Raw genomic sequence first — 56676 nt, forward strand, 5'->3', positions numbered from 1 at the left:
CCCCCCCCCCCCCCCCCCCCCCCCCCCCCCCCCCCCCCCCCCCCCCCCCCCCCCCCCCCCCCCCCCCCCCCCCCCCCCCCCCCCCCCCCCCCCGGCCCGTCGTGGGGAGATCGGGAAGCGAGGAGCGGGCCTTGATCACCGTTGGCTAGGTTGGGGCCATGACTGGTGATTGGCGGACGGATCGGATCGGGGCCGCTCTTCGGGGTGAGAACCCGACGGTGCTGCGGCGGCTCGAGTCGGGGTTCGCGGTGATCGGCGACGTTCAGTTCCTGCCGGGTTACTCGGTTCTCCTCGCGGATGACCCTTGTGTCGAGCGGCTGTCCGATCTGCCGAAGGCGAGGCGTCTGTCGTTCCTGTCCGACATGGACCGGCTCGGCGAAGCCGTCGAGCGCGCCTGCCGACGCCTGGACCCGGGCTTCCGCCGGGTCAACCTGGAGATCCTGGGGAACTCCGACCCGTTCCTGCATGCCCACGTCTGGCCACGGTTCGCGTGGGAGCCGGCCGAGTTGGTGGGCAAACCTGTATGGCTGTATCCGGGCAACCGGTGGAGGGACGAGGAGTTCCGGCTGGGGCCGCAGCATGACGTGTTGCGGGACAGGATCGGCGACGAACTGGATCGGTTGGGCTCGATGGCCTGACGGCGTGGGCAACGCAAACGGCAGCGTCGCGACCGATTGCACGAAGGCCACGGGCGGTGCCAACACTGACCTGCTGGAGGCTATCCCGCTCATTGGGTCGGACGCCCTAGAAGGGCGGCCAGTCGGCACCGAGCGGCGGCACGGGGCGTATCCGTTCGCGCTTCTCGTCTCGGTCGTCGACAGGCCAGCGACCGTCGATGACGACGGCTGCCTCCCGGCACCCTGAGCAGGCCTCGTCCCAGTCGGGGAACCACGGATAGGGCGAGGGAACGATGCCCTCCTGCTCCATGCCGCACAAGGTCGTGCCGAAGTAGCCGTACGCATGAGAAACACCAACGGGCGGTCCCGGCATGTCGGCCCACTCCCACCGCATGTCCACGGTCTCGTACCACGACCGGCTGATCAGCCCGGGGGCAGTCCCCAGCTCGGTCCACGCGTAGCACCAGGTGCAGAACCACCGCTCCCTCACCCGCGATTCCGTCGTCGGCACCTGTCGCATCTCGCACCCGCACACATCACACGTCACGGACCGATCCTTCCACCCACCCCTGACGAGACCGCTACGGCGTCGCTGCAACCAGCCCCGAGAAGGCCCACGGACCGCACGCACGGGCAAGAGTGACGCCGCTTCGGCACGCCGTAACAGGTCAAGGAGGCACCGTCCCGGAGCAGCCGCTGGGCAAGGGGCAGGTGTTCTACTCCTCCAGCCGGCCGCCGCGCCGCCGGGAGGATCACGATCTCCGGGCGGAGTACCACTAGGCTGCCAACCGGCACCGGCCTCAACCCTGGAGTGGATGTCATGGTCGACCCCTTCGGGAAGCACCCGTACCCCGACGCGTTCCGCCCGGACGACAAGCCCGCGCCGCACGCGCTGCTCGCCCCGGTGATCGGACTCCTCGGCACCTGGGCCGGACAGGGCCGCGGCGGCTACCCGACGCTCGACGAGGAGTTCGTCTACGCGCAGGAGGTCACCTTCAGCCACGACGGTCGGCCCTTCCTCCACTACGAGGCGCGTGCCTGGCTGCTGGACCCGGACGGCTCTCCGCTGCGCCCGTCGGCCCGGGAGAGCGGCTGGTGGCGGATGCAGGCCGACGGACGCGTGGAGGCGTTGATCACGCAGCCCACGGGCATCGCGGAAATCCTGGTCGGGCGGGCCGCCGACGCTGCGGTGGATCTGACCACCGAGCAGGTGGCCCTCGCTCCCACGGCCAAGGAGGTCGTCGCCACGCGACGCCGATACACCTTGGCGGACGCGGACACGCTGGACTTCCTCCATGACCTGGAGGCGGTCGGTCAGCCGTTGCAGCACCATCTTTCCGCGCGGCTCCGGCGGTCCGGCGAGAGCTGAGGAGCGGGCGGAACCGCTCACCGGTGCGGCGGCTGCCCGATGCGGGTGCCCATCACCGGGGCGGCCCGAGGCCAGAACCGGTCACCGGGGCCGCCCGACGCCGGAGTCACTCACTGCGGCATTACCCCCGAGCCCGTCACCGGGGCCGCCTGACGCCGAACCGCTCACTGCGGCCTGAGCCCGTAGCCCGTCACCGGGGTAGCCCGAGGCCAGAACCGCCGACCGGGCGGCCCCAGGCCGGGATCGGCGCGGCGCCCGCCTCCCCGTACACGGTGTCCTCGTATCCGTACCCTGGATGCATGCGCATGCGCCCCACCCTGACCTGGATCCCCTCCGGGGATCTCCCGCCCGGCACCACCGACCTGGAGCCGGTCGCCGCCGCGCTGCGCACCGGCGGTGTGCTGGTGCTCAGCGGGGCGGGCATCTCCACGGAGTCGGGCATCCCCGACTACCGGGGCGAGGGCGGGAGCCTGCGCCGGCACACCCCGATGACCTACCAGGACTTCACCGCCACCGCTCAGGCCCGGCGGCGGTACTGGGCGCGCAGCCACCTCGGCTGGCGAACCTTCGGCCGCGCCCGCCCCAACGACGGACACCGGGCCGTGGCCGCGTTCGGACGGCACGGCCTGCTCTCCGGAGTGATCACACAGAACGTCGACGGACTGCACCAGGCCGTCGGCAGTCAGGGCGTCGTGGAACTCCACGGAAGCCTTGAGCGGGTCGTCTGCCTCTCCTGCGGCGCCCGCACCCCGCGCCGCGAGCTCGCCCGCCTGCTGGAGGAGGCCAATCCCGGCTTCGCGCCGGTGGCCGCCGCCGTCAACCCGGACGGGGACGCCGACCTCACCGACGAGCAGGTCGGGGACTTCCACGTGGTCCCGTGCACGGTCTGCGGCGGCGTCCTCAAGCCGGACGTGGTCTTCTTCGGCGAGTCCGTCCCGCCGTCGCGGGTCGAGGAGTGCCGTCGGCTGGTCCGTGAGGCGACCTCGCTGCTGGTCCTGGGCTCCTCCCTGACGGTCATGTCCGGACTGCGGTTCGTCCGCCAGGCGGCCGATGCCGGGAAGCCGGTGCTGATCGTCAACCGGGACGCGACCCGGGGCGACCAGCACGCCCTCACCAGGGTCGCGCTCCCCCTGGGCACGGCCCTGACCACCGTGGCCGACCGGCTCGGCATCCCCTTGGACGAGGCCGCGGCCTGATCCTGATGGGGTGACCGGCCGCCGCGGAGCCGCCGCACGGGAGCGTGGTTCAGGGATCGCCCCGGAAGCGAGCCGCCCAACGGACCACAGCCCTGCGAGAGCGGCGTACACGGGAGCGGGCCGCTGGCGTGCGGTGCGCTGAACGCGCGCTGCTCGTCCCGCCCGCGCCGGGCTGCCCGTGGCCGTCGGGCGACAGGAGCGGTGCCTTGCGTTGCCTGTGTGCCTGAATCTCGACGTGAGCCGCGTGCGAGGTCGCGCGAAAGGCTTCTTCGTACGAGGCCAGGGCCGCGTTCACCGCCCCGCCGGCGAGACCCCTGGCGCGGACGCGGGCGGCGAGCCAGACCAGGAAGCCCAGGACCGAGGCGAGGCCGCCGAACATGACGGCGAAAGGCACGAGCGCATCCATGGGGTGAGGCTACTGGCCGATCGGAATCGGCTGACAGCCGCACCGCCCGACCTCTCGACGACCACACTCACCGATGGGGTACGGCCCTCACCTCCGCGCGCTCACAGCGCGGGCCCGCCTGCGCAGCTCCAGCCTGGCCGCGGGCATCCGGCCCGGCCCCGTCCAGAACGGATGCCACCACAGCCGGGCCGACAGCACCAGCAGACGACGGCGCAACGCCGTGTTTCCGAGCGGGCGGGACCCGGCGAGGGCGTCATAGGTGCGACACCAGGCCACCTCCAGTTGGACCAGGTCATGAGGGAAGGACATGTGCGACACGGATTCCATCGCCCTATTAGTTCACATGTTCGATTTCGTGCTCAAGTCGACCCCCCACGCCCCAGACCCATCAAGTCGCCCGCTCGGATGAACAGCCGGATACTGGCTGTATGGCCCAGAAGACCGCGAAGGCACACGGGCCGTCCACCGTGACGGTCAAGGGGCGGGACTACCGGCTCCGCAGCATCGGCTTCTTCGTGCTGGCAGCCCTGACGATCTGGTTCATCGCAGCCAATACCGGTTCCGTGACCATCCGACTCTGGATCCCTCAGGTCACCCTCCCCCTGTGGATCGTCCTGACCGTCACGCTTCTCGTCGGCATCCTCCTGGGGCTGCTGATCGCCTACCGCCGGGCACGCCGGTAGCTCGAGTTCCACGTTCCGTCCTCGGTCTGGCCGCCCGGACCCGGGGCCTGCCCGACGGATCACGCCGGACAGGCCCACGCCGGCCACGAGAGGGCTCAGCGCTTGAGCGTGAAGGTGAAGTCGCCGGACACCTTGCCGCTCAGCCGTACCGCCGAGACGACCTTCCCCTCGTCCATCAGCCGCTCGACCTCGGCCCGCGACAGGCCGCAGCCGTCGGCGATCAGCCGGACCGGCCGGACGGGTATCCGCGCCGCGAAGCGGACCGCGACATCGATCACCTCGCGGCCCAGATGATCCGAACCGCCGGTGTCGAGACGCCAGGCACCGTCCCAGTCGAGAGCGACGCGACTGCGGCGGCGCACGACCGGGTCCTGCAGCAACTCCGCCGCGAGGCCGGGGTCGTTGTCGTGCATCCGGTCCAGCAGGTCCGGTCGGATCGAGCGCACGTGCGCCCGCTCCAGGATCGTGAGCTTCGCCGTGTCCCCGCAGCCGACGCAGAGCACGAGGAGCCAGGCGTCGAGGAGTTTGTGGTTCGCGTTGACACGGAACTTTCCGTCGGCCCGGAAACGCCCGGAGCCGCAGGCGTGGCATCGACGGAGAACGGTAGGCAGGCAGGTGGGCATGACCACCCAGCTATTGAGCACAGAAGTACACCGGTTTCAGTGAGAAGTCCGCAGCAAAAGGCAGCACGGCGCACGGATGCGACGCGCGACAGATCAGCGCTCGGGAGGTCTCACACGGTGTACAACGGGACGTCCTTGCCTAGACGAATGGGCCGGGCAGCACGCTAGCGGCGGACCACGCCACCACTCCACCGGTTTTTCGCACGCCCGCCCCGACCGTCCGGCCCGACACGACCACCCCCGCTGTGACGACCGCGACCGCCACCGGCCACCCCCACCCCCACCCCCGGCGGCCGATACCCGACGTACGCCACATAGTCGCGCGCGAGTTGGGCAACCTCCCCAGATGGTGACGTCCAACCGATGGCGTGCGCCCACACGCAGCAGTGCCCTCCCGACGAGACCCGCCCGCGACCCGCGGTCCAGCGCACGCAGCCACAACGCGTGGGGAGGCGCGGTGTGTTGAGGTTCTTCGGCAAGGTGCGGCTCGCGGAGCCGGAAGTGTCCGATGCGGAGCGCGAGTTGTTCGGCGGTCCGTTGCGCTACGACATGGGCTGGTCCCAACACGAGCACGCGCGCCTCGACTTGACCATGCTGTCGGCACTGCGGTCCATGCCGACCCTGGTCGGGGCGACCTTGCGGATGGCATGGGGCACCGACCGCCGGGCCCTCATCGCGGTCGGCGTGAGCGAGATCGGTCAGGGTGTCGCCGCCGCCGTCGGGCTGCTCGCCGTGAACGCGGTGATGCACGCCCTGCTCGGGGCCGGCACCGCGGTCGAGCGGCTGCACGCCGTGATGCCGGGTCTGCTGGCCGCCGCCGCGATCGCCGTCGTCAACTCCGTACTGGCGGGCTGGTCCACGTCCCGGGCGGGCAGGCTCGAACCGCTCGTGGAGCGGATCGCCACCACCCAGTATCTGGCGGCCGCGGCCTCCGTCGAGCTGGAGGCCATCGACGACCCGGACTTCCGGCGGCTGATCGACATCGCCCAGTACGGCCCGGCGTCCGCCCGCCAGATGATCAGCGCCTCCGTGGCCGCGCTGAACAGCACCATCTCCCTGGTGGCCACGGCGGGCGTGCTCACGGTGCTGCACCCGGCGCTGCTGCCGATGCTCGTGCTCATCGCCGCCCCGCGCGGCTGGGGCGCGATGCGCGTGGCCCAGGAACGGTACGTGTCGGTGATCAGCTGGGTCGAGCACCTGCGGGCGAGCCGGCTGATCGGCAACCTCCTCACGGAACGAACCGCCGCCCAGGAGGTTCGTATCCACGGGGTCGGTCCCTTCCTGCTCAGCCGCTACGAACGCATGGCACGCAGCGCCGAGGCCGAGCAGGAACGGCTGGCCGCCGGCAAGGCGGTCACCGAGTGGGTGGCCTCCGCACTGTCCGGACTGGCGATGGCCGGCACGTACGGAACCATGATCTGGCTGATCATGAGCGGGCACATGAGTCTGGCGGTGGCCGGCACGGCGGTGATCGCGGTCCGGTCCGGGTCGGCGAGCCTGGGCGCTCTGGTGATGAACGTCAACACCCTGCACGAGGAGTCCTTGTACGTCCGCGACCACGGGCGCTTCCTGACCGAGGCGGCCGGGTACGCCATCCCCGAGACGGGCGCCCCGGTTCCGGAGCAGGTCAAGCGGATCACGCTCGACGAGGTCTCGTACCGCTACCCAGACCGCGAGGCTCCGGCGCTCGACCGGGTCACGCTCACCATCCCCATGGGCTCGGTCACGGCCGTCGTCGGCGAGAACGGCTCAGGCAAGAGCACCCTCATGAAGGTCCTCTCCGGCCTGCTGCTCCCCCAGGGCGGGACGGTCCGCTGGGGTGAGCTGGACGTCACCGGGCTCAGACGCTCACAGGTCTTCGAGCGCGTCGCCCTGCTCACGCAGGACTTCCAGCGCTGGCCCGTGACGGCGGCGATGAACATCCGGATCGGCCGTCCCGAAGTCGAGGCGACGGACGACGACCTGTGGGAGTCCGTCGACTACGCGGGGGCGGGCCCGGTCGTCTCCCGGCTCCCGGACGGGCTGCGGAGTCTGCTGGCCCGCGTGTTCCGCGGGGCCATCGAACTGTCCGGCGGCGAGTGGCAGAAGGTCGGTCTGGCCCGCACGCACTGGCGCAGCTCCACCTCGCGGGCGGACAGCATCCTCATCGTGGACGAGCCGACGTCCGCGCTCGATCCGGAGGCCGAGATCGCGGCGTTCGACCGCATCCGCGGACTCGCCGCCCCGCACCGGGCCGTCGTCCTCGTCACCCACCGCATGTCCGGGGTCCGGCACTCCGACCGCATCTACGTCCTGCACCAGGGGCGGCTGGTCGAGGAGGGCGGCCACGACGAACTCATGGCGGCCCAGGGCCGCTACGCGTCGATGTTCGCGGCCCAGGCAGCCCAGTACGCCCCCACCCCCACCATCCCGCACCCCGCCACACCGCCATCACCCGACACATCCGCCCCACGCGACTCATCTGTCCCACCCGACTCATCCGACCCACCCGGCTCACCACCATCGCGCAGCTCATCCGACCCACCCAGCTCACCCGACTCTCCGGCCGTGGCGGACCCGGCCTGACTCCGCGAGAGGAAACGAGCGGACGGGCGGTCGTTCCCGTTCCGTTCCGACGGTGTTCCCGCGACCCTGGACGAGACACCGACCGGGGGTCCCGGTGTCGCGATATAGCGTTAGTCTTCTCCTCGCGTCGCGCCCGCGTCGCGCGGAGTCGTTCGACAGGATCAGGACGGAAGCATGTCGGGAGAGATCGCGCCCACCGGGAAGCCCGCCGGCCCCGGCTCGTCGCCCGAGCTGCGTGCCTCGCACGCGGACCGGGACCGGGTGGTGGACGTGCTGCGCATCGCGGCCGGGGACGGCCTGCTGACCGCGGACGAGCTGGACGAACGCCTGGAAGCCGCCCTGTCGGCGCGGACCTTGGGCGAACTGGCCGGGCTCACCGTCGACCTGCCGTCCGTCGGCGCCGCCGCGGCGGAAGCCAAGGACAGTGTCCGGATCGAGCAGGTCCACAGCGGCGCGGTCGAACGCGTGGGGCGCTGGGTCGTGCCGCGGAGGCTGCAGCTCGCGGTGACGTACTGCGAGGTGACGCTCGACTTCAGCGAGGCCGTGATCACGCACGACACGCTGCGCGTCGACGTCGGCATGGTGGGCAAGACCCTGACGCTGGTCACGCGGCCGGGGGTCGTGGTCGACACCGACGGTCTGAGGCTGGTGCACTGCAGGGTCAAACACCGTCCGGCTCCGGGACAGCCGGACACCCCGGTCGTCCTGCGGGTCGAGCTGGTCGGCGAGAAGGCTCACGGCCGCGTGGTGGTGCGTCCGCCGCGCCGCACATTCGGACAGTGGCTGCTGCGCAGGCCCGCGGACGCCGCCCGCCGGTAATTGCAGGTGACCTGCGGGGACGGCACTGCTTACCATCGGGCGCTGCAGTCCGTGTCCGCTGTCCCTGATCGGTCGTCTCGTGAAGTCTTTGGTTCCTGGTGTGCTGCGTGATGAACCGCAGTTCGCCCGCCTGTTCATCGGGCAGTCCCTGTCGGTGCTGGGCGACCGTGTGTCGTTCGTGGCCGTGCCCTTCGCCGTGCTCTCGGTGGGCGGGTCCGCCTCCGACGTCGGGCTGCTCGCGGCCGCGGGCCTCGCGCCCATGCTGCTGTTCGCCCTGGTGGGCGGGGTGTGGGCGGACCGCTTCCGGCGCCACCGCATCATGCTCGTCTCGGACCTGGTGCGCTTCGCCGTGCAGGGGCTCGCCGCCGTCCTGCTGCTGACCGGCGTCGCCGAGGTCCGGCATCTGGTGCTGCTGATGGTCGTGTTCGGCACGGCCGACGCGTTCTTCATGCCCGCGGCCACAGGACTGATACCCCTGGTCGTCGGCGCCGACCGGCTGCGGGAGGCGAACGCCCTGCGCGGTTTCGTCCAGTCGGCGAGTCTGGTGGCCGGTCCGGCCGTGGCAGGGATCCTGGTGGCGGCGGCGGGACCCGGCGGTGCCCTGGCGGTGGACGCGCTGACCTTCGCGGCCAGCGCCGCGTTCCTGGCCCGGCTGACCCCCCGCGCGATGACACCCGGGACGGCGCAGGCGGCCCCGGGCGGAAAGTTTCTCGGGGAGCTGCGTGCCGGCTGGACGCAGGTACGAAGCCGGGCGTGGGTGTGGTCCGGCATGGCGGCGATATCCGTCTACCACGTCGTCGTGCTGCCGTCGGTGTTCGTGCTGGGGCCCGTCCTCGCCGAGCGCGAGTGGGGCGGCGCGGCCGCCTGGTCGATCGTGACGGCCGGCTTCGGCATCGGCTCCATCGTCGGTGACGTCGTCGCCTACCGGGTCAAGGTCAGGCATCCGATGGCACTCGCCGCCGCGGCGCTGGCGGTGGGCTCCTGCCAGGCGGTCATCATCGGGTCCGGCGCGCCCGTCGCCGTGATAGCCGTCCTCGAAGCGGTCACCGGCGTCGGCGTCTCCCTCTACTTCGTCATCTGGGAGACCGCGCTGGGGACGCACATCCCTGAGGCCGCCTTGTCCCGGGTGAGTTCGTACGACTATCTGCTGTCGACAGGGCTCATGCCGCTGGGCCTCGTGCTCGCCGGCCCCATCTCCGACTCCTTCGGCGTGCGGCCCACGCTGTACGCGATGACGCTCGTCGCCGTCCCCGCGTCGCTCGCGCTGCTGTGTGTTCCCGCCGTACGACGTCTCCCCGCCCACGCCCCGGCCCCGACCGGCGACGGTGACGTCGTCCGCACCGCTCCGGAGGCCGGCGTCGCGTGAAGCGGGCGGCGGGGAGCGGTGGCCCGACGGCCGCCGGGCAGGGGCACGGGTGGCCGTGCCCCCTTGGCCCGTTCGGGGATGAAGACCGTTAGCCCATCCGTTTCCTGTGGTGAGACGGCCGTCGGCGCGCGTCCGCTTCGGGGACCTGCGCAAACGCTCCCGCGGGCGGCGGCAAGCCCGCTGCCCGGGTGACTCCTGGGCCGAATCCTCCTGTTGCGGAGCTGACGGAGCGTCGGTTTTCTCGTCGCAGGAGATCACAGGAGCGCCGAGCGGACAGGTCGGCCACTGCTTTGTCGGAGGATTCCCTTGCGAAACACACACGTTGGCGTCGGTGTCGGACTGCTCCTCGGCGTCCTGGCTCTGCAGAGCCCGGCCGCCGTGGCCGCCGGTGACACGGAACTCCGTATCGACCCGGGCAGCGCGGCGCCGGGCTCGACGGTCACGGTCACGACCACCGCCTGCGGCCCGGATGTGACGTACGGCAAGGGCGAGTCGGCGGTAGGGGGTCAGTTCCACATGTTCGGCGGCACCCGCAAGGGCGTGCTCGTCGGTGAGTTCACGATCCCGGCCGAGGGAGCGTCCGGCACCGACACCGTCACCGTGAAGTGCCCGCCCCGGATCAAGCTCACGGACACGTACGAGATCGCGGACCAGCAGCCGAACGGCGCCATCCACGCCGGGTTCGGAGACGCCCAGGACACCAACACCCAGGTCGCCATGGGCGGTGCGCTGATCACCGCGGCCGCGGCCGGGGCCCTGTACCGGATCCGCCGCCGCGCCCACGGCGCCCGGCCCTGACCCTCCGCTCCGGCCGCCCAGGCCCCCGACCCCGTTCCCCGCACGGTGGGAGCGGACCCCATCCGGCTCCCTCCAGGCAAGAGGCCCGACGTTGAAGGAATCCAGGGACAAGGCCGACGCGCCGACGCGCACGTTCGTCCCACCGGTCACGTTTCTGATCGTGGCCCTGGTGGCGGGCGTCCTGCTGGTGCTCGGCACGATGGTCGACAGGCGGCCCCCGCAGCCCTCGGCCGACCAGGCCTTCCCCACCCCGCCGGCGGGTCATGCCGCCCCGCCGGCACACATCGCCGCCCCGCCGCTGCCTCGCTCCGAGCCCGTGCGCATCCGTATCCCCGAGATCGGTGTGAACGCCTCCCTGGCACGGCTGGGCCTCGACCGGGCGGGGGCTCTGCGGCCCCCGCCCGACGGCGCGCCCGATGTCGCCGGCTGGTACGGCGGGGGCACCGCACCGGGCTCGCGCGGCACGGCCGTGACCACGGGACACGTGGACACCCGTGACGGAGACACCGGCGTGTTCTACCGGCTCGGCGCCCTCACCAAGGGCGAGACGATCGAGATCAACCGGGCGGACGGCCGCACCGCCGTCTTCACGGTGGACGCCGTGGAGGTCTACGACAAGGACCGGTTCCCCGACAAGAAGGTCTACGGCAGCACGGGCCGGCCCGAACTCCGTGTGATCACCTGCGGCGGCGGGGCCGGGGACGGCGGATACCGCGGCAATGTCGTGGTGTACGCGACCCTCACCGGCTCGCACCGGACCGAGGTCCACACCTGACGAGGTGCGCGCCACGCCGCCTGGCCCCGGTGAACAGCCGTCCTGGACGCTCTGGAACCCCTGCACGCCCAGGCCGAGAGCGACCGTCCGAGCAGTGGCCGGTCGACCGCTCCGCCCCCTGCGGGCACCCGACGGTTGATTTGCCCGCGTCAGCGGGGGAACTCGACGGGCGCTCGTCGGACGGTGTCCGTCGGAGGACAGGCAAGGCAGGAAGCGAGGTCGGCTCGTGGAGTACGAGTTGCGCGCGGAGTACGCGGAAGGCGCCCCGCCCGGGTCGGTCGGCTCCCGCATCGGGCTGTGGCACATGACAGCGGCGGGCGAACCCGTCTCGCTCTGCGGGCGGCGGCTCGATCCGGCCGCCTGGACCCAGCCGCCCACGGCCTGGGGCACCCCCGCGTCCGATCCCTTCTGCCCCGAGTGCGGGGTGAAGTATCTGCGCATGGGCGTGGGCTGATGCGTGTCTCGGCGGGCCCGGCCGGATCGGCCCGGGCGATACGGAGCGGCTTCGCTGGCGCCCCCGTGCGACGAACTCGAACGTCCGCGGCCTGCCGGTCCCCCCGTCGGCCGCGAGCTCGTGTCAACCGGCGACCGATGGGCACCCGGAGGCACCAGACGGACCATCCAGGAGCCGTCACCACGCCGGAGAGGTGGAGGACATGGGGCACGGTGGAAACGTCATCGACGAGCTGACGACCGATCATCGGGAGGTCGAGGAGATCTTCGGGCGCATCGACCGGTGCGCGCCCGGCGACAAGGACCGGAAGGTCTACGCGGACCAGGTGACGATGGAACTCGTACGTCACTCGGTGGCCGAGGAGGCCTACCTGTACCCGGCCGTGCGCCGGCACGTGCCGAACGGGGACGCCATGGCCGACCGCGAGACCGACGACCACTCCAAGGCCGAACAGATCATGAAGGACCTGGAGAGCTACGAGGCGGACGACCCCGAGTTCGACCGGCTCCTCGCGACCCTGATGATCGAGATCCGCGCTCACATCGCCGACGAGGAACAGAACCTCTTCCCGATGCTGCGCGCCGCGTGCCCTCCGGAAGCCCTGGACGATCTCGGGGACAAGGTGCGCCAGGCGAAGAAGGTGGCCCCCACCCGCCCGCACCCGTCGGCCCCCGACTCGCCGCCCGCCAACAAGCTCCTGGCACCGGGTATGGGCATGGTCGACCGGCTGCGCGACGCGCTGAGCGGCCGGGGCAAACTCGACTGAGAGCCGACACCGAGCCGGCACGACGAACCCAGGACGCCCTGGCCGCCCGTACGACGTCGCGTCGCGTACGGGGGTACGGGGCGTCCGTACATATCGGTGCCGCCCTTCAGGCGACGAGCGCGCGGCCCTGTCCCAGACGGCCGACGAGCTCCTCGTGATGGAGCGCCGCCACCGGGGCGAGCAGGTCGGGGTGGCGCAGCAGGGCCGCGGCTCGCCGGTCGCCGTCGTCCGGCGCCCTCAGACGCCCGAATGCCACGGGCGCGACCCTCACATGCTCCCCCTCGGCGAGCGCGGCGACCGCCAGATCGGCCAGCCGGGCGTCGGCGAGGAGGGACGCGGCCCAGCTCACCACGGCCTCGTCCACCCACGTACGCCAGGCGTCGTCGTCCGCTTCGCCGCCGTCCTGACCGGCCAGGTCCGAGCCGACGACCATGTCGAGGTTTCCTGCGCCTCCCGGGCCCGCCATCGCCACCAGCGCGGCGTCCATCGGCGTCGGATACCGCAGCCATGCGGCGACGGTCACGGCCTGACGGGCCTGGGCCTCGCAGAGCGCGGACGCGAACGGCCCGCCGCAGGCCGGGTAGGCGCGCGTCAGCCATTCCGTGGCGGCCGCGATGAGCGGGGAGAGATCTGCGAGCACTGCCGGCCCTCCGGGAGCTGCCGAGAAGAGTGAGTCACCTTCGACGCACGGTAGCTCCGGCCGGCGGCGACGCGATGTGGCGCAGCCCTCGGCGACGAGGTGGGATGCGACACAGGTTGCGCCACAGGTGTCTTTGTCGGCGAGCCGACCTTCCCCAGCATCTGGGCTCACCGGCCGGGCTGATCCGCGCGTCTCGATGTCCCGCGCCGAGCTTTCACCCGCCGTATCCGGGCATGCGGGCAAGGACATGGGCGAGCGGACAAGCCCGTACCGGAGACCAGACCGCGGAGGAAACGGTGGGTGGGGGCGACGAGGTGGACTCGACCTCTTCGACGTCGTCGGAGGCATGCGTCGCGGCGCGCCTGAAGGAGCTGGAGGGGGAGAACGTCCAGCTCCAGGAGGCGCTGCGGTCGCACGCCGTGGTGGATCAGGCGATCGGCGTCGTGCTGGCCCTGGGCGGGCTGACGCCGCACGAGGGGTGGGATGTGCTGCGGACGGTCTCGCAGCGGACGAACACGAAGCTGCGGAGCGTGGCGGAACTGCTCATCGAGTGGGTCAGGACCAAGGAACTGCGCGCCGACATCCGCACCGAGCTGGAGCGGCAGCTCGCACGGATCCCCGCCCACCGGCAGGCGGACACCCTGTGACCGCAGAGACCTGTGACCACCGCGGTCGGCCTCTCCACGGCTTCGCCCGCCCGGCCGGCGGAGGGCTCAGCGGTCGAGGCCGGACAGACCGTCCCCGAGGACGTTGGCGCCCAGGAGCAGCAGCACGATCACCGTGATGACGGTGCTGTTGGTGACCATGAACTCTCTGACGGTGTCCAGGAAGGACGCGGCGCGTCGCCCTCCGGCGAGTTGGAGGGCGACGGAGCCGAGGACCGTGCAGGAGGCGATGAGGACGTAGACGGCGACGGCCGCGACGAGACCGACGTCGTGCGCCCCGGCTTCGACGATCGCCGTGGTGGCCGACGCGGTCAGGACGAGGTTCTTCGGATTGGCTCCCGACAGCAGGGCGCCCAGCAGCAGCGCCCGCCCGGCGGTGGCGTCCTCGAGGGAGGCCATCCAGCGTGGCTCGTCCGCCTGCTCGCCGCCACGCGGGCGTCTCCACCACGTGCGCACGCCCAGCACGACAAGGGCTCCCCCGGCGACGACCCGCCCCCAGTCCGCGATCGCCGACGAGGTGCTGTCGGGGTCGTCGGCCCCGCCGAAGAGCAGCGCGACGAGCGTCGCCGCGATCGTGAGGCCCGTGATCCAGCCGACCGCGAACAGCAGGCCGTTGCGGCGGCCGTGCGTGCCGGACAGGATCAGGATGATCCCGATCAGCGGGAAGGGACTGAGCGCGACCGCCAGCGCGGCCGGGAGCATCGCCCCCATCGCCTGGCCGAGCACGGGCTCCCCTTCCACGTCGCGCGAATTCCACGTCGTACGACGTGCCACGTCGTACGACCGGGACGGCACCCTTCGTGGAAGTCATCCCGATGCTGCCCCAGCGAGGGCCCACGCGCCTTTCGAACGCGCCGACGTCACCCGTCTGCGGAACGGGCGCGGGAAGCGTGCGCGCTCCCGGCACCAGCGGCCCTCCGTGCCTCGCCGGCCTTCAGGAGCAGTACGGCGATGTCGTCGGTCGGCAGGCCGTGGGGCCAGGAGTGCTGGATGAGCTCGTCTATGAGCCGGGCGGGGCGTGACGGGCCCGCGAGGAGCTGCGCGAGCTCGCCGGTCAACCGGTCGAGGTCGGTGCCGGGCACCTCGACCAGTCCGTCGGTGTACAGGGCGAGGGTCGTGCCCGGGGGCATCGGAACCGTGGTGATCGGGTACGGGAGGTCGACGCCGATGCCGAGCAGCGGACCCGGCTCGATCTCCAGCACGACGGGGCGTTCGCCGGGCCGGTGGAGCAGGGGTGGAACGTGGCCGGCGCTGGCCAGGCTCATCCGCCCGTGAGCGAGGTCGATGTGCGCGTACAGACAGGACACGAGGAGATCGGGTTCCAGGTCGGCGAGGACGCGGTTGGTGCGGGAGAGTACTTCGTCGGGCCGCGCGCCCGCGGTGGCGTGGACGGCCGTACGGACCTGTCCCATGAGGGCGGCGGCCGCCATGTTGTGCCCCTGGACGTCGCCGATGACGGCAGCCGCGGTCGTGTGGTCGAGCCGGATGAGGTCGTAGAAGTCGCCGCCCACGTCCATGCCGTGGCCCGCGGGGAGATACCGCGCCGCCACCTCCAGTCCGCCGAGGGTGGGCAGGCTGCGCGGGAGGAGCGCCTGCTGGAGCGTGTGGGCCAGGTCGAGCTTGGCGTCGTAGAGGCGCGCCCGGTCGAGGGCCTGGGCGACGAGTCCGCCGAGCGACGTGAGGATGGCCCGGTCGTCGGCGGTGAAGGTGTGGGGGCGGGCGTAGGTGAGGATGCAGCAGCCGACGGGGCGGGCGTCGACGATGAGCGGCAGGAAGGCCCAGGCCTGCTTTCCGCTGATCCGTGGCGCGGCGGGATAGTCGCGTGCGAGTTCGTCGGGGTCGGAGAAGAAGAGGGGGATGCCCCTGAGCAGCGCCTCTCCCGCGGGCGTCAGGCTGGTGCCGACGGGAAGGCCGTCGAGGCGTTCGATGGTCTCCGCGTCGTAGCCGTGGTGGCCCATGATCCTCAGGCGTCCGGCGTCCGCCGCGGACAGGACCATGCCGTCGGCCCCGAACGCGGGCAGGATCTGGACGGCTATCAGGTCGACGACGTCCTGCACGCCGACCACGTCCGTGAGGGCCGCCGCGAGATGCACGAGCTGGTACAGACGGCCGACGGACGCACCGGCCGTTGCCGGAGAGGCCGTCCTCGGTGGATCGCCGGGCCCGGAACGGCGGGCGTCGAGGCGGACGCTGATGCCGCTGGCGTCGGGGTGGAGTTCGATGTCGAGCCAGGTGTCCGGCGGCCTCAGAACGGTGAAGCCGACGGGCTCGCGGCTGATGACCGCGGTGCGGTAGTGGTCCTCGACGAAGGCCTGGTCCATCCAGGGCAGGGACTGCCAGGGCCTGGTTCCCAGGAGGCGGCTGACGCGGCGGCCCAGGAGTGACGCGGCCCGGCCGGTGATGAAGGTGATCCTGCCCTGCAGGTCGAGGGCGAGGAAGCCCTCGGGCAGCCGTTCCAGGAGATCGGCGGGCGCGTCGGTGGACAGGGCGAAGCGCTCGGAGGCGCCGTCCCCGGGGATCATGAGGGGCTCGTCCGGTGGTACGAACGCTCTGCCGGCGTCCTCGATGACCCGGGCGACCCTTCGGCCGTGGGCGGCGAAGTTCCCTCTCTCCCTCGGCGAGGCCCGCCCGGAGTGGGCGGCCGGCCAGAACAGGAACAGCACGCCCCAGCTTCGGCTGCGGCCGGAGAGCGGCGCCGAGGCCAGTGCGTACTGGTAGGGCAGCGCCGCCGCGGTCTGCGGATAGGAGAGAGCCATCTCCCCCTGCGAGCCGACCCACACGACACGGTCGTCACGGAACGCCTCGGCGACCGGGACCGAGGCGGACACGGGCACCTGCCACCAGGAGTCGGCGACGTCGGCGGGGAGCCCGCAGCCCACCGTCAGTCGCAGATTCTGCCCGGTCCCGTCCACGAGGTAGACGCCTCCGCCGGACGCTCCCGTACGACGGACGGCCAGGGCCACCGACTCCGCCAGCGGCCCGATACCGCTCGCCGTTCCGGCGGGCCCCTCGCCCGCCGGGCTCGGCATCCCCGCACGACCAGGCATCCCCGCAGGGCCGGCCTTCCCGGCAGGGCTCGGCTCCGCGGCTTGGCTGGCCTTCCCAGGGCTGGCCTCCCCAGGGCTCGGCTCCGCGGCAGCGCTCGACGTGCCGGCCTCGGCAGGGCTCGACGTGCCCGTGCGGATCGTCTCCTCGGCGCGGCCGGGATTCACCCTTCTCGGGTCGGTCGACACAGCGGCGAACCTCCTCCGCAGCCACCCTCGACGGTCAGGTTCGCGTGCCCCGGCACGCTCACAGGGCTGCGGCACGCTCCTGTCGGCCTACCCGTCCGGCCACCAGGTGCGCGCGATGTCCTTTCGGACCTCGGGACGCGGACGTTGCTCGGCTTCCTCGTGCGCGCGGCGACCGGGCTCGGGCTTCCTGTCGGGCTTCTTCTGCACCATTTCTCGACGCATCTTCCTGCCTCCTCGGCCTCTCCCAAGTTCCGCGATGTGCCCGTTTTAGACATTTTTCGAACGTATTGCTCAGATGCGAGCCTTCACCTCTCCGCGCTCCCTGTCCACCCACAGGCCCCACATCCTCGGGACACATGCCGCGCACCGGCAGGTGGCACGAAGGCCGAAAAGCAGTGGTCGCCCCGGCGGGCGGCCGTGCCAGACTCCCGCGCATGCCCGTGCGATTCCCCAGCCCCTTGCGTCCCGGCGACCGTGTCGGCGTCACCTCTCCGTCCAGCGGAGTTCCCAAGGAGATGCGGGAGCGGCTGGACGTGGCCGTCCGCGAGGTCCGGGCACGGGGGTACGAGGTCGTGGTCGGCGCGTGCATGGACGGCTCCGGGCACGTGAGCGCCCCGGCCGCCGAGCGGGCGGACGAGCTGATGGCGATGCTGACCGACCCGACCGTCCGGGCGGTCGTCCCGCCGTGGGGCGGGGAGACCGCGATCGACCTGGTGTCGCTGCTCGACTGGGACGAGCTGCGCGCGGCGGAGCCGACCTGGCTCGTCGGGTTCTCCGACCTGTCGACCCTGATGACACCGCTGACCCTGCTCACCGGGACGGCGACCCTCCACGGCAACAACCTCATGGACACGCCGTACCGCGTCCCCGAGGGCCTGCTGTCGTGGCTCGACATCGTCGCCGCGCCCGCGGGCCACCGGTTCACGCAGCGTCCGCCCGGCCGTCATCGGACCACGGGCTTCGACGACTTCGTCGGCCATCCCGAAGTACGCGATTTCACGCTCGACACCCCCGGCACCTGGACCCGGCTGGACGGGACCGGGGACGTGGAGGCCGAGGGCAGGCTGATCGGAGGCTGTATCGAGGCCCTGTGCAACCTCGCGGGCACGGGCTACCTCGACACCTCGGCCTTCGCCCGCGCCGAATCCCCGGACGGACTCCTGGTGTACGTGGAGGACGCGGGCAGCGACGTCTTCACGGTCTGCCGAAGCCTGCACGGCATGCGGCTCGCCGGATTCTTCGACCACGCGAACGCGATCCTCGTCGGCCGGAGCAGGGCGCGGGACCACAGCTCGCTCAGCCACCGGGAAGCGGTCCTGGACGCGCTCGGCTCCCTGGACGTGCCCGTCATCGCCGACGTCGAGTGCGGCCACGTCCCGCCGTACATGCCGATCGTCAACGGGGCCCACGGCCGCATCGTCCACTCCGCGCTGCGCGGCGAGCTGACACAGAAGCTGGCCTGACGTGCGGGCCGGTCACCCCTGGCGCGCCTTCGATCTGTCCCCTGTCCGATGACGCGCCGCCTGTCACGGTCGTCCGCGGGCCGGGGTGATCTGTCCGTGACGATCGTGCACGCGTGTCTGCGCGGAGGCCGTGGCGGGAGTCCGACCGCGGTCGTCGCCGAGGGCCTCTCGACCTCGACCGACAGTCCGTTGACCGATGACGAGCGGCGCCGCGTGCCCGCCCTGGCCGGTACCTCTCATGCCGTCTTCCTCTCGAACGACCCCGCTCCGGCGGACGGTCCCGCGAACGTACGGCCCGTGGTCACGGCGCGCTTCTTCACCACCGAGGGGGCACTGCCCGCGTGCGGCCACGGCACCGTCGCCGCCCTGGCCTTCCTCGCGGCGCACGCGGGCCGCGAGGAGCACCGGGTCGAGGTACGGGTGTCGGAGCGGGTCATCACGGGGCGCGCGGTCCTCGGGGCGTCGGCCTCGTCCGTGGACGTCACCTTCGGGGCCGGCCCGATCGACCTGCGTGAGCCGACGCCGTACGAACTCGGTCTGCTTCTCCCCAATTTGGGGCTCCCCGCAGCGGCCGCGACCGGGGCCTGCATCGCGACCCTGGGTCGTCCGCGACTGCTCGTCCCGGTGCCCTCCCGGTCCGCTCTCGCGACACTGGCCCCGGACCTCGACCGGCTCACGGCCGTATGTACGCGCCTGGATCTGCTGGGCTGCTTCGTCCACTCCCCCGGTGGGGAGACGGGCCGGGTCGCGGCCCGCATGTTCGCCCCGTCGATCGGCGTACCCGAGGACATCGCCAACGTGAACAGCTCAGCCTGCCTGGCCGCCCACCTCCTGGCCCGCAACGGAACACCCCGGATCGAGCTCGACATGGGCGATGGATTGGGCTGTCCTGCCACCGTGACCGCCCGCCCACGCGGTGCTTCCCCGGGTGCGCTGGTCGACATCACCGGGGCCGCGCGGATCGGACAAGTACTGCGCTTCTCCGTGTAGTTACGCGGCCCCGGGTCGACGCCGCCGCACCCGCGATCAGCCTTCACAGCAGAGCCACTAGGGTGAGCGGATGGCCGAAAACAGTACGAGGGACACGCCGGTGGCGCTGCCCGCCCACAGCATCGAGGTCGGGACCGAGCCGCTGGAACGGCCCGAGCGGAACTCTGTCGGCGGCTGGCCCTTCCTGGACGACGCCGACGACTGGCCCGAGTGCTTCTGCGGCGAGCGGTTGGCCCTGTTCTTCCAGCTCGACATACCCATGGACCTACCGCACTTCGGCGGAGACCACCTGATGGTGTTCCACTGCCGTGCCCACAACGACGCCTCCGAACCGGAGTTGACCGACGGCCGCCTCGTCCCCCGGTACTGGGACGCGCCACAACCGCCCTACCCGCGTCCGTTCTGGCGCGTGCTGCTCCAGCGGAGCGCCGGCGTGCCCACGGCGGAAGCCGAACCGGCCGTCCGCGCACTGCCGTTGACGCTGAGCCCGTTCGTGGACACGCCCGGACCCCGCGGACTCGGAGCGCAGGACTTCAAGGTCGGAGGCACGCCGTCCTGGGCGCAGGACCCCGAGTACTACCGGTGCGCGTGCGGCTCCGACCTGGTGTACCTCTGCCAGGTGCCGGAGAGCATGGAGTTCGCCGTCCACCCCGGCCTGCCGGAGCAGCCGTACAGCGTCGGCGCCGACACCTACAACCTGTTCCTGGCCAACGAGGTCTACCTGCTCGCGTGCCCGGACCACTGCGACCCTGCGGCGGTGTGGCCGGTGAACCAGAACTGAGCTCTGCTTCACCGACCACATGCCTCCCCCGCGGGCGCGGGTGTCAGCTCTTGGGCATCAGGACCGTGTCGATGATGTACACGTTGGCGTTGGCGGTCTTCACGTTGCCGCAGACCACCTTGGCGGAGTCGTTGACCGTGTAGGACTCGCCCGAACCGGACGTCATGACCTTCGACTTCTCCAGCGTGGTGAAGGAGCCGTTCTCCAGGTCCTTCGGCGTCAGCTTCTGGCCGACGACGTGGTAGGTGAGGATCTTCGTGAGCTGGGCCTTGTCGTTGAGGACCTTGTCCAGCGTGGCCTTCGGGATCTTGGCGAACGCGTCGTTGGTCGGCGCGAACACGGTGATGTTCTGGGCGTTGTTGAGGGTGTCGACCAGGCCCGCCTTCTTCACCGCCGTCACCAGGGTGGAGAGCGCGGGGTTGTTGGAGGCGGCGGTCGCGACCGGGTCCTTGGCCATGCCGTCGAACGAGCCGGCGCCATCCTTCGGAACGGAGGAACAGGCCGGGCCGAAGGGCTGGTCCATGCTGCTCGCGCTGCTGCCGGAGTCGGCCATCTTGTCACCGCCGGTTGTCGCGGAAGCCGCCGCCGAACTGCCGGAATCGGACTTGCCCGAGTCGCTGCTGCCGTTGGAGCAGGCGGCCAGGGCCAGGGGCAGCACGGCCGCGGCGGCGAGAAGGCCGGAGGTACGACGGATACGAGTGTTCATCATGTTCTCCTGTTGGAAAGCGCAGCACGATGCGGCTGCGTCTGGGGTTGTGCGGACAGGTGGTTCGGGAGGGGGCGCGGGCCCTGTCGCGGTCCCGGCGCGGCTGGTCCCGAGGGGGCGGCGCGGCTGGTCGCCAGGGGCGGGCGCGGCTAGTCGACGGTGACGACGACGGAGTGCCGCCCGCTGGCGCCGTCGGGAATGGTGCGGGTGCGTTTTTCGGTCTGCACGGCACCGGTGCGGTCCGTCGCGCGGACAGTGAGGGTGTGGCCGCCTCGGGTGGCCTTCCAGGGCATCGACCACTGGCGCCAGGTGTCGCGGGTGTCCTCAGCGGCCAGGTGGGCCTTCTGCCAGGGGCCGTCGTCGATGCGGACTTCGACCTTCTCGATGCCCCGGTGCTGGGCCCAGGCGACGCCGGCGATCATCACCGTGCCGGATTTGGGCCGGGCGAAGGGCTTGGGGGTGTCGATGCGCGATTCGGTCTTGATCGGGGCCCGGCGGGCCCAGCCCCGCTTGACCCAGTACGGGTCGTAGGAATCGAAGGTGGTGAGCTCGATGTCCTCGATCCATTTGCAGGCCGAGACGAATCCGTACAGGCCCGGGACCACCATCCGTACCGGGAAACCGTGTTGGAAGGGCAGCGGCTCACCGTTCATGCCGAGGGCGAGCATCGCGTCGCGGCCGTCCATGAGTTCCTCGACCGGGGAGCCGATCGTCATGCCGTCCACCGACCGTGCCACCAACTGGTCCGCCGGACCTCCCCGGGACGGAGGCCTCACCCCGCACTCGGCCAGCAGATCGGCCAGACGTACGCCGGTCCAGCGGGCGTTGCCCACGTAGGGGCCGCCGACCTCGTTGGAGACGCAGGTCAGGGTGATGTTCCGCTCGATGAGCTCCCTGTGCAGGAGGTCGTCGAAGGAGTAGGTGGTCGGACGGCGTACCCCCTTGCCGTGGATGCGCAGCCGCCAGCCGGTGGCGTCCACCTTGGGCACCACGAGCGCGGTGTCCACCCGGTAGAAGTCGCCGTTCGGGGTGACGAAGGGGCTGATGCCGGGGACCCGGAGCCCGGCACCCCTGGGTACCGGTCGTGCCGGTGACCGAGGGGCCGGCAGCACGATCCTTTCGCGTGAGGTGACCGCTCCCCGGCCGCGCGAGGCGTTCAGTGACCGGCCGACCACGCCCACCGCGGCGGAGGCCGCGGCGGCCGACGCGGCCGCCAGCACGAATCCCCGTCGGTCCCAGTCCGCGCGCAGGGGTGAGTCCGCGCCCTCGGCGGCTGCCTCGGCCGGCGCCGGTGATGGCTTCACCGCGGTCAGGCGGCCCACGAGGACGTACAGAAGCAGGGCCCCGGCCATGGCCCCCACGACGGAGGGGAGCATGTCGGCGGGGCCGACCGAGTCGGGCCGGTTGACGGCTGCCGCCGCCCCCACGACCCCGAAGAGAAGGACTCCGGCGGTTCCGACCCGCCGGAACCGCACCGCCAGGACACCCAGCGCCAGCGCCGCGACAGCCAGCACGGCGAGGATGCCGAGCTCCAGCACGAGCTTGTCGTTCGTGCCGAAGTGGCGGATCGCCCAGTCCTTGACCGGAGCGGGAGTCGCGTCGATGGACGCGCCACCCACCGCGACGATCGGACTGGACTGCGGACGCACCACCGCGGCGACCAGTTCGGCCACCGCCAGCGCGGCGAACGCGGCCAAAGCCCCGCTCAGCGCACCGAGCGCCCAGCGCGACAGACCTGTCCGTGCTCGTTGATCCTTCTCTTCGTCCCTCACATGGGGAATCCGGTTCTGCGCCCCGGACGGATTGGTCGACCCACCTGATCGGGTGAAACGAGATGTTCCACCCATCCACGAGGCGTTCCGCAACGGATAAGACGCCCGCTTCGTGAAGCGGCCGGCTACCCGTTCACGGGCTCCGGCCCCGTCCCGATGCCCGTGTCGCCGCCCTGGCCGAGGGAGAAGAGCTGGTCGAGTCCGACGATCCGCAGGATGCGGAGCGTGTTGGCCGGTACGGCCTCCAGCGCTATGTCCGCCTGAGCGGTGTGGGCATGGTGGTGGGCCGCGATCAGGGCGCTGAGTCCGCTGGAGTCGCAGAATTCCATGCGGCCGAGGTCCAACGTGAGGCGCTGGCCCGGCCGGAGGGCGACGGTGGGGATCAACTCCCGTAGTTCGGAGGCGGTGTCGAAGTCAAGTTCCCCGGCGATCTCCAGAACGGGACCGGTGGCTGCATCTCGGGTGGTGATCTTCAGCGGGCTCATCAGGTGCTTTTCGTCAGGGTGTCGGTGGCCGGGACGCCGAGGGCGAGCAGGGCCGTGTCGTCGTCGAGCCCGTCTCCGAAGCCGTGCAGCAGGCCGGTGAGGGCCTGGATGACCGCCGGTGCGGGCTCGCCGGCGTGGTCGGCGGCGAAGGCGAGCAGGGCCTCGTCCCCGTACAGGCTCTTCCGGTCCTCGGTCGTACGGGCCTCGGTGATGCCGTCGGTGTAGAGCAGCAGGGTGTCCCCGGGGGCGAGCACGGTCCTGGCCGCGGTGAAGCGGGCGGAAGGGAGGATGCCGACGAGGAGACCACCGGGGGTGGGCAGGAAGTCGGCGGTGCCTTCGGCTCGTAGCACGATGACCGGCGGATGGCCGCCCGAGGCCAGGTGGACCGCGACCTGTCCGGTGGCGGGGTCGGGTTCGAGGGTGCCGAACACGGCGGTGCAGTACCGCGGGTCACCGCTGCCGCCCGCGTACCGCTCGTAGAGCACCTTGTTGAGGGTGCTCAGGGCGGAGACGGGATCGGGGTCGTGCAGGGCCGCGGCGCGCAGGGTGTAGCGGGTCAGGGAGGTGACCGCGGCGGCCTGGGGCCCCTTGCCGCACACGTCGCCGAGGAAGAACCCGAAGCGCTTGCCGTCGATGGGGAAGACGTCGTAGAAGTCGCCGCCGAGCCGGTCGGGATGGGCGGTGTGATAGCCGGCGGCCGTGTCCACCCCGGGGATCGGCGGCAGGGTGTCGGGCAGCAGTGACTGCTGGAGGACGGCGAGGGCGTCCTCCAGCCGGGCCCGGTCGGCCTCCGCCCGCTTGCGCGCCCCCTCCGCCTGTTCGCGTGCTTCCTCCGCCTGTTCGCGCGCCTCCTCCGCCGCCTTGCGGCCGCGCAGGAGTTCCTCCTCGTAGGCCCGGCGGTCCCGGGCGTCGAAGAGGGTGGTGCGGATCAGCAGGGGCTCGCCGGTGCTGCCGTGCTTGACCACGGAGGAGACCAGCACCGGCATCCGGCCCCCGGGCTGCTTGAGTTCCAGGGCGATGCCGTTGATCTCGCCCCGCATCCGCAGCAGCGGCGCGAAGTGCGTCTCGTGGTAGAGCTTTCCGCCCACGGTCAGCAGGTCGGTGAACCGCATGCGGCCCACCACCGCCTCACGTTCCAGGCCGATCCAGGTCAGCAACGTGGTGTTGATCTTCGCTATGGTGCCGTCCATCAGTGTCGACAGGTATCCGCACGGCGCGCTCTCGTAGAGGTCCTCGGCGCTGTCCTCCAGCAGTGAGGCGAACGCGGCGCCGGACTCCTTCTTGTCGTCGGCCTCGTGCGGATCGGAGTGCTGTCCGGCGCGGCACATCACCCTTGGCCCGACAGGAACGTACGGATGGCGTCATTGGTGGCCTCGGGCGCGGACAGGTGCGGGCAGTGGCCGTACGCGTCCAGGGTGACCAGCGTCGAACCGGGGATCGCCCGGTGGATGAACGCCCCGACCTCGCGGGGAGCGATCACGTCCTGGGTGCACTCGAGCACCAGGGTCGGCACCGTCACCGTCTTCAGGTCGTCCCGCGAGTCCGACAGGAACGTGGTGCGGGCGAAGACGCGCGCCATCTCCGGATCGGTGGCGCAGAAGCTGTTCTTCAGCTCGTCACCGAGCTCCGGCCGGTCCGCGTTCCCCATGATCACCGGTGCCATCGCCGCCGACCAGCCCAGATAGTTCGACTCCAGTGACGCCAGCAGCTCGTCGATGTCCTCGGCGCTGAAGCCGCCGCGATAACCGTCGTCGTCGATGTACCGCGCGGAGGGAGCCACCATGACGAGCGCCCCGATCCGCTCCGGGGCCGCGGCGGCCGCCAGTACGCCGATCATCGCGCTCACGGAATGGCCCACGAACACGGCGTCGTGCAGGTCGAGCGCCTCGCACACCTCCACCACGTCCTGGGCGTAGCCGCTCAGCGAGGCATAGCGATCCGCCGAGAACGCGGCCGCGTCCGAGCGGCCCGCGCCGACGTAGTCGAACAGCACCACCCTGTAGTCGTCGGCCAGGGCGGGCACGGTCAGCCGCCACATGTTCTGGTCGCAGCCGAACCCATGCGCCAGCACCACCGTGCGTCCCCGCGGGTTGCCGGTGACGGTGACATTGTTCCTACGAGCGACATCCATGCCCGGCAGTCTCTCAGGACCTGCCTGGTACCCCATTGCGACCATCCACCCCGTGTATCCCTTCCACCTCTCCCGCAAACCGATTCACCTCCGGAAAGGCGCGGCCTCCGGGAGGGCACGACGGCCGGAAGAGCACGACCGCCGCGAAGAGACGCCCCAGCTCTGCCGTGGTGCGCGGGCACGCCGCCGAGACGAGCGGAGTGCGGGCGGGACGATCCGGAGTCTGACCTCGCGAGTGCGCTCACCCGGTCCGGGTACTCGGCGCCCCTCCCCCGAGTGAGGTGATGAAAGTGGCATCGACTCCACGCCGGTCGGATCTGGCCGGCCTGTCCGCACTGGTGACAGGTGGGTCCAGGGGCCTCGGGCTTCTGCTGTCCGCGCGGCTGGCCCTGCGCGGCTGCCTGGTCACGATGGCGGCCCGCGACGAGGACGAACTGCGCCGGGGCGCCGAATGGGCCGAGGAGAAGACGGGCAAGAAGTTCTCCACCGCGGTGTGCGACGTCCGTGACCGCCGCGCCGTGGAGTCGGTGGTCCGGCAGGTGGATGCCCGGCACGGCGGGCTGGACGTCGTCGTCGCCAACGCCGGTGTCATCCAGGTGGCCCCGGTGGCGTCGCTCGACAGCCGGGCCTTCGAGGACGCCATGGAGACCATCTTCGGCGGCGCGGTGAACACGGCCATGGCGGCACTCCCCTCCCTGCGCGCGAGCGAGGCCGGAGGCCGCCTGTGCCTCATCGGCTCGGTCGGCGGGCTGCTCGCCGTGCCGCACCTGCTGCCGTACTCGTGCGCCAAGGCGGCCGTCGGAGCGCTGGGCGAAGGACTCCGGGCCGAGACGACCGGGGACGACCTCAGCGTCACGACCGTGCATCCCGGGCTGATGCGCACCGGCTCGCATCTTCAGGCCGAGTTCGGCGGACGCTCGTCCCAGGAGTTCGCCTGGTTCTCGGCTCTCTCCGGGGCACCCGTCGTCTCGATGGACGCCGACCGTGCGGCGGAACGCATCGTACGGGCACTGGAGAAACGCCGGACCCGCCTGGTGCTCACTCCCGCCGCGCGGGCCGCTTCGCTGGCGCACGGCGTGGCACCGGCCACGGTCACGCGGCTCAACGGGCTCGCCGCCCGGCTCCTGCCCCCGCCCCCGTCCGCGCCGCGCGACACCGGTACCGCGGGCCAGGGCATCGAGCAGGGCCACGGCATCGATCGGTCCGCTGCCACCTGGACGGAGAAGATCCGCAGGCTGGGCAGCAACCTCAACGACCGGGCCGCCCGCCGCTACAACCAGCGGATTCCCGGCCCGCCGACCAGTGCCTGACCCCCGGCACGAGTCGAACCCTGCGACAAGAAGGAGCTCTCATGCGCGCACTGACCTGGCACGGCAAGCGGGACGTCCGTGTGGAGACCGTGCCGGACCCGCGGATCGAGAAGCCCGACGACGTGATCGTACGGATCACGTCGAGCGGCATTTGTGGATCCGACCTTCATCTCTACGAGTTGTTCGGCCCCTATCTGGACCCCGGGGACATCCTGGGGCACGAACCCATGGGTGTGGTCGAGTACGTCGGGTCCGAGGTCCACGCCCTCGGACCGGGCGACCGCGTCGTGATCCCCTTCAACGTGTCGTGCCGCGACTGCCACATGTGCGACCGCGGACTGCACTCGCAATGCGAGACCACACAGGTCCGTGAACGCGGTACCGGTGCCTCGCTCTTCGGGTACACCAAGCTCTACGGTCAGGTCCCGGGCGGACAGGCCGAGCTGCTGCGGGTCCCGTTCGGCAACAGGCTGCCGATCAAGGTCCCGGACGGGCCGCCGGACGACCGCTACGTCTATCTGTCCGACGTCCTGCCGACGGCCTGGCAGGCGGTCGAGTACGCCGACATCCCCGACGGCGGCACCGTGACCGTCCTCGGGCTCGGCCCGATCGGTGACATGGCGACCCGCATCGCGCAACACCGCGGGGCCGGTCTGGTGATCGGGATCGACCCGGTCTCCGATCGGCTCTCGCGCGCCTCAGCCCACGGCGTCACGTGCTTCGACGCCCGACACGAGGGGACCGAACTCAGCGCATCCGTACAAGAGTTGACCGAGGGGCGGGGAACCGACGCGGTCATCGACGCCGTCGGGATGGAGGCGCACGGAGCGCCGTTCGCGAAGGCCGCCCAGTGGGTCACCACCCTGCTTCCGGACAGTGTCGCGCAGCCGCTCATGGAGCGGGCGGGCGTGGACCGGCTGACGGCCCTGCACACGGCGATCGAGCTGGTACGGCGCGGGGGCACGGTCTCCGTCTCCGGCGTGTACGGAGGGGCGGCGAGCCCGATGCCCCTGCTGACCATGTTCGACAAGCAGATCCAGCTCCGGATGGGCCAGGCGAACGTGTGGCGCTGGGTCGAGGACATCCTGCCGCTGCTGACCGACTCCGATCCGCTCGGCGTGGACTCCTTCAAGACCCACGACATGCCACTGGAGGACGCCCCGAAGGCCTACGCGATGTTCCAGGCCAAGGAGGACGCCATGGTCAAGACGCTCCTCCACCCCTGACCCCGGGATCCACGCTCGACCCTGATTCCACCCCACCCGGGACCGCAGAGGCATCGGCGCCGGGCCGGGGGCACGCCACCCGACCGGAGCGGGCACAGGATGTCGGGTGCGGCAGGCTTGGTCCTTCATACCTTGGTGCTCGAAAGGGAAGGAGGCCGGGCTTGCTGGATCGGTTGAACCAGGCCATGGAGTACATCGAGGGTCACCTCGACGAGCACATCGAGGTGGCCGAGCTGGCCCGGATCTCGGTCACGTCGGAGTACCACTTCCGGCGGCTGTTCTCCACGCTGGCGGGCATGCCGCTGTCGGAGTACATCCGGCGCCGCCGTCTCACCGTCGCGGGAGCCGAAGTCCTGGGCGGGGAGACGACGTTGCTGGAGACCGCGATCCGCTACGGCTACACGTCGGGGGAGGCTTTCGCCCGGGCGTTCCGCGCCGTGCACGGCGTCGGTCCCGGCGAGGCCAGGCGCACCGGCGCGGCGCTGAATTCGCAGGCCCGGCTGTCCTTCCGCCTCACCGTCGAAGGGAACAGCACCATGCGGTATCGCATCGTGGAGAAGAAGGCATTCCGGGTCGTCGGCAGGAAGGCGCGCGTGCCGCTGATCTACCACGGCGTCAACCCGCACATCGCCGAGCTCATCCGGAGCATCCCGGCGGAGACGATGGTCCGGATCGCCGGGCTCTCGGACGACGACCCCGAGGGTGTGGTGTCGGCGACCGTCCGTCTGTCGGACGGCTTCGAGGAGGGCAGCGAACTCGACTACTACCACGCGGTGGTGACCACGGCCGCCGAGGTGCCCGAGGACCTCGACGTCCTGGACTGCCCGGCGGGCACCTGGGCCGTGTTCGACAACACCGGGCCGTTCCCGGAGGCGCTGCAGCAGATGTGGGGCGACGTGGCCGCCCAGTGGATCCCGTCCAATCCGTACGAGTACCGACCGGGACCGGAGATCCTGCGGACCCGCCCGGCCCAGGACGACCCGACCCACTCCGAGGCACAGCTCTGGATTCCGGTGTCGCGGACCACGTCCTGATGCGGAGGGTGTGCCGGGTGCGGAGGATGCGCGGGTGAGCCAGTGCGCCGGGTGCGCCGGGTGCGCCGGGTGCGCCGGGTGCGCCGGGTGCGCCGGGTGCGCCGGGTGCGCCGGGTGCGCCGACAATCGTCGCGACGCCCGTCTCGGCCGTCGCGGTCAGTGCAAGGGGGCCTTCATCAAGGGGCCTTCATTACCCCCGATCCCCCACTCGAATCCGAGATTTCCCCAGTGAATTCCGCGCCTTCAGGATGCTGAGGCAAGATCCTCAAGAATCCGAGATTGCCAGGTATACGGATCGACCCGGCGGGCATCCGATGCTCCGGAGGTTGATAACTATGGTTCCCGTTCTTCTTGTTCTTCTGCTCGCACTGATCCTCTTCGGTGCCGGTTTCGCGCTCAAGGCGCTGTGGTGGATCGCGGTCATCGTGCTGATCGTGTGGGCTCTCGGCTTCGTGATCCGACCGACGGCGAGCGGTGGCAGGCGTGGCCGCTGGTACCGCTGGTGAGTCAGTCAGACCGGCTGTATCCACGGGTGGGCCCCGACACTTCGGTGTCGGGGCCCACCCGTTTGTCTCCCCCGCATCAAAACGCCCCGAGCATCAAAACGCCCCGAACGTGACCTGTCTCGACTTTCGGGTGCACTCGGAGAGGCCGGTGAGGCCACCGAATTCGGCGGCTCTCAAAAGAACTCCACGGTCGGGCGGTCGGACGTGGAGCGGAATGGAATCACGACAAGGGAACCGTTCCCTGTCGGCGACGGCCTCTGCGGCTACCGGGCGACCGTGCGGAACGAAACGCCTTCAGTTCCGTTCCTTCTGCGGAAACACGTACTCGTCGAGGACCAGACCGACGGCGACGGCCGCCGGGATGGCGACGAGGGCGCCGATGATGCCGAGGAGCGCACCACCGACCAGCACCGCGAGGACGGTGACCAGTGGGTGGACGTCGACCGCGAACTTCATGGCCCTCGGCACGATGAAGTAGTCCTCGGCGACCCGGAAGACGACGTAGAAGACCGCGGTCCCGATCGCGATCGGCAGGGACACGGACAGCGCGACGAGGCTGACGACGATGCCCGCGAGAGTGGAGCCGACGATCGGAATCAGGTCCATCAGCGCGGTGAAGATTCCCAGGGCGGCAGCGTAGGGAACGCCGGTGGCCACGCACCAGGCGAAGGTCGCCAGGCCGGCGATCCCCGAGGTGACGAGGTTGCCGAGCATGAACTTCCCGATGCGATTCATGATCTCTTCGGCCACGCCCTCGACGCGTTCGCGCCGGCTCGCGGCCACGAAGCGGTAGCAGAACTGCTTGATGGCCGGCAGGGCCGCCATGCAGTACAAGGTCACCGTGATCACGATCGCCGTGGACGTGAGGGTACTCAGGACCATCTGGCCCGCGCCGAGGACACCGCCCGCCAGGCCGGTCGCCCCGTCTCCCGAGCCGATCTGCTGCTTGGCCTTCTCGACGAGGTGGTAGCGGTCCTCCAGGCGGCCGAGCGTCGACTGGTGGTCGTGGATCTGCTGCAACCAGCCGGGCACCGCGTCGACCACGGAGGACATCTCCTTGGTCACCGGTGGAATGACCAGAGCCAGGAATCCGCCGAGGACCACGATGAACCCCGTCAGGACGATCGCGACGGCCCAGCCGCGCCGCAGACGCCGGTGCGTGAACCACACGACGAGCGGCTCCAGGCTGATGGCGATGAACACGGCCAGCAGCAGCAAGGTCAGCATCGAACTGACCCGCAGAACGGTCTGAACGGCGAGCCACGCCAGACTCGCGCCCAGGCCCAGACCGAATCCCACCGTCACCCACGACCGCCCGCGCCCGCGACGTGGATCTCGACGCGGCGGCTCCTGGGGTGGCTCTTGGGGTGCCTTCCGAGACGTCTCTACGGCGTCCTCCGGGCCGGAATCGGAGCCGTGTGCGCCCGCTTCCTCCAGCACACCGTGCACCTGCCGAACGGACTCGGGCCCGGACCCGGACTCCACAGACATCGCGACGCCTCTCCTCGACTGCCTCGAACGGGCGTGGGACGTGTCCCTCAGGCCGCTCCTGAGCGCTTCTTGCCCTCACCGCCCACGAGCACTTCGCCCGAGGCGCCTTGCGGCACAGACCCGGTTACCCAGGTACTGCGCTCGTACCGCGTCCGTGCCCGCCCGGCGCGTCGTGAGCCGACCGGGGTACCCGCATGGTGAACGCTTGGCCCGCATCCGATCTCCTGAGGCGGGAGCCGAACACCGTGACCGAACTCGACCCCTTCACCGACCTGCTCGACTACCCGATGTACGTCGTGACCGCGGAGGCCGACGGGGAAAAGGCCGCCTGTCTGGTCGGATTCGCATCGCAATGCTCGATCCAGCCCGCCCGGTTCATGGTGTGGCTGTCCAAAGCCAACCGGACGTACCGGGTGGCCGAGCGCGCCGAACGACTCGCGGTCCATCTGCTCCGCGGCGACCAGCACCGGCTGGCCCGGCTCTTCGGCGCCGAGACCGGCGACCGCACGGACAAGTTCGCCGACGTCCCGTGGCACTCGGGACCGGGTGGATCACTTCTCCTCGACGAGGCCCCCGCCTGGTTCGTCGGCCGCGTGGAGGAACGGATCGACGGCGGCGACCACGTCGGTTTCCTGCTCGCTCCGGAGGCGGCGGAAAATCCCGCGGGCGACCGCCCCCCTCTGCTGACGTTGAACGACACCCATGACATCACCCCGGGCCATCCGGCGAACTGACCAGCGGCTCTTCGCAGGTTGACGCAGCCCTGGGCCGTCCAAGGAATCCATAAGTTCCGAGGGAGTGTCGGACCCCACCCATGTCCCGTCCCGACGATCGCCCCGGCAGCACCGGGTGGCGGCGCACCGGCGCCTCGTCCCTCGGCCCTCGGCCCTCGGACCGAGACGTGTCAGATGTGAGCCCTGATCTGCCGCACCGGATGTCCGAGTGCGTCCCCGATGATGGTCAGGTCCTGGTCGCTGAACCAGGCGCGCTCGGGATTCCAGACGGCGATCTCGAATCGGGCGAAGCCACAGGGCCAGTCGTAGTCCAGTGCGTCCAGCGAGGTCGCGGTGCCGCAGCAGGGGACGATCACGGCGAGGGTGGCGAAGCCGTCGTCGCCATGGGCTCCGAGCATGTCGCCCCACCACTCGGTGTCGATCGACGCGCCGCAGTGGGGACAACCGATCCTCTCCAGGTTCTCGCCACAGTCGACCGCGGTGAGGTTGTCGTGCCAGGTGACGTCGATCTCCACATCGACGCCACCGGGGAGCCCGGGAGCCAGGTCCTCCACGATCGACGCAGTACGGTCAGCCGCGGCCTGCTCGGGCTGCCAGTTCGGGTCGGTCGGAATCACGGAGAGGACGTCGTCGCTCATGGGCTCACTCGATTCGTCGGGCTGGAACCTTGTCCAGGCGACGCGATACTACGGAACGCGTGTTCGGACTATTCAGGCTGGTCACGTGCCGTGGGCCAGGCCGCTGCATCCGGTCGGCGTCGCCACCGGGAAGAGCATGCAGGCAGGCCTCCCGAAGCCTGAAGTCAGCCGCTGCGGTCTCCGCGAAAGGGACGTTCCATGGTCGAAGTCGAGCGCACGCTCACCCTGCACCACCCTCTGCCGGACGTGGTGGCCTACCTGGCCGACTTCTCGCACGCGCAGGAATGGGACCCGGGCACGGTGAGCTGCCGTCCGGCCAGAGCCGACGCCCCCGTAGCCGAGGGTGCGGAGTGGCTCAACGTCTCGACGTTCCGCGGACGGCGCACCGAACTCCGCTACCGGTTGGTCCGGCTCGAGGACGAGCGGCTGACCTTTGTCGGACGCAACCGCACGGCCACCTCCACGGACGACATGACCTTCCGCGCGGAGAGCGGCGGCACCCTTCTCACGTACCGGGCCCACATCGACTTCCACGGCCTGGCCCGGCTGGCCTCTCCGTTCCTGCGCGGGGAGTTCGAGCGCCTCGGGGACGAGGTGACCCGCCGAATGCCACAAGCGGTGGACAGCCATCTCGGTTCCGGCGGAGCCTCGGCCCGCTGATCCCTCCGCCGCAGGAAGCCGGTGCAGCCACTTGGTAACTTCCGGCGGAGGAACGGGGCCGGCTCACCTTCCGCTGTCTCCGCGAGGGTGTGCGGCATGCGCGCCGGCGTGGCCGTACTCGCGCGGTGTGCGGCGGGCCCGTGGGTGAGGTTGTTTGCGGGTGGTGGGGACGGGAAGGCGGGGATTGTGCTTCGGACCGGAGGCGCAGCCAGGCGGAGACTACTCACGCGGCCGCAGCTTCCTTCGGCGCTCTGTGCGGCTCTCCGTGTGGCAAGTCCCGTCATTCGCGCACGGGTCTGCGTCCCCTGTCCCCACGGATCAGCGGACGCGCCCCCAGGAGGGATCCGCATGCTGACCGAGAGCCCCGACCGTCCCGACCGGAAGCACACCACCTGCACCACCGCCGAGCCCCGGCCTGTCCGTTCCGTCTCCACCGGCCGTGGTTACGACGACTCACCCGACACGAGCGCGGGCTTCACCCGGCTCGTGACACTGGACGACGGACCGGAGCGGGACGTCGTACGCGATGAACTGGTCACTGTCTGGCTTCCGATGGCCCACCGCATCGCCGGCCGGTTCCGCAACCGCGGCGAAGCCATCGAGGACCTCCGCCAGATCGCGGCCCTCGGCCTCGTCAAGGCCGTCGACCGGTTCGACCCCGCCCGAGGCGCCTTCGAGAGCTACGCTGTTCCGACCATCACCGGAGAGGTGAAGCGGCACTTCCGGGACCGGATGTGGGCCGTGCGCGTCCCGCGCCGCGTCCAGGACCTGCGCAACCGCGTACGCGTCGCCCGCAGGGAACTCAGCCAGAGGCCCGGCGCGGCCGAGCCGACTCCCGCTGACATCGCCGCCCACACCCGCCTCACGGAAGACGAGGTGAGCGCCGGGCTGGAGGCCATGGAGAGCTTCAGCGCCCTGTCACTGGACGCCGAAACAGGCACCGGAGCCGATGGATACAGTCTCGGCGACACCCTGGGAGGCACCGACTCCTCCTTCGACACCATCGTCGACCGGGAGGCGGCCAAGAAGGAACTGCGCCGGCTCCCCGAGCAACAGCGGGCCGTCCTCTACATGCGGTTCTTCGAAGACATGACGCAAAGCCGCATCGCCGAGAAGCTCGGCATCTCCCAGATGCAGGTCTCCCGCCTCATCACCCGGAGCTGCGCCCTCGTCCGCCAAGGGGCGCTGGCGCAGTGACCAGGCGAGCCAGGAGTCGAGGGGGCGAGCGCACGTGAGCCGGCGACCGGGTCTCGGACACGGCGAACGTTCTGCCGGCAACACCGAGATGCCGCACTCCGATCGGCCCCGGTCCGAGGGCGACGGGCAGGCCGTGGTCGAACGAGCGACGGGCGTGATGATGGCCCTGGGCCGACTGGACACGGACCAGGCCGGGCTCGCGCTGTCCGAGGTCTCCAGGCGCACGGGGATCGACTTGGGTCGTATCGCTGAACTGCTCACGGCCTGGACGTCCACGGGCGAACTCAATCTGGGCCTTCGGATCGCCCTGGAAGAGGCCATCCGGCACCAGCGCCCCGCTTCCTCGCGCCGGACGCCCTGAGAATCCGGCGCCGCGCGCCAGGACGGACGCCGCCTGCCCCGGATGCCGGATGCCGGATGCCGGATGCCGGATGCCGGAGACAAGCCTCCCATCGCATCGGTCCAGCCGTGAAGAGGACGCTCCGGCCCGCACCGGCGTCGACCCGGGCTCCTGTTCTCATGGTGGGTCCGAACAACCCTCGTCCGCTTCGCCCGGGTACGGGAACCGATCGTGAAGGTGCGAGAAATGGTTGAGCTGAGCCCGTTCACCCTTGCCGACGCCGGTGTTGTCGCGTCGTGGATATCCGGACCGGCCGAACTGGCGAATTGGGCCGGTCCCGGATTCACCTGGCCGCTGGACGATGTGCAACTCGCCGCGTATGTGGCGGAGCCGGGACGCCGGACTTGGACGGGAGTCGGAGCCGACGGCCGAATGGTGGGCCATGCCTCGCTACGGTTGGCTGCTGACGGCGTGTCCGCAAGGCTCGGGCGGGTCCTCGTCGCCCCGGACGCCCGAGGCCAGGGATACGGGAGCGCGTTGCTGACGCTCGTGCTGACCTTCGGCTTTGCCCGACTGGGCCTGGAGCGAGTGGAGCTGGGGGTCTTCAGCCACAACGACAGCGCGGTGCGGCTGTACGAGCGCCTCGGGTTTCGCCTGGCCAAGGTGCTTCCCGCCACGGACCAAGGGAACGGACAGTCCTCGTCCGCACTGGAGATGAGCCTCGCAAGGGCCGACTGGTTTCCTGAGACTCATCGAGTTGAACCCTGAACGGTGCACGTTCGATGTGAGGATCACGACCGGCGTTCGTGTCACCACCACTCAGCCTGCCGCCCAAGGCGCCTGCCACACGCCAGGACACCCGAACAGCACGAGACGAGCAGCCGCCCCGCATTGAGCCAAGGCCGCCGCCCCGGCCTGGCCGCCCCGTCTGCCGTGACAGTGCTGCCGTGAAGCGCGGGGCGGCGAACTCGCCCTTCAAGCCCTCGTCGACCGGATCAGCACCTGCGCCCGCCGCGCAGTTCCAGCCGCTCCCCCGGGAAGCGCTCGCGGAAGCCCCGGTCGTGCGAGACGGCGACCACCGCTCCCGGGTACACCGCGAGCGCCGCTTCCAGGTCCTCGACCAGGTCGAGTGCGACATGGTTCGTCGGCTCGTCGAGCACGAGAAGGTCAACGGGGTGGGTCACCAGCCTCGCGATCTGCAACCGGCGTTGCTGGCCCGCGGACAGCTCGGTGACCGGCGTATGCAGGTCCTCCTCACGGAACAGCCCCAGTGCCAGCAGTTGTCCGGCGTACTCCTGCGATGGTCCGGGCCGACCGGACGCGAAGGCGGCGAGCAGCGGGAGCCGTGTGGAGCGCGCGGGCAGTTCCTGCGCGAGATACCCGAGCCGAGCCGGGCGCCGCACCATGCCGGCCTCCGGTTCCAGATCGCCCGCCAGGACCCGTAGCAGCGTGGTCTTGCCCGCCCCGTTCTCCCCCGTGACCAGCAGTCGTTGCCCGGGGGCGATCGTCAACAGCCCTTCCAGTCGCAGCCGTTCGCCGACCGCCAGGTCGGCGAGCTCGGCGACCGGGCGGTCGAGGGGAGGCCCGCCGTCCACCGCACCCAGGGCGGCCGTGAACCGCAGCGGTTCCGGCGGCCGCGCGACGGGGTTGCGCCGTAGATGGCCGAGCCGCTCGCGGACCGCCCGCACCTGACCGCCGAGCTTCGCCTCGTGCGAGCGACGGTGCTTGCCGAAGCCCTGCCGCGGATCCCCTCCAGTGGTGGCCAGCCGCTTCCCGGCGGCCTCCAGCAGCTCCTCGGTGCGGGTGACCTCTTCAACCCAGTCCGTGTACCGCTGTTCGGCACGGCGTCGGGCCGTCGTCTTCGCGGAGCGGTAGCCGGCCCAGCCGTCGCCGTACCGGTGTACCGTGCGCGCGTCCCGGTCGACCTCGAGGATCGTGGTGGCGATCTTCTCCAGGAAGCCGCGGTCGTGGGTGACCGCGACGACGGTGCCGCGGTGCGCGCGCAGGCGCTCCTCGAGCCAACGCACGGCCACCGCGTCGAGGTGGTTGGTCGGCTCGTCGAGGAGCAGCAGTTCGGGGGCGGCGGCCAGCACACAGGCGAGCGCGAGGCGCGACTGCTCCCCGCCGGAGAGGGAGCCGAGCAGGCGGTCACGGGTGATGCCGGCGAGCCCGAGTCCGTACATCGCCGCATCCACGCGGGCGTCGGCCTCGTACCCGCCACGTTGCTCATATGCGATCAACAGCTCGCCGTACGCGCCGAGTTCGTCTTCCGATGCCTCGCCGAGGCGCTCCTCGGCCTCACGGAGTCGGCGTTCCATGGCGCGCAGTTCGGCCAGCGCGAGGTCGACCGCGTCCTGTACGGAGCGGTCCGGGTCGAGGTCGAGGGTCTGGGCCAAGTAGCCGGTGCCGCCTGGGAAGTTGGCGGTGATGTCCCCGGCATCCGGGACCTCGGACCCGGCCAGCAGTCGCAGCAAGGTGGACTTGCCTGAGCCGTTCTCCCCGATGACGGCCGCCTTCTCCCCCGGACGGACGGTGAAGCACACCTGGTCGAGAACGGTCCGGGTGCCGTAGGACTTGGTGACGTTCTTGAGAGACAACTGCGCCACGGCAGCGGGCACAGCGATATGGGCGCGTTCGCGCATGTGACTTTCCCTGATGATGCGAAGTGTCTACGGGCAGCAGAAGCGGCGGCGTCGGCCGCGCCCGGACTCAGAGAAAGTAGAAGAAACGCATAGCTGCATCCTACAGGATGATTCACATCCACCCCGCCCTCGACGGCCTGGCGAACGCGTCCCGCGCAGGTTCCACCGTTTGCCTCAGTTGGACGGGAACCCTGCACAGCCATGACGGCGCGTTTCTCCGTCACTGGCCTGCACCGACAGCCCAAGACCGAGCCGCCCTTCCGTAAGGCAACCCCCTAGGCCTTGATGGGTGCGGCCGACCTGGCGGCCAGCTCGATCTTCGCGCAGTAGGCCGCACGGGCTTCCTCGTCGATCTGCTGCTCGTGTTCGGGGCGCAACCCGGTCCGGCCGTCGAGGCCCTCGCGCAGGATGTCGGCGTGCCCGGCATGCCGGTTGGACTCGCCGAGGACGTGGACCATGACGGCGAACAGGTTCGTGTTGTGGTGAGGGTCCGGCCACCACGGCACGTGGCCGGGAGCATCGAGGGGAAGCCCGTTGATCGTCGCGTCCGCGTGTTCCCAGGTGCGCCGGTAGAACCCGATGATCTGCTCGCGGGTCTCGTCCTCGGTCGCCCACAGGTCGTCGCCCTTGTAGTCCTGCCACCGGGGCAGCGGTTCCGGGGAAGGGCGGTCGAAGACCTCGCCGAAGTACCTGGCCTCGACGGTGGCCACGTGCTTGACCAGGCCGAGGAGGTTGGTCCCGGTGGCTGTCAAAGGCCGACGGGCGTCGTACTCGGACAAGCCGTCGAGTTTCCAGAGCAGTGCCTTGCGGTCCCGCCGCAGTCTCCCGTGCAGGTTGTCCTTCGCGAAGTCATCGATCATGCGGCATGAGCCTGCCACGGGCTGGTCGTGGTCTCAAGGTCCCGAACACGTGGCCGCGAGAGCCCAGTGTGGCTATGTACGAACGAGCCTCGTTCAATCTCCTCCGCACCCGGAATCCCACCAGTCATGAGGGCAGCGGCTCACGCTCGCCTCAAGCGACGAATCTGGTGGCGAAGGCCGACATCAGGGTGTCCGCCCTCAGCAGTAGCTCAGGGTCGGAAGTTCCCTTCACGCGGACGGAAACCTCATCGCCACCCACGGCGTTGGCAAGATGCACCTCAAGGCGATGGGCCGATCCTACGAGTGGATAGCTGTACCAGCGGTCCGGGTGCTCATCGTCGGTGGCCTCGAGGCCGAGTTCGACGGTCTGCCAGTCGGTTTCATCGAAGTCGTAGCCGGCGTACTGCGCCAGGAGCGCCATGAAGAGCTGGACGTTCTCGTTCCAGATCCAGCCGCCTACCGCGCGTTCCCGGTCGCTCTCCGCCATGCGGCCAGAGTGCCATACGCGGCACGTGCGCTCCCTGCCATATCCGTACACGAAGCTGCGGACAGAGCCTCGAAAACGGCTCTGGCCGCGCCTACGTGATCGATCTTGAGTTGCGTCGCCGTGCCGGGAGATGCTGCAACTGTGAACAACGACCAGGGTGTTGGGTGGGCGGCGGTCGAGGGCGATCTGCGGTTCGTGCTGTCTCAGCCGCTGGAGCGGTTGATCGCCAGGGATCAGCAGGTGCTCATTCCGGAGGCCCAAGGCTGGGACATTCCCGAAAGCGACCGGAGGGCTCTGCGCGAGCTGGGCCTGCCGCGCCTGCCGCTCTTCACGTTCAGGCCGCAGTCCAGCCCAGATCCGGTACTGGCGCCCAACCTGGCGAGCACGTACGAGCGCCGTTTCATCGAAGGTGGCCGGCGACTCTACGACCTGGGGTTCTGGGGACCGAGCGAAGACAGCTTCGTGGTCGGCGTAGTTCCAGGCGATGGCTGTGTCCTGTGCCTTCTCCCCGAACCCCCATCACCGTCGAAGACATCCCGGAGTTCTCCGGCCCCACCACGCAGGTCTTCACACACCAGCGGACGTCCCTCAGAACTAGCCACGCAATCGCCCGCGAAAAACCCGGCGACGTCGGCGGTCGCGCCCGGGATACTGGGCGCCCATGGATGAGGTCGAAGTCGTCGTCGCCCATTCCGAGCGTGCGACCCTGCGCGTGGGTGACGTGTTCTTGAAGGTGGACGTCGATCAGGCGCGCGTCGACGTCGAGGTCGAGGCGATGTCCCTCGTGCCGGTCCCGACCCCGGAAGTCCTGTGGCGCAAGCCGCCGGTGCTCGCGATCGCCGCGGTCCCGGGGGCGACGCTGGGGAGCCTCGGCGGGCCCGCGACCGGATCGCCGTCGGCGTGGGCCGCGGCGGGCGCCGCCATCCGGAAGCTGCACGAGGCACCCCTGCCGCCCCGGACCGGCCGCGCCGGCCGCGGCATCGACGTACTGGCGGCCGAACTCGACGAAGAGTGCGCGTTGCTCGTGACGACTGGCCTTCTGCCCGCCGACCTGGTCACCCGCAATCGCGAGGTAGCCGAGGCCGCGCTCCGGCCGTGGACGCCCGCGTTCACACACGGCGACCTGCAGATCGCGCACGTCTTCCTCGACGGCGACGAGGTCACCGGCATCATCGACTGGTCCGAGGCGGGCCAGGGTGATCCCCTCTACGACCTCGCCACCTTCACACTCGGACACGAGGACCACCTCGACGACGTCATCGCCGGCTACGGCACGGACGTCGACCTCGATGTGATCCAGGCATGGTGGTCGATGCGCAGCCTGCTGGTGGTCCGCTGGCTGAGCGAACACAGCTTCGACCCCTTCACGCCCGGCTGTGAGGTCGACGTGCTGCGGTCCCGGATGTGACGTCGCAGGTGGCCGCCAAGCCCGCCGTACCGTCAGTTCGCGTGATCGGTCACCGGATACGGCACGAACGTGCTGGTGTTCTGGTCGATCTGTAGGGGACGGCCGAGCGGTGGTGCCGCGCGTTGGGGGCAGTCGAGGCGTTCGCAGACCCGGCAGCCCATGCCGATGGGGGTGGCGGCGGAGGCGTTGGTGAGGTCGAGGCCGTCGGAGTAGACGAGCCGGTGGGCGTGGCGGATCTCGCAGCCGAGGCCGAGGGCGAAGGTCTTGCCGGGTTCGCCCCAGCCGCCGCGGTGGCGGGTGATCGCCCGCGCGGTCCACAAGTACCGCTGTCCGTCCGGCATTTCGGCGATCTGGACGTGGATGCGACCGGGCGCGGCGAACGCCTCGTACACGTTCCACAGGGGGCACGTGCCGCCGGCGCGGGAGAAGTGGAAGCCGGTCGCCGACTGTCGTTTGGACATGTTGCCCGCCCGGTCCACGCGGACGAAGGAGAAGGGCACTCCGCGCAGGCGGGGGCGCTGGAGGGTGCTCAGACGGTGGCAGACGGTCTCGTAGCCGAGGCCGTAGCGGTCGGTGAGGCGTTCGATGTCGTAGCGGACCTCTTCGGCCGCCGTGTGGAAGGCGGTGTACGGGAGGATCAGCGCCGCGGCGAAGTAGTGGGCGATGCCGATGCGGGCCAGGGCGTGGGCGGACGAGCCCGCCGGGAAGTCCTCCGACGCCTGCTGGTCGAGCCCTTCGCCGTGTTCGAGCAGCGCGAGTTGGGTCGCGAGGCGGAACGCGCGCTGGCCGGGGCGCAGGCGAGCGGAGAGGTGCAGGGTGCGGGTCTGCTCGTCGTAGTGGTGCAGGCGCTCGCCGCTCCCGACGGCCGGCCGCACGCCGTGTCGTTCGGTGAGGCGCGCGGCGAGGGCCGGGACGACCTCGCCGGGGCGGATGCCGATCTCCTCGGCGAGATGTTCGGCGGCGAGGTCGGTGTCGTGGAGGTAGTTCTGGCGGCGGTAGAAGAAGTCGCGGATCTCCTCGTGCGGGGAACGGGGGCCCTCGTGCTCGGCGTCCCGCCCGTCGGCGGCGCCCGCGAGCCGTTCGGCCAGGAGCTGGTTGCGGCGGCCGAGGTCCAGCAGGACCTGAGCGACCGCGGGCAGGCGCGCGGCGAGGTCGGCCAGGTCGGACGCGGACACCCGGGCTCCCGCGATCTCGCCCGCCAGCGACTCCCGTAGATCGGCGACCAGCCGAGTCGTGTCGCGCTCGGAGAAGAAGGTCGGGTCGACGCCGAAGGTCTCGGTGAGCCTGAGCAGGACCGGCACGGTCAGCGGGCGGGAGTCGTGCTCCATCTGGTTCAGGTAGCTGGGCGAGATGGCGAGGACACGGGCCAGTTCGGCCTGGCTCATCCGCCGCTCCTCACGCAGCCGCCGCAGTCGTGCTCCCGCGTAGGTCTTGCTCACCGCGCTCCTCCCCTGGCCGGGACCGACGGTGGTCAGCGTAGGCGAAGAACGGTCTTGCCAACCCTTCGCAAACTTGGCAAAAGGCGCCGTGAAGATTCGCAGAAGTTGGCAGCCATCCACCGTTGTTGGCACCGAGTGCCAGTGCCAGAGTTCCAGTGCGGCCCGCCGGACCTTCGGCAGCAGGCGCGCAGAACCGGGCGCGATTCACGCCCTGACGTCGGAGATCCCGGCATCTGCGCTCTGCTGCGCGGCAGCATTGCTCACCCCGTTCAGCGACGGAACGGCGGGCCGCATCCCAGGCAGAGACACAGAGTGCCACTCCCTGTCTGCACAGCGGGGAGATTGGCAGATCGAACAACCGAGGAGACGGTGAAGACCATGGCAGAGTCGAGGACCACGGCGGCCGAGGAACTCGCGGGACGCTGGGCCACCGACCCCCGTTGGCGGGGAGTCGAGCGCACCTACGGCGCCGAGGACGTGATCCGGCTCTCGGGCAGCGTCCGTGAGGAGCACACGCTGGCCCGTCGCGGTGCCGAGCGCCTGTGGCGTCAGTTGCACGAGCGGGACTACATCCACGCGCTCGGCGCGCTCACCGGCGGGCAGGCGGTCCAGCAGGTCAGGGCGGGCCTTCAGGCCATCTATCTGTCCGGCTGGCAGGTCGCCGCCGACGCCAACCAGGCCGGCCACACCTACCCCGACCAGAGCCTGTACCCGGTCAACTCGGTGCCACAGGTGGTCCGCCGGATCAACAACGCCCTGCTGCGCGCCGACCAGATCGCCACCGCCGAGGGCGGCACGGACACCACCGACTGGCTCGCCCCCATCGTCGCCGACGCGGAGGCCGGTTTCGGCGGCCCGCTCAACGCGTTCGAACTGACCAAGGCGATGATCGCGGCCGGCGCGGCCGGCATCCACTACGAGGACCAGCTCGCCTCCGAGAAGAAGTGCGGCCACCTCGGCGGCAAGGTCCTCGTCCCGACCTCGCAGCACATCCGTACCCTCAACGCGGCTCGTCTGGCCGCCGACATCGCCGACGTACCGACCGTCATCGTCGCCCGCACCGACGCCCTCGCCGCCAATCTGCTGACCAGCGACGTCGACGAGCGCGACGCCCGGTTCGTCACCGGCGAGCGCACCGCCGAGGGCTTCTACCGCGTCAGGAACGGCATGGAGCCCGTGATCGCCCGCGGCCTCGCCTATGCCCCGTACGCCGACCTGATCTGGGTCGAGACCGGCACCCCCGACCTCGCCCAGGCCCGGGAGTTCGCCGAGGCCGTCCACGCCGAGCACCCGGACCAGATGCTGGCCTACAACTGCTCGCCGTCCTTCAACTGGAAGGCCGCTCTGGACGACGACCAGATCGCCAAGTTCCAGCGGGAGCTCGGGGCCATGGGCTATCGCTTCCAGTTCATCACCCTGGCCGGCTTCCACTCCCTCAACCACGGCATGTTCGACCTCGCGCGTGGCTACGCCGAGCACGGGATGACTGCTTACGTCGACCTCCAGGAAAGGGAGTTCGCCGCCCAGGAGCACGGGTTCACCGCCGTCAGGCACCAACGCGAAGTCGGTACCGGCTACTTCGACCTGGTCTCCACCGCCGTCAACCCGGCGTCCTCCACCACCGCTCTGGCCGGGTCCACGGAGGAAGAGCAGTTCCACTAGAACGTGTGGCCTCCCCCGCCCGCTCCCGACCGAGTGGGGATCGTACGGCCCCCCGTCCGCTCCCCACTCCCTCCTTCCGTCTGGAGAACCCGATGTCCACCACCACCCTGACCCACCGCGTCCGCGTGCTCGCGGCGCCGGGCGACCGGCACGACGAGATCCTCACGCCCGCCGCCCTGGACTTCGTCGGCAGCCTCGCCGCCGCGTTCGGCGAGCGCAGGCGGGAGTTGCTGAAGGAACGCAGGCGCCAGTCCCTGCGCATCGCGGCCGGCTCCCCGCTCGACTTCCCCATCGTCACCTCGGGCGTCCGTGCCGACCCCTCCTGGCGCGTGGCGCCCGCGGCACCTGGCCTGACCGACCGCCGGGTCGAGATCACCGGACCGCCGGAACGTCGTATGGCGGTCAACGCCCTCAACTCCGGTGCCCGGGTGTGGATGGCGGACTTCGAGGACGCCACCGCCCCCACCTGGGCGAACATCATCGGCGGCCAGCTCACCCTGCTCGACGCGATCGAGCGCCGCATCGACTTCACCGCCGAGGACGGCAGGGAGTACCGACTGGCCGACCGGGAAAGGCTCGCCACCATCGTCGTCCGGCCGCGCGGCTGGCATCTCACCGAGGACCACCTGGAGTTCGACGGCGGACCGGTCCCCGCAGCCCTCGTCGACTTCGGGCTCTACTTCTTCCACTGCGCGCGGCGTCAGATCGACGCCGGGCACGGACCCTACTTCTACCTGCCAAAGCTGGAGAACCGGTACGAGGCACGGCTGTGGAACGACGTCTTCCTCACCGCGCAGGAACTGCTGGGCATCCCCCGGGGCACGATCCGGGCCACGGTCCTCATCGAGACGATCACCGCGGCCTTCGAGATGGAGGAGATCCTCTACGAGCTGCGCGAGCACAGCTCCGGCCTCAACGCGGGACGTTGGGACTACCTGTTCAGCCTGATCAAGACCCTCGGGCATCGCACCGACTTCCTCCTCCCCGACCGGGCGAAGGTCACCATGACCGCGCCTTTCCTGCGGGCGTACACCGAACTGCTCGTGCGCACCTGTCACAAGCGCGGCGCCCACGCCATCGGCGGCATGGCGGCCCAGGTGCCGAGCAAGGACCCGGCCACCCACGAGGCGGCGCTCGCCACGGTACGGCTGGACAAGGAGCGCGAGGCGGAGGACGGGTTCGACGGGTCCTGGGTCGCCCATCCCGGGCTCGTCCCGGTGTGCCGTGAGGTGTTCGACGGTGTCCTGGGGGACCGGCCCGACCAGACCGACCGGACGCGGGACGACGTGGACGTCCGGGCCGCGGACCTGCTGTCGGTGCGCCGGATCACCGGACCGCCCACGCCGGAGGGCGTGCGCACCAACATCGCTGTCGCGTTGCGGTACTTCGCCGCCTGGATGCGCGGTCAGGGAGCGGTCGCCCTGTACGGCCTCATGGAGGACGCGGCGACCGCCGAGATCGCCCGCGTGCAGATCTGGCAGTGGCTGCGACACCGGGTGATCGACCGGCTGGGCGTGCTCGACATCCTCGACGAGGAACTCGTCGCGCTCGGATCCGAGTACCCGTGGGCGGACCTCGACGCGGTGCGCGGACTCTTCGAACGCACCGCTCTCAGCGGCGAGTTGCCTCTCTTCTTCACCCCGGACGCCTACTCCGGGCACCTCGTGCGGCACGCGGAGCTCCGATCGTGAGCGCCGGCTTCCGGCGCGTGGGCGTGGTCGGGGGCGGCCGGATGGGCGCGGGCATCGCCGAGGTCTGCGCGCGGGCCGGACTGGACACGGTGGTCTGCGAAGCCGACGCGACAGCCGCCCGCGCAGCCCGCGAACGAGTGGCCACCTCCCTCGAACGGGCCGTACGCCGAGGCAAGTTGGAGCCACAGGCAGCGCGGGACGCCCTCGCCCGCATCGTCTTCACGGGCACTCTGGACGACCTGGCCGACCGGCAGCTCGTCGTCGAGGCGGTCATCGAGAACGCCGACGCCAAGACCGAGGTGTTCGCCGCCCTCGACAAGACCGTCGAGGATCCGGGTGCGGTGTTCGCGACGAACACCTCCTCCTTGCCGGTGATGCGGCTCGGGATGGCCACGAGCCGTGCCGACCGCGTGGTGGGACTGCACTTCTTCAACCCGGTGCCGGTGCTGCCGCTGATGGAGATCGTGGCCTCGCTGCACACCTCGCCGGAGACCGTGACCGCGGTGGAGGACTTCGCCACGGGCACGCTCGGCAAGACGGTGATCCGCTCACGGGACCGGGCCGGCTTCGTCGTCAACGCCCTGCTGATCCCGTACGTACTGGCGGCCGTCCGGATGGCGGAGTCGGGCTTCGCCACCGCGGCCGACATCGACACCGGCATGGAGCTGGGCTGCGCCCACCCGATGGGCCCGCTCAGGCTCGCGGACCTGATCGGCCTGGACACCGTCGCCTCGATCGCGGAATCGCTCTACGACGAGTTCAGGGAACCCCTCTACGCCCCGCCCCCGCTGCTCCAGCGCATGGTCGAGGCGGGACTGCTGGGCCGGAAGACCGGACGGGGATTCCACACCTACGGCCAGGCGACAGCCTGAACATCCTGCCGCGACCCGGCCGAGGGCCGGACCGCACTGCCGACAGAGGGAGTCGGCGGACGCCTCACGGGGGGGGGGAGGGCGACGGGAAGCGTGGGGGCGGCGCTTCCCGTCGTCACCGCGCCCGTGTCCCCGTCACCATCCGAATGCCGGACGGGGTCGGCCGCGCGGGCGGATTGCCCTAGGGTGGGCGGTGCAGCTGGTTCGCCCCGTCCGCCAGGCGGGATGCGTCGTAAGAGGGAACCCGGTGGGAATCCGGGACTGCCCCGCAGCGGTGAGCGGGAACGACCGCCGTCATACGCACTGGGTCCGACGAACCGGGCCTGGGAAGCGACGGCCAGTAGGTGTCTCGTATCGCTCGTACGAAGGGTGTACGAGGAGACGTGCCCGTGAGTCCGAAGACCTGCCCGTTGCCCGCGCGCGAAAGGACTCGTGCGCGGATGTCCCGGTGACCTCGTGGGCGGGTCGGCGTACATGTCGGACGGAAGATCGCGCCGTGCCGCGCGAGGTCGGTTCCGCCCGGTCCGTCACCCCTTCGCGCTCACGTCCCGTCACCGGGATCCCAGGGAGATATCTCGCGAAGGAGATTTCCGTGACAGCGAAGTCCGCGACCGCGGCAGCACGGGCCACCGTGTACGGCTACCCCCGCCAGGGACCCGACCGGGAACTGAAGAAGGCGATCGAGGGCTACTGGAAGGGCCGCTTCACCGCCGACGCCCTCCACCGCGCCGCCGCCGACCTCCGCGCCGCGAACTGGCGCCGGCTCACCGAAACCGGTGTCGCCGAGGTCCCGACCGGCGACTTCTCGTACTACGACCACGTCCTCGACACCACCGTCATGGTCGGCGCGATCCCCGCCCGCCACCGGGCCGCCCTGGAGGCGGACGCCCTGGAGGGCTACTTCGCCATGGCGCGCGGTACGCAGGATGTCGCACCGCTGGAGATGACCAAGTGGTTCGACACCAACTACCACTATCTGGTGCCCGAGTTGGGCCCTGACACGGTCTTCACGGCCGACTCCACCCGGCAGGTCGCCCACCTGAAGGAAGCGCTCGCCCTCGGACTGGACGCCCGTCCGATCCTGGTCGGGCCGGTCACCTACCTGCTGCTCGCCAAACCCGCCCCGGGCGTGCCCGCGGACTTCGAACCGCTCACGCTGCTGGACCGCCTGCTGCCTGTGTACGCCGAGGTCCTCGCCGACCTGCGCGCCGCCGGAGCCGAGTGGGTCCAGTTGGACGAGCCCGCCCTCGTCCAGGACCGCACCCGGGCCGAACTGGACGCCGCCGCCCACGCCTACCGCGCGCTCGGCAGCCTGACCGACCGGCCCAAACTCCTGGTCGCCTCATACTTCGACCGGCTCGGCGAGGCCCTGCCGGTGCTGGCCAAGGCCCCCGTCGACGGGCTGGCCCTGGACTTCACCGACGCCGCGGCGGCCAACCTCGAGGCCCTCGCGGCCGTGGGCGGTCTGCCCGGCAAGCGACTCATCGCGGGTGTCGTGAACGGCCGCAACATCTGGATCAACGACCTGGCCAAGTCCCTCGCCACCCTCGGCACCCTGCTGGGTCTCGCCGACCAGGTCGACGTGTCGGCGTCGTGTTCCCTCCTCCATGTCCCGCTCGACACGACCGCCGAGCAGGACATCGACCCCCAGATCCTGCGCTGGCTCGCCTTCGCCCGCCAGAAGACCACCGAGATCGCCACCCTCGCCCAGGGCCTGCGCCTCGGCACCGACGCGATCGCGGGCGAACTCGCCGCGAACCGCGCCGACTTGGCCTCGCGCGTGAACTCACCGATCACACACGACCCCGCCGTCCGGGCCCGCATCAGGGCCGTCACGGACGCCGACGGCCGCCGCTCACAGCCCTATGCCCGGCGGGCACCGGCTCAGCGAGCCCGTCTCGGCCTTCCCCTGCTGCCGACCACCACGATCGGATCCTTCCCGCAGACCGGCGAACTGCGCACCGCCCGCGCCGACCTGCGGACGGGACGCATCGACGCGGCAGGCTACGAGGAGCGCATCCGGGCAGAGATCCAGGAGGTCATCGCCTTCCAGGAGAAGACCGGCCTGGACGTCCTGGTGCACGGCGAGCCCGAACGCAACGACATGGTCCAGTACTTCGCCGAGCAGATGACGGGATACCTGGCCACGCGGCACGGTTGGGTGCAGTCCTACGGAACGCGCTACGTCCGTCCGCCGATCCTGGCCGGGGACATCTCCCGCCCCGGACCGATGACCGTGCGCTGGACGACGTACGCCCAGTCGCTCACCTCCCGGCCGGTGAAGGGCATGCTCACCGGCCCGGTCACCATGCTCGCCTGGTCCTTCGTCCGCGACGACCAGCCCCTCGGCGACACCGCCCGGCAGGTCGCCCTCGCCCTGCGGGACGAGGTCGACGACCTGGAGACGGCCGGGACTTCGGTGATCCAGGTGGACGAGCCCGCCCTGCGCGAGACGCTGCCCTTGCGGGCCGCCGACCGCCCGGCGTACCTCGCGTGGGCGACCGAGGCGTTCCGGCTGACCACCGGAGGCGTACGGCCGGACACCCAGATCCACACCCACATGTGCTACGCCGAGTTCGGGGACATCGTCCAGGCCATCGACGACCTCGACGCCGACGTCATCAGCCTCGAAGCCGCCCGCTCGCACATGCAGGTCGCGCGCGAGCTCGCCGCGCACGGCTATCCGCGTGAGGCCGGGCCCGGCGTGTACGACATCCACTCGCCGCGCGTACCCAGTGCCCAGGAGGCCGCCGCGCTCCTGCGGACCGGCCTCGAGGCCATTCCCGCCGAGCGGTTGTGGGTCAACCCCGACTGCGGCCTGAAGACCCGCGGTTGGCCGGAGACCCGCGCCTCTCTGGAGAACCTGGTCGCCGCCGCCCGCGAGGTTCGCGAGGAACTCTCCGCCCGCTAGCCAGAGGCCCCATCGGCCGGGGGAGGAAGCAGCCACACCGCCTCCTCCCCCGGCCCCGGGTCGAGACCGCGCCGGCTCTCACCAAGTCACCTGGTGTCCGACCGTGCGCCCAGCACCGACCGATGCCATGGATACGACAGGACTCACCCCCTCACGTGCCGCTCCGTAACGCCAATCGCTTGCACTTGCACGTAATATGCAACAAGCTGTCGGAGTCCTTACCGCCTGTTCGCGACAGGGAGCCCCGCCATGCCCCGTCTACTGCCGAGCACCGGACCACAACGCGTCCTCGCCGCCTCGAACTTCGTCTACACCGTCGGCAGCGGCCTGTACCTGACCGCCGGGGTTCTGTACTTCACGGAGGCGGTTCGTCTCCCGGCCGGTCAGGTGGGACTCGGACTCGGCGCGGCCGGACTTGCCGCCCTCGCCCTGGGTGTCGCGGTCGGTCATCTGGCGGACCGATACGGAGCACGCGGCGTCTACATCGCCACCCTGGTGGTGCAGGCACTGGCCACGGCCGGCTTCGTGCTGGTGGACGGCTTCTGGTCGTTCCTTCTCGCGATCACCACGGCCGCCGGAGCCAAAGCGGCCGGGAAAGCCGCCCACGGTCCCCTCATCAGGCACTACGGAGGGAACCGGCCGCAGGAGTTCCGCGCCTATCTCCGCGCCGTGACGAACGTCGGCGTCTCCCTCGGTGCCGTGGGAGCGGGGCTGGCCGTCCAGGCCGCCACGCTCACGGCCTATCAGCTCATGGTCATCGGCAACGCGATCGCCTTCGCGGTCTCCGCGGCGCTGCTCGTCGCGCTGCCGCCGGTCACCCCCCTCGCCGCCACCGGCGGTCCCCGCTGGATCGCCCTCAGAGACCACCCCTACCTGCTGCTCACCGCACTCGACGGCATCATGGCCGTCCAGTTCAAAGTCCTCACCGTGGCCATCCCTCTCTGGCTGGTCGGCGCCACCACAGCCCCGCACTGGCTCATCTCGGGGACCATGCTCACCGGCACCCTCATGGTCGTGGCGCTCCAGGTGCGCGCCAGCCGCAACGTCGACTCCCCCACCGCCGGCGGACACGCCTACCGCCGTGCGGGCGTCGCCTTCCTCGTCTCCTGCTCACTGATCTCCCTGTCCGCCGGCATCCCGGGGTGGGCCGCCGCGAGCGTGCTCCTCACCGCAGTGGTGATCCACACCGTCGGCGAACTCTGGCATTCCGCCGCCGCCTTCGAGGTGTCCTTCGCCCTCGCCCCGCGGCACGCCACCGGCCAGTACCTGGGCGTGTTCGGTCTGGGCATGGGCCTGGCCGAGGGTCTTGGGCCGGCGTTGCTCATCTCGCTGTGCATCACCTGGGGGCGCCCCGGCTGGTACGTCGTGGGAGCCATGTTCGCGCTGACAGGTCTGGCAGCACCGCCCGCGGTTCGCTGGGCGCTACGCCGTCAGCGTGCCGGGCAGACGACGACCGGCTCCCCGAAGCGGGAGGCACAAGCGGCCTAGGGGTCGACTCCGTCAATCCGTCGAGGGTGCTTGTGGAGCTTCACGGCATTCGATAGCCAACACCCGGCCGTTCAGGCTCCCTTGTCAGCTCACTTGGCCGCCCTTCGGCCCGATGCCGTTGATCCTGGCCGGAGTTCCGTCCGGGGCGAACGGGTGGTGGAAGGTGAAGGCATGCGGCACGGAGCCGTGGTCGTGGAGGTGCTCCAGCCTGGACACCCCGTCCCGCCAGGTGGGTGTCACGTCGTCGGCGGTCCACCAGCACACGTAGTTCGGGAATCCCGTCCTCTCGAACCAGTCGTAGCGCCGGTTCAGCGCCTCACGATGCAGACCGGTGTACACGGCCTCGAAGGCGGAGCCCAGGTCGGTCCAGAGGGAGAGCGTCGCGGCCACGGCGGTGGTCTCCACCGTACGGCCCTTGTCGTACCAGGCCGGTACGGCGAACTCGCCCCACGCACCCCAGTCCGCCTCGAAGAGCATGCCCCGGTCACCGCCCGCCGCCTCTGCGCGCGCGAGGTACCCGGGGTGCCGGCCGATCTTCCGGTAGACGGCCTCACCGACGTCGTAGAACTCGCGGGTGAGAGGTGCGGGATCGGCGAGAGGCGACTTCAGGACGCCGAAGGTGTACAGCGCGAGTCGGGGCATGCGTGTCTCCCTGGTCGGGGGGCTGGCGTGGGGCCGGTTCGGCGGCTTGCGCACGGGGGCGAGGGCTCGTAGGGGCGTGACCACTCGCCCCGTCGCGGGGTGGCCCAGCCTGAAGGAACTCCTGCGCGACCGTGGGCGATCGCCGAGGACCAGGTGAAGGTAGCTGCCGCTGCGGGCCCTGTCGAAGTTGCGCTTTCCGCGCCCGAGTGGCCTCTCGCACCGGTCATCGCGCGAACTGGACGCGGAGCGCTCCGGACCGTCAGCAGAAGGGCTCCCGCATGTCAACGTCCATGCGGGAGCCCTCGGTTGTACCGCCTGCGGGTGATGGTCGAGAAGACGATCACGAGCAGGACGTCTGTGCGGACGTGGACGTGGGGACGCTCACCGCGTCACGACCCGCCCGCCGCGCTCACGGCGCGAGCAGCAGGCTGTCGCCTCGCTCCTTGGCGGCGGCGTAACGCCGTGCCACGTCCTGCCAGTTGACGACGGCCCACATCGCGTCGATGAAGTCGACCTTCTGGTTCTTGTACTGGAGGTAGAAGGCGTGCTCCCAGGCGTCGAAGACGAGGATCGGCGTCGAGCCCTGGCCGACGTTGCCCTGGTGGTCGTAGACCTGCTCGACGATCAGGCGGCCGCTGAGCGGCTCGTACGCGAGGACGCCCCAGCCCGAACCCTGCGTGGTCGCGGAGGCCTTGGTGAGCTGGGTCTTGAAGCCCGCGAAGGAGCCGAAGGACTCGGTGATGGCGTCCGCGAGGTCACCGACTCCGTCCGCCGCGAGGGGCTCGCCGCCGCCGTCGCCGGTCATGTTGTGCCAGTAGATGCTGTGCAGGATGTGCCCGGAGAGGTGGAAGGCCAGGTTCTTCTCCAGGCCGTTGATCGAGCCCCACTGCTCCTTGTCGCGGGCCTCCGCGAGCTGTTCCAGGGTGTCGTTCGCGCCCTTGACGTACGCGGCGTGGTGCTTGTCGTGGTGCAGCTCGACGATCTGCGGGTTGATGACCGGTTCGAGCGCCGCGTAGTCGTACGGAAGCTCCGGGAGCGTGTAAACCGCCATGTCCAACGTCCTCCGACGTTATTGCGAATGATATGCAGGTGCACCATAACAGCAAGAGCAAACTGGGCCCTTACGGCACGTCATCCGGCTGCCACGGCCTGGCTGTCGGCTTCGAGCAGCAGGCGTTCCAGCGTGGCCCGGGCCCGGCACACCCGGGAGCGGACGGTGCCGATGGGGCAGCCGATGAAGCGGGCCGCGTCTTCGTAGGGCAGCCCGACGATCTGGGTCAGCACGAACGCCTCACGGCGTTCGTCGGGCAGCGCCTCCAGCAGGTCCAGGAGCGCGACGCCGTCGTCGAAGCCCGGCAGGCCGCGGGACTGAGTGCCCTCCAGGGCCGACTGCCAGTCGTGGGTGTGGGCCACCCGGGGACGGGCCGCGGCCCGTCGGAAGCTGTCGGCCACCGTTCGGCGGGCGATCGTCATCAGCCAGGTGCGCGCCGACGCACGCCCCTCGAAGCGCGGCAGGCTGTCCAGGGCTCGTACGAAGGTGTCCTGCGTCAGGTCCTGTGCGGTCTGGGGATCTCCGCTGAGGTGGGCGACGTAACGCAGGACGTCGCCGTGCAACGCGCGGACGAAACGCTCGGCCGCGTAGGCGTCGCCGTTGCGGGCCGCCAGCGCCCAAGCGGTGGCGGAAGCGTCTGCGACGGCGCGGCGCTCCGCGCGGGGAGAGGGCATGACAGAAGTGATCACGCGATGTCCTTCTCGAGGTCATCCGGGGCCACGTCTCATCAGAGAACGGGCTCTCCGGCACATGGGGGTGCGCCGTCCACGGTGGGTACGGCGATGCACGGAGCCCACGGCCCGCTCGTCCGTTCGCACGCGGTGGTGTGCGGCTTCGGAGTGGTCCGCCGCGCGGGATCGCGGCGGTCGGGAGCGGGTGGGCCCCGGTGGATCCGGCTGCCTCAGACGGCAGCGGCACCCACGGGCGGACCTCGAGACGTGACGGAGTAGCAGAGAAGGAGGCGGGCGAGTGCCGTCCGGCGCTCAGGGCGACGCCGCCGCCGGACGGGGCGGCCGCTCGGTGCGGGCAGCGCCAGCAGCATCCGCAGCGGAGCGGCCAGCCGGGCCGCCGCGGCCCGCAGGAGACTGAAGACGGCGCGCTCGCCGTACGCCAGCCAGATTCCGCACAGAACGGCCGCGAGGACGTGGGCGGCGAGCATGCCGAAGGTGGCGCCCGCTCCCATGTGGGCCATGCTGTCGGCGGTCGTCGCGCCACTCATGTCGGACGCCATGTGGCTCATGGCGCCCATGTCCATGGAGTCCATGTTCATCGCGGCCGTGTCGGCCGCGTCCGCCGACCGGAGGCCCGGGCCGGACTCCGGCCCGGGCATCACTGTCTGCGCCAGGGAGAACGTCTCGTGGAGCAGCGCCTGTGCGGCGACCACGACCGTGACGATCAGCGCGCGCCCGCGCTCACGGCCGGCCAGGAACCAGCCGGCCGCCCCCGTACCCGCGGCACCGGCCGCCATGCTCCAGCCCGGGACGTCGGAGCCGGACATCGTCACGTGCCCGAGGGCAGCCAACAGCACGCAGGCGACGGCGAATACACCGGCCCGCAGTGTGCGGCACCACCCTCCGACAGTCATGACGCGCCCATCCTCGCACCCGGAATCCGATCGTCGTCAGGGGGTACGGGGGCGCATCGGAGCGCACCTCACGGGACTGACGGTGACTCATCTCATATCAGCACCGGCACCCGCAGCAACACCAGCACCAGCACCAGCACCAGCACCAGAGTCAGGGTCAGGGTCAGGGTCAGTTGCCGGACGGTGTGGGTGCGGTCGGCGTGGCGCGGCGGCGGACCGTTCCGATGACGAGGTCGGCGACGAGGAACCCGGCCAGGGGGATGCCGAACAGGGGCAGCGCCCAGCCGACAGCGACCACCACCACGACGCCGACGGCGAGCGCCCAGATGGGCATTCCGCGCCAGGCGCCACGGGCCGGCGGAGCGCCGAGGGGAGCCCTGCGGTCGGCGCGGGTGGGGCGGCGCTGCCACCACATGCGGTAGCCCCAGAGGATGACGCAGGTCAGGCCGACGGCCAGGACAGCCAGCAGGATCTGGTTGACGAGGCCGAACAGGGTGCCCATGTGCGCGTTGATGCCCCAGCGGGTCAGCTTGGACAGCACCGGCCAGTCGGCGAAGTCCACCCGGTCGACCACCTTGTCGGTGGAGGCGTCGACGGCGACGCTGTCGCGTCCGACCGGCCACAGGTTGCGGGTCTGTGAAACCGTCCACGCGGTGGTGGTGTCCTGCGGGACGCCGATCTCCACCGGGCCGTCCAGGCCGTCGCGTCGGGCCGTTTCGAGGACTCCGTCGACGGCTTCCGGATCGACCGTCTCGGCCGTGTGGGAGCCGAGATGGCCGGCGTGGTGACCGCCGGCCGCGCCCGCGGACGTGCCGGACAGCGTCGTGGACACACCGGGCGTGCCGGAGCGCAGCGCGTCCAGGGCCTCACCGAAGTGGGCGCCGGCGAAACGGGACCAGGTCAGACCGGTCGCAGAGAGGACCAGCAGACCGAGCGCGAGCCACAGTCCCGTGGTGGCATGCCAACTGCGCGTGCGCCGGACCCCCTTCTTCGCGGCCCGGTCGGGCAGCAGCAGCAGCCGCGCGGTCCGGTTCCCGCGCTGTCGCCGCCACCACAGGACGAGACCGCCGAGGACGAGGACCCACAGCCAACTGGCGGCGATCTCCGAGTAGTACCGTCCGGTCGTACCCAGGTGGAGGTTGCGGTGCAGATCGTCCAGCCAGGTCTTGAGCGGGGTGCTTCCGTACCAGGTGGTCAACTGGCCGGTGACCTTGCCCGTGTACGGGTCCACGTAGACCGTATGGGCCTTCTCGCCGAGCTCCGGCAGCGCGAAGTCCACCTGGGTCGTCTCGTCGCCGGTTCCCGGGCGGACCGCGGTCAGCGTGCCTTTCGGGTGGGCGGTACGGGCGGCGGCGACCTGGTCGGCCAGCGGCCGGGCGCTGTCGGCGGTGTGCGCGACCGTGAGTTCCTTGCCGTAGACGAGCGAGTCGAACTGCGGCGTGAACGTGTAGAGCAGTCCGGTCACCGCCGCGACGAGCAGGAACGGGGCCACCAGGACACCGGCGTAGAAGTGCAGCCGTACCAGCAGCGCGCCGAAGCCCGTCTGCCGCCGCGCCGGCGTGGCCGTGCGGCCCGCGGCTTCGGGTCTCTCGGTGCCTGCCTCGGGCAGATCGGGTATCTCGGAACTGACGGACATGGCCGGTCCTCGCTCTGTGTCGACGGCGCTGTGCGCCGTCATCCGTGCTGGGCGGGGCGTCGAGCGGCCGATGACCGGCCGTGACGCCACCGCACACCGGCCGGTTTCAAGGCCGCTGTCCCCAAACAGTCGGACGGCGAGCCCGTGGAGTTCCCGAGCGGCTCCACGTTTTTTTGGATCGGCTGCGCGACCTGCCCAGCCCCGCGCCCCGGGCTACCCCGGGAACCGACGAAAGAAGACCGGCGGCGTCTGCGCGAGTGCCGGGAGCAGGAGCGCGCGGGTATGCCCCGGCCGGTGGCCGGGGCATATGGGCGTCACGCGCCGCGTGGCTCGGTGAGGCGCCGGCTCAGCCGGGCAGTTTCCAGTTCTGGGCGGCCGAGCCGTTGCAGGTGTAGAGCTGGAGTTGGGTGCCGGTGGTCGTCGTGGAGTTGGGGTCGTCCAGGCACAGCTTGGACTGGGGGTTGATCAGCGAGCCGTTGGCGCCCGCGGTCCATTGCTGGGCGCCGGTCCCGTTGCACGTCCAGAGCTGGATCAGGGTGCCGTTGGTGGTCCCGCTGTGGTCGACGTCCAGGCATTTGCCGAGACTGCGGACAGTTCCGTCGCCGGCGACGATCCAGTCCTGGGCGTAGGTGTTGTTGCAGGTCCAGATCTGGACGTGGTTGCCGTCGGTGGTGGAGGAACTCGCGTCGTCCACGCACAGGTTGGAGGCCACCGCCGAGGTGATGGCTCCGATGCGGGGTGAGGCCGGGGCGGTGGTGTCCCCGGTGTAGGAGGGCGGAGCGGCGGAGGCGGCCGTCGCCCAGGAGGTGTTGGCGCTCGTGCCGAGCGTGTAGGTCAGGGTGCCGCCGGCGGTGATCGCCGACGTGGGGGCGTAGACGTTGTTCCAGGCGGAGCCGTTCCACGTCGCGGACTGGACGTAGGGGGCGTTGTCGGCGGCCCCGTTCCCGTTGATCGTCAGCGTCTTGCCCGACGGAAGGGTGATCACGGCCTGGGTGAACAGGGGCGAGCCCAGGGCGAGGTCGGCGGTCCCGGGAGTCTCGGGGAACATGCCGAGCGCGGACCACACGTACCACGCGCTCATCGCGCCGAGGTCGTCGTTGCCGTCGGCCAGCCCGCCCGGGGTGTTCGCCCAGATCTGCTGCTGGATCGACCGTACGGTGCTCTGCGTCCTGTAGGGCTGACCGATGTAGTCGTACTCCCACGGCAGTTCGATGCTGGGTTCGTTGCCGACCCACGCGTACCCCTTGTCGCCCGTGTAGCTGCGCAGCACGGTGTCGAGGTAGTGGCTCATCGCCGTGTTGCCGCCCTTGGCGCGCGCGAGGCCGCCGATGTTGAACGGGATCATCCCGGTGTAGATCCAGGAGTCGGCCTCGACCATGTCGGTGCCGCTGGTGGGGTCGAAGCCGCCGGTCCAGGAACCGCTCGCGTTGCGCGGCTCGACGAAGCCGGAGGCCGGGTTGAGCACGTTGCGCCAGCCCTGGGCCCGGTTCGCGTACGTCTTCTGGTTGCCGGTGTCGCCGAGCGCCCCGGCCATCGCGGAGAGCGCGAAGTCGGCGGTGTTGTACTCCAGTGTGGTGGCCACGGGACCGTAGAAGTTGCAGCAGCCGTAGCTGCCGTCGTGCGGCATGTATCCGGGCGAGTTCAGGTAGTTGAGACCCGGCCGGTCGTTGTTGGTCGTGCTCGCCTGCTTCACCATGTCGGCGAGGGCGGTCGTGGTGTCGAAGTCCCGGGCGCCGAAGGCGTAGTAGTCGGCGATGATGGCGTCCGCCGGGTCCCCCACCATCACGTACGACTCGCCGTTGTTCTCCGACCACTTGGGGAAGATCCCGGTCTGGGCGTAGTCGTCCACCATCGACTGGGCCG

Annotated in this window: 55 protein-coding genes and 1 riboswitch (1 of these 56 only partly in view); of the genes, 31 read left to right on the top strand and 24 right to left on the bottom strand. The window is 70.7% G+C overall.

What is annotated here, in order from left to right; all coding sequences use genetic code 11:
• Nucleotides 1–158 precede the first annotated feature (158 nt).
• On the top strand, nt 159–638 hold the full coding sequence (locus ACZ4TO_RS30665) for an HIT family protein (RefSeq protein WP_468025891.1): 480 nt from the start codon (nt 159–161) through the stop codon (nt 636–638).
• Between the two features lie 106 nt (nt 639–744).
• On the opposite strand, the gene ACZ4TO_RS30670 is transcribed toward ACZ4TO_RS30665, so the two are convergent.
• Complete coding sequence (locus tag ACZ4TO_RS30670) at nt 745–1128, bottom strand: hypothetical protein (protein WP_468025892.1); 384 nt, start codon at nt 1126–1128, stop codon at nt 745–747.
• A gap of 309 nt (nt 1129–1437) precedes the next feature.
• On the opposite strand from ACZ4TO_RS30670, the gene ACZ4TO_RS30675 reads away from it, so the two are divergent.
• Nucleotides 1438–1986, top strand: coding sequence for a nitrobindin family protein (locus ACZ4TO_RS30675; RefSeq protein ID WP_382778480.1), 549 nt, complete (start codon nt 1438–1440; stop codon nt 1984–1986).
• 299 nt (nt 1987–2285) lie between these two features.
• On the top strand, nt 2286–3182 hold the full coding sequence (locus tag ACZ4TO_RS30680; RefSeq protein WP_385041681.1) for an NAD-dependent protein deacetylase: 897 nt from the start codon (nt 2286–2288) through the stop codon (nt 3180–3182).
• A gap of 49 nt (nt 3183–3231) precedes the next feature.
• Here the strand turns inward: ACZ4TO_RS30680 and ACZ4TO_RS30685 are convergent, their stop codons facing one another.
• Together ACZ4TO_RS30685 and ACZ4TO_RS30690 are read right to left on the bottom strand one after the other, a co-directional pair.
• Nucleotides 3232–3588 (bottom strand): hypothetical protein, encoded by a 357-nt coding sequence (locus ACZ4TO_RS30685; RefSeq protein ID WP_468025893.1) that lies wholly within the window; start codon nt 3586–3588, stop codon nt 3232–3234.
• 87 nt (nt 3589–3675) lie between these two features.
• Entirely contained in the window at nt 3676–3897 is a 222-nt protein-coding gene (locus ACZ4TO_RS30690) for a hypothetical protein (protein ID WP_468025894.1), read from the bottom strand.
• 119 nt (nt 3898–4016) lie between these two features.
• Between ACZ4TO_RS30690 and ACZ4TO_RS30695 the strand changes: the two genes are divergently transcribed.
• On the top strand, nt 4017–4271 hold the full coding sequence (locus ACZ4TO_RS30695; protein ID WP_382778484.1) for a lipopolysaccharide assembly protein LapA domain-containing protein: 255 nt from the start codon (nt 4017–4019) through the stop codon (nt 4269–4271).
• Nucleotides 4272–4366: 95 nt separating this feature from the next.
• Here the strand turns inward: ACZ4TO_RS30695 and ACZ4TO_RS30700 are convergent, their stop codons facing one another.
• A complete protein-coding gene (locus tag ACZ4TO_RS30700) occupies nt 4367–4915 on the bottom strand; it encodes a DUF1062 domain-containing protein (protein WP_468025895.1) in 549 nt (182 codons plus the stop codon).
• A 438-nt stretch (nt 4916–5353) separates the two neighbouring features.
• On the opposite strand from ACZ4TO_RS30700, the gene ACZ4TO_RS30705 reads away from it, so the two are divergent.
• The 7 genes from ACZ4TO_RS30705 to ACZ4TO_RS30735 all read left to right on the top strand — a co-directional run bounded on the left by ACZ4TO_RS30705 (nt 5354) and on the right by ACZ4TO_RS30735 (nt 12437).
• Nucleotides 5354–7459, top strand: coding sequence for an ABC transporter ATP-binding protein (locus tag ACZ4TO_RS30705; protein WP_468025896.1), 2106 nt, complete (start codon nt 5354–5356; stop codon nt 7457–7459).
• A 174-nt stretch (nt 7460–7633) separates the two neighbouring features.
• Nucleotides 7634–8278: a DUF1707 SHOCT-like domain-containing protein gene (locus ACZ4TO_RS30710; RefSeq protein WP_382778487.1), complete on the top strand. Its 645-nt coding sequence runs from the start codon at nt 7634–7636 to the stop codon at nt 8276–8278.
• Between the two features lie 100 nt (nt 8279–8378).
• Entirely contained in the window at nt 8379–9644 is a 1266-nt protein-coding gene (locus ACZ4TO_RS30715) for an MFS transporter (RefSeq protein WP_468025897.1), read from the top strand.
• A 306-nt stretch (nt 9645–9950) separates the two neighbouring features.
• Entirely contained in the window at nt 9951–10442 is a 492-nt protein-coding gene (locus ACZ4TO_RS30720; RefSeq protein ID WP_382778489.1) for a sortase, read from the top strand.
• A gap of 199 nt (nt 10443–10641) precedes the next feature.
• Complete coding sequence (locus tag ACZ4TO_RS30725) at nt 10642–11217, top strand: class F sortase (protein WP_451075703.1); 576 nt, start codon at nt 10642–10644, stop codon at nt 11215–11217.
• Between the two features lie 226 nt (nt 11218–11443).
• Nucleotides 11444–11671: a hypothetical protein gene (locus tag ACZ4TO_RS30730; RefSeq protein WP_385041669.1), complete on the top strand. Its 228-nt coding sequence runs from the start codon at nt 11444–11446 to the stop codon at nt 11669–11671.
• 202 nt (nt 11672–11873) lie between these two features.
• Complete coding sequence (locus tag ACZ4TO_RS30735) at nt 11874–12437, top strand: hemerythrin domain-containing protein (protein WP_382778491.1); 564 nt, start codon at nt 11874–11876, stop codon at nt 12435–12437.
• A 106-nt stretch (nt 12438–12543) separates the two neighbouring features.
• Here the strand turns inward: ACZ4TO_RS30735 and ACZ4TO_RS30740 are convergent, their stop codons facing one another.
• Complete coding sequence (locus ACZ4TO_RS30740) at nt 12544–13077, bottom strand: hypothetical protein (protein ID WP_451075634.1); 534 nt, start codon at nt 13075–13077, stop codon at nt 12544–12546.
• A 314-nt stretch (nt 13078–13391) separates the two neighbouring features.
• Between ACZ4TO_RS30740 and ACZ4TO_RS30745 the strand changes: the two genes are divergently transcribed.
• On the top strand, nt 13392–13724 hold the full coding sequence (locus ACZ4TO_RS30745; protein WP_451075635.1) for an ANTAR domain-containing protein: 333 nt from the start codon (nt 13392–13394) through the stop codon (nt 13722–13724).
• A gap of 66 nt (nt 13725–13790) precedes the next feature.
• Here the strand turns inward: ACZ4TO_RS30745 and ACZ4TO_RS30750 are convergent, their stop codons facing one another.
• Nucleotides 13791–14483 carry a GAP family protein gene (locus ACZ4TO_RS30750; RefSeq protein WP_451075636.1) on the bottom strand — a complete coding sequence of 231 codons (693 nt, stop codon included), beginning with the start codon at nt 14481–14483 and terminating at the stop codon, nt 13791–13793.
• Nucleotides 14484–14602: 119 nt separating this feature from the next.
• Nucleotides 14603–16771: a SpoIIE family protein phosphatase gene (locus ACZ4TO_RS30755; protein ID WP_468025898.1), complete on the bottom strand. Its 2169-nt coding sequence runs from the start codon at nt 16769–16771 to the stop codon at nt 14603–14605.
• A gap of 638 nt (nt 16772–17409) precedes the next feature.
• On the opposite strand from ACZ4TO_RS30755, the gene ACZ4TO_RS30760 reads away from it, so the two are divergent.
• From ACZ4TO_RS30760 to ACZ4TO_RS30770, 3 genes are all read left to right on the top strand, one after another.
• Nucleotides 17410–18438, top strand: coding sequence for a S66 family peptidase (locus ACZ4TO_RS30760; RefSeq protein ID WP_468025899.1), 1029 nt, complete (start codon nt 17410–17412; stop codon nt 18436–18438).
• Nucleotides 18439–18534: 96 nt separating this feature from the next.
• Nucleotides 18535–19428: a PhzF family phenazine biosynthesis protein gene (locus ACZ4TO_RS30765; RefSeq protein WP_468025900.1), complete on the top strand. Its 894-nt coding sequence runs from the start codon at nt 18535–18537 to the stop codon at nt 19426–19428.
• Nucleotides 19429–19498: 70 nt separating this feature from the next.
• Nucleotides 19499–20209, top strand: a complete 711-nt coding sequence (locus ACZ4TO_RS30770; protein ID WP_468025901.1) for a hypothetical protein — start codon at nt 19499–19501, stop codon at nt 20207–20209.
• Between the two features lie 43 nt (nt 20210–20252).
• On the opposite strand, the gene ACZ4TO_RS30775 is transcribed toward ACZ4TO_RS30770, so the two are convergent.
• The 5 genes from ACZ4TO_RS30775 to ACZ4TO_RS30795 form a co-directional block, all read right to left on the bottom strand.
• Nucleotides 20253–20915: a fasciclin domain-containing protein gene (locus ACZ4TO_RS30775; RefSeq protein ID WP_382778498.1), complete on the bottom strand. Its 663-nt coding sequence runs from the start codon at nt 20913–20915 to the stop codon at nt 20253–20255.
• A 149-nt stretch (nt 20916–21064) separates the two neighbouring features.
• Nucleotides 21065–22687: a sulfite oxidase gene (locus tag ACZ4TO_RS30780; protein WP_468025902.1), complete on the bottom strand. Its 1623-nt coding sequence runs from the start codon at nt 22685–22687 to the stop codon at nt 21065–21067.
• Nucleotides 22688–22812: 125 nt separating this feature from the next.
• Nucleotides 22813–23172 carry an STAS domain-containing protein gene (locus ACZ4TO_RS30785; RefSeq protein ID WP_468025903.1) on the bottom strand — a complete coding sequence of 120 codons (360 nt, stop codon included), beginning with the start codon at nt 23170–23172 and terminating at the stop codon, nt 22813–22815.
• Nucleotides 23172–24500, bottom strand: coding sequence for a PP2C family protein-serine/threonine phosphatase (locus ACZ4TO_RS30790; RefSeq protein WP_468025904.1), 1329 nt, complete (start codon nt 24498–24500; stop codon nt 23172–23174). Before ACZ4TO_RS30790 ends, ACZ4TO_RS30785 begins: the two co-directional genes overlap by 1 nt.
• Complete coding sequence (locus tag ACZ4TO_RS30795; protein ID WP_468025905.1) at nt 24500–25303, bottom strand: alpha/beta fold hydrolase; 804 nt, start codon at nt 25301–25303, stop codon at nt 24500–24502. Before ACZ4TO_RS30795 ends, ACZ4TO_RS30790 begins: the two co-directional genes overlap by 1 nt.
• A 290-nt stretch (nt 25304–25593) precedes the next feature.
• Between ACZ4TO_RS30795 and ACZ4TO_RS30800 the strand changes: the two genes are divergently transcribed.
• The 4 genes from ACZ4TO_RS30800 (at nt 25594) to ACZ4TO_RS30815 (ending at nt 29379) form a co-directional block, all read left to right on the top strand.
• Nucleotides 25594–26613 carry an SDR family NAD(P)-dependent oxidoreductase gene (locus ACZ4TO_RS30800; RefSeq protein ID WP_468025906.1) on the top strand — a complete coding sequence of 340 codons (1020 nt, stop codon included), beginning with the start codon at nt 25594–25596 and terminating at the stop codon, nt 26611–26613.
• A gap of 41 nt (nt 26614–26654) precedes the next feature.
• A complete protein-coding gene (locus ACZ4TO_RS30805) occupies nt 26655–27839 on the top strand; it encodes an alcohol dehydrogenase catalytic domain-containing protein (RefSeq protein WP_468025907.1) in 1185 nt (394 codons plus the stop codon).
• 161 nt (nt 27840–28000) lie between these two features.
• A complete protein-coding gene (locus ACZ4TO_RS30810; RefSeq protein ID WP_468025908.1) occupies nt 28001–28873 on the top strand; it encodes an AraC family transcriptional regulator in 873 nt (290 codons plus the stop codon).
• Between the two features lie 335 nt (nt 28874–29208).
• Nucleotides 29209–29379 (top strand): hydrophobic protein, encoded by a 171-nt coding sequence (locus ACZ4TO_RS30815; protein ID WP_355774985.1) that lies wholly within the window; start codon nt 29209–29211, stop codon nt 29377–29379.
• 294 nt (nt 29380–29673) lie between these two features.
• On the opposite strand, the gene ACZ4TO_RS30820 is transcribed toward ACZ4TO_RS30815, so the two are convergent.
• A complete protein-coding gene (locus tag ACZ4TO_RS30820; protein WP_468025909.1) occupies nt 29674–30684 on the bottom strand; it encodes an AI-2E family transporter in 1011 nt (336 codons plus the stop codon).
• Between the two features lie 431 nt (nt 30685–31115).
• On the opposite strand from ACZ4TO_RS30820, the gene ACZ4TO_RS30825 reads away from it, so the two are divergent.
• Nucleotides 31116–31604 (top strand): flavin reductase family protein, encoded by a 489-nt coding sequence (locus ACZ4TO_RS30825; protein WP_468025910.1) that lies wholly within the window; start codon nt 31116–31118, stop codon nt 31602–31604.
• Nucleotides 31605–31774: 170 nt separating this feature from the next.
• On the opposite strand, the gene ACZ4TO_RS30830 is transcribed toward ACZ4TO_RS30825, so the two are convergent.
• Entirely contained in the window at nt 31775–32242 is a 468-nt protein-coding gene (locus ACZ4TO_RS30830) for a hypothetical protein (protein WP_468025911.1), read from the bottom strand.
• 198 nt (nt 32243–32440) lie between these two features.
• Between ACZ4TO_RS30830 and ACZ4TO_RS30835 the strand changes: the two genes are divergently transcribed.
• The 4 genes from ACZ4TO_RS30835 to ACZ4TO_RS30850 all read left to right on the top strand — a co-directional run bounded on the left by ACZ4TO_RS30835 (nt 32441) and on the right by ACZ4TO_RS30850 (nt 35207).
• Nucleotides 32441–32902, top strand: a complete 462-nt coding sequence (locus ACZ4TO_RS30835) for an SRPBCC family protein (protein ID WP_382778508.1) — start codon at nt 32441–32443, stop codon at nt 32900–32902.
• A gap of 348 nt (nt 32903–33250) precedes the next feature.
• The gene (locus tag ACZ4TO_RS30840; protein WP_468025912.1) at nt 33251–34099 is read left to right on the top strand and encodes a SigB/SigF/SigG family RNA polymerase sigma factor; all 849 of its coding nucleotides are present in this window, start codon (nt 33251–33253) and stop codon (nt 34097–34099) included.
• A 34-nt stretch (nt 34100–34133) separates the two neighbouring features.
• On the top strand, nt 34134–34460 hold the full coding sequence (locus tag ACZ4TO_RS30845) for an ANTAR domain-containing protein (RefSeq protein WP_385041618.1): 327 nt from the start codon (nt 34134–34136) through the stop codon (nt 34458–34460).
• 225 nt (nt 34461–34685) lie between these two features.
• Nucleotides 34686–35207, top strand: coding sequence for a GNAT family N-acetyltransferase (locus ACZ4TO_RS30850; protein WP_468025913.1), 522 nt, complete (start codon nt 34686–34688; stop codon nt 35205–35207).
• 227 nt (nt 35208–35434) lie between these two features.
• On the opposite strand, the gene abc-f is transcribed toward ACZ4TO_RS30850, so the two are convergent.
• From abc-f to ACZ4TO_RS30865, 3 genes are all read right to left on the bottom strand, one after another.
• Entirely contained in the window at nt 35435–37081 is a 1647-nt protein-coding gene (gene abc-f, locus ACZ4TO_RS30855; protein WP_468025914.1) for a ribosomal protection-like ABC-F family protein, read from the bottom strand.
• Nucleotides 37082–37356: 275 nt separating this feature from the next.
• Entirely contained in the window at nt 37357–37941 is a 585-nt protein-coding gene (locus ACZ4TO_RS30860; protein WP_382778513.1) for a DinB family protein, read from the bottom strand.
• A 151-nt stretch (nt 37942–38092) separates the two neighbouring features.
• Nucleotides 38093–38428: a hypothetical protein gene (locus tag ACZ4TO_RS30865; RefSeq protein ID WP_468025915.1), complete on the bottom strand. Its 336-nt coding sequence runs from the start codon at nt 38426–38428 to the stop codon at nt 38093–38095.
• A gap of 141 nt (nt 38429–38569) precedes the next feature.
• Between ACZ4TO_RS30865 and ACZ4TO_RS30870 the strand changes: the two genes are divergently transcribed.
• Together ACZ4TO_RS30870 and ACZ4TO_RS30875 are read left to right on the top strand one after the other, a co-directional pair.
• Nucleotides 38570–39097, top strand: a complete 528-nt coding sequence (locus ACZ4TO_RS30870; RefSeq protein ID WP_468025916.1) for an SUKH-4 family immunity protein — start codon at nt 38570–38572, stop codon at nt 39095–39097.
• Nucleotides 39090–39836, top strand: coding sequence for a phosphotransferase family protein (locus ACZ4TO_RS30875; RefSeq protein ID WP_468025917.1), 747 nt, complete (start codon nt 39090–39092; stop codon nt 39834–39836). Before ACZ4TO_RS30870 ends, ACZ4TO_RS30875 begins: the two co-directional genes overlap by 8 nt.
• 32 nt (nt 39837–39868) lie before the next feature.
• Here ACZ4TO_RS30875 and ACZ4TO_RS30880 read toward each other — a convergent pair whose 3' ends face one another.
• Complete coding sequence (locus ACZ4TO_RS30880; protein ID WP_468025918.1) at nt 39869–41275, bottom strand: short-chain fatty acyl-CoA regulator family protein; 1407 nt, start codon at nt 41273–41275, stop codon at nt 39869–39871.
• A gap of 378 nt (nt 41276–41653) precedes the next feature.
• On the opposite strand from ACZ4TO_RS30880, the gene aceA reads away from it, so the two are divergent.
• From aceA to ACZ4TO_RS30905, 5 genes are all read left to right on the top strand, one after another.
• Nucleotides 41654–42937 (top strand): isocitrate lyase, encoded by a 1284-nt coding sequence (gene aceA, locus ACZ4TO_RS30885; RefSeq protein ID WP_468025919.1) that lies wholly within the window; start codon nt 41654–41656, stop codon nt 42935–42937.
• Between the two features lie 92 nt (nt 42938–43029).
• Nucleotides 43030–44628 (top strand): malate synthase A, encoded by a 1599-nt coding sequence (aceB, locus tag ACZ4TO_RS30890; RefSeq protein ID WP_468025920.1) that lies wholly within the window; start codon nt 43030–43032, stop codon nt 44626–44628.
• Nucleotides 44625–45500 (top strand): 3-hydroxybutyryl-CoA dehydrogenase, encoded by an 876-nt coding sequence (locus ACZ4TO_RS30895; RefSeq protein ID WP_468025921.1) that lies wholly within the window; start codon nt 44625–44627, stop codon nt 45498–45500. The genes aceB and ACZ4TO_RS30895 overlap by 4 nt, the downstream gene beginning before the upstream one ends.
• 196 nt (nt 45501–45696) lie before the next feature.
• Nucleotides 45697–45913, top strand: a riboswitch (cobalamin riboswitch).
• A 179-nt stretch (nt 45914–46092) separates the two neighbouring features.
• On the top strand, nt 46093–48411 hold the full coding sequence (gene metE, locus ACZ4TO_RS30900; RefSeq protein ID WP_468025922.1) for a 5-methyltetrahydropteroyltriglutamate--homocysteine S-methyltransferase: 2319 nt from the start codon (nt 46093–46095) through the stop codon (nt 48409–48411).
• A gap of 249 nt (nt 48412–48660) precedes the next feature.
• Nucleotides 48661–49899, top strand: coding sequence for an MFS transporter (locus ACZ4TO_RS30905; protein WP_468025923.1), 1239 nt, complete (start codon nt 48661–48663; stop codon nt 49897–49899).
• 84 nt (nt 49900–49983) lie between these two features.
• On the opposite strand, the gene ACZ4TO_RS30910 is transcribed toward ACZ4TO_RS30905, so the two are convergent.
• The 6 genes from ACZ4TO_RS30910 to ACZ4TO_RS30935 form a co-directional block, all read right to left on the bottom strand.
• A complete protein-coding gene (locus ACZ4TO_RS30910) occupies nt 49984–50541 on the bottom strand; it encodes a DUF3291 domain-containing protein (RefSeq protein WP_468025924.1) in 558 nt (185 codons plus the stop codon).
• Nucleotides 50542–50950: 409 nt separating this feature from the next.
• Nucleotides 50951–51592 carry a superoxide dismutase gene (locus tag ACZ4TO_RS30915; RefSeq protein ID WP_451075660.1) on the bottom strand — a complete coding sequence of 214 codons (642 nt, stop codon included), beginning with the start codon at nt 51590–51592 and terminating at the stop codon, nt 50951–50953.
• Between the two features lie 80 nt (nt 51593–51672).
• Nucleotides 51673–52281: a sigma-70 family RNA polymerase sigma factor gene (locus ACZ4TO_RS30920; protein WP_468025925.1), complete on the bottom strand. Its 609-nt coding sequence runs from the start codon at nt 52279–52281 to the stop codon at nt 51673–51675.
• A 212-nt stretch (nt 52282–52493) separates the two neighbouring features.
• Nucleotides 52494–53177, bottom strand: a complete 684-nt coding sequence (locus ACZ4TO_RS30925) for a hypothetical protein (RefSeq protein ID WP_468025926.1) — start codon at nt 53175–53177, stop codon at nt 52494–52496.
• A gap of 169 nt (nt 53178–53346) precedes the next feature.
• The gene (locus ACZ4TO_RS30930; RefSeq protein ID WP_468025927.1) at nt 53347–54813 is read right to left on the bottom strand and encodes a PepSY-associated TM helix domain-containing protein; all 1467 of its coding nucleotides are present in this window, start codon (nt 54811–54813) and stop codon (nt 53347–53349) included.
• 346 nt (nt 54814–55159) lie between these two features.
• Nucleotides 55160–56676, bottom strand: the 3' portion of a protein-coding gene (locus ACZ4TO_RS30935; protein WP_468025928.1) for a lectin. 1258 nt of this gene lie beyond the right edge of the window; 1517 of the gene's 2775 nt are visible here — the last part of the coding sequence; its start codon lies off the right edge, out of view; its stop codon occupies nt 55160–55162.

This window comes from Streptomyces sp. NPDC028298 (assembly GCF_055565895.1).

Coding starts and splice junctions, on each gene's coding strand:
- aceB (WP_468025920.1), top strand. CDS start 43,030: ATGTCCACCACCACCCTGACCCACCGCGTCCGCGTGCTCGCGGCGCCG.
- ACZ4TO_RS30860 (WP_382778513.1), bottom strand. CDS start 37,941: ATGATCGATGACTTCGCGAAGGACAACCTGCACGGGAGACTGCGGCGG.
- ACZ4TO_RS30875 (WP_468025917.1), top strand. CDS start 39,090: ATGGATGAGGTCGAAGTCGTCGTCGCCCATTCCGAGCGTGCGACCCTG.
- aceA (WP_468025919.1), top strand. CDS start 41,654: ATGGCAGAGTCGAGGACCACGGCGGCCGAGGAACTCGCGGGACGCTGG.
- ACZ4TO_RS30690 (WP_468025894.1), bottom strand. CDS start 3,897: ATGTCCTTCCCTCATGACCTGGTCCAACTGGAGGTGGCCTGGTGTCGC.
- ACZ4TO_RS30710 (WP_382778487.1), top strand. CDS start 7,634: ATGTCGGGAGAGATCGCGCCCACCGGGAAGCCCGCCGGCCCCGGCTCG.
- ACZ4TO_RS30795 (WP_468025905.1), bottom strand. CDS start 25,303: ATGGATGTCGCTCGTAGGAACAATGTCACCGTCACCGGCAACCCGCGG.
- ACZ4TO_RS30840 (WP_468025912.1), top strand. CDS start 33,251: ATGCTGACCGAGAGCCCCGACCGTCCCGACCGGAAGCACACCACCTGC.
- ACZ4TO_RS30755 (WP_468025898.1), bottom strand. CDS start 16,771: ATGCCGAGCCCGGCGGGCGAGGGGCCCGCCGGAACGGCGAGCGGTATC.
- ACZ4TO_RS30785 (WP_468025903.1), bottom strand. CDS start 23,172: ATGAGCCCGCTGAAGATCACCACCCGAGATGCAGCCACCGGTCCCGTT.
- ACZ4TO_RS30770 (WP_468025901.1), top strand. CDS start 19,499: ATGGCCGAAAACAGTACGAGGGACACGCCGGTGGCGCTGCCCGCCCAC.
- ACZ4TO_RS30735 (WP_382778491.1), top strand. CDS start 11,874: ATGGGGCACGGTGGAAACGTCATCGACGAGCTGACGACCGATCATCGG.
- ACZ4TO_RS30910 (WP_468025924.1), bottom strand. CDS start 50,541: ATGCCCCGACTCGCGCTGTACACCTTCGGCGTCCTGAAGTCGCCTCTC.
- ACZ4TO_RS30805 (WP_468025907.1), top strand. CDS start 26,655: ATGCGCGCACTGACCTGGCACGGCAAGCGGGACGTCCGTGTGGAGACC.
- ACZ4TO_RS30685 (WP_468025893.1), bottom strand. CDS start 3,588: ATGGATGCGCTCGTGCCTTTCGCCGTCATGTTCGGCGGCCTCGCCTCG.
- ACZ4TO_RS30930 (WP_468025927.1), bottom strand. CDS start 54,813: ATGTCCGTCAGTTCCGAGATACCCGATCTGCCCGAGGCAGGCACCGAG.
- ACZ4TO_RS30830 (WP_468025911.1), bottom strand. CDS start 32,242: ATGAGCGACGACGTCCTCTCCGTGATTCCGACCGACCCGAACTGGCAG.
- ACZ4TO_RS30850 (WP_468025913.1), top strand. CDS start 34,686: ATGGTTGAGCTGAGCCCGTTCACCCTTGCCGACGCCGGTGTTGTCGCG.
- ACZ4TO_RS30790 (WP_468025904.1), bottom strand. CDS start 24,500: ATGTGCCGCGCCGGACAGCACTCCGATCCGCACGAGGCCGACGACAAG.
- ACZ4TO_RS30925 (WP_468025926.1), bottom strand. CDS start 53,177: ATGACTGTCGGAGGGTGGTGCCGCACACTGCGGGCCGGTGTATTCGCC.
- ACZ4TO_RS30725 (WP_451075703.1), top strand. CDS start 10,642: ATGGTCGACAGGCGGCCCCCGCAGCCCTCGGCCGACCAGGCCTTCCCC.
- ACZ4TO_RS30675 (WP_382778480.1), top strand. CDS start 1,438: ATGGTCGACCCCTTCGGGAAGCACCCGTACCCCGACGCGTTCCGCCCG.
- ACZ4TO_RS30835 (WP_382778508.1), top strand. CDS start 32,441: ATGGTCGAAGTCGAGCGCACGCTCACCCTGCACCACCCTCTGCCGGAC.
- ACZ4TO_RS30680 (WP_385041681.1), top strand. CDS start 2,286: ATGCGCATGCGCCCCACCCTGACCTGGATCCCCTCCGGGGATCTCCCG.
- ACZ4TO_RS30815 (WP_355774985.1), top strand. CDS start 29,209: ATGGTTCCCGTTCTTCTTGTTCTTCTGCTCGCACTGATCCTCTTCGGT.
- abc-f (WP_468025914.1), bottom strand. CDS start 37,081: ATGCGCGAACGCGCCCATATCGCTGTGCCCGCTGCCGTGGCGCAGTTG.
- ACZ4TO_RS30905 (WP_468025923.1), top strand. CDS start 48,661: ATGCCCCGTCTACTGCCGAGCACCGGACCACAACGCGTCCTCGCCGCC.
- ACZ4TO_RS30915 (WP_451075660.1), bottom strand. CDS start 51,592: ATGGCGGTTTACACGCTCCCGGAGCTTCCGTACGACTACGCGGCGCTC.
- ACZ4TO_RS30760 (WP_468025899.1), top strand. CDS start 17,410: ATGCCCGTGCGATTCCCCAGCCCCTTGCGTCCCGGCGACCGTGTCGGC.
- ACZ4TO_RS30665 (WP_468025891.1), top strand. CDS start 159: ATGACTGGTGATTGGCGGACGGATCGGATCGGGGCCGCTCTTCGGGGT.
- ACZ4TO_RS30695 (WP_382778484.1), top strand. CDS start 4,017: ATGGCCCAGAAGACCGCGAAGGCACACGGGCCGTCCACCGTGACGGTC.
- ACZ4TO_RS30775 (WP_382778498.1), bottom strand. CDS start 20,915: ATGAACACTCGTATCCGTCGTACCTCCGGCCTTCTCGCCGCCGCGGCC.
- ACZ4TO_RS30865 (WP_468025915.1), bottom strand. CDS start 38,428: ATGGCGGAGAGCGACCGGGAACGCGCGGTAGGCGGCTGGATCTGGAAC.